This window comes from Sunxiuqinia dokdonensis, assembly GCF_001270965.1.
GTDB lineage: Bacteria > Bacteroidota > Bacteroidia > Bacteroidales > Prolixibacteraceae > Sunxiuqinia > Sunxiuqinia dokdonensis.
In genome coordinates this window covers 1-50,708 of the sequence record NZ_LGIA01000032.1, presented here as the reverse complement: position 1 = coordinate 50,708, position 50,708 = coordinate 1, and the positions used below count along the sequence as shown (strand labels likewise).

General features: G+C 43.1%; 39 protein-coding genes. 21 read left to right on the top strand and 18 right to left on the bottom strand.

The window, feature by feature from the left end:
• Positions 1–275: 275 nt before the first annotated feature.
• Entirely contained in the window at positions 276–755 is a 480-nt protein-coding gene (locus tag NC99_RS03970) for a hypothetical protein (RefSeq protein ID WP_053180095.1), read from the bottom strand.
• 192 nt (positions 756–947) lie between these two features.
• On the opposite strand from NC99_RS03970, the gene NC99_RS03965 reads away from it, so the two are divergent.
• The 10 genes from NC99_RS03965 to NC99_RS03915 all read left to right on the top strand — a co-directional run bounded on the left by NC99_RS03965 (position 948) and on the right by NC99_RS03915 (position 15,785).
• Entirely contained in the window at positions 948–1,616 is a 669-nt protein-coding gene (locus NC99_RS03965; RefSeq protein ID WP_053180092.1) for a hypothetical protein, read from the top strand.
• Between the two features lie 208 nt (positions 1,617–1,824).
• Positions 1,825–4,053 (top strand): tetratricopeptide repeat protein, encoded by a 2,229-nt coding sequence (locus NC99_RS03960; protein WP_053180091.1) that lies wholly within the window; start codon positions 1,825–1,827, stop codon positions 4,051–4,053.
• A 150-nt stretch (positions 4,054–4,203) separates the two neighbouring features.
• Positions 4,204–4,593 (top strand): response regulator transcription factor, encoded by a 390-nt coding sequence (locus NC99_RS03955; RefSeq protein WP_053180089.1) that lies wholly within the window; start codon positions 4,204–4,206, stop codon positions 4,591–4,593.
• 62 nt (positions 4,594–4,655) lie between these two features.
• Positions 4,656–6,035 carry a HEAT repeat domain-containing protein gene (locus NC99_RS03950; RefSeq protein ID WP_053180087.1) on the top strand — a complete coding sequence of 460 codons (1,380 nt, stop codon included), beginning with the start codon at positions 4,656–4,658 and terminating at the stop codon, positions 6,033–6,035.
• On the top strand, positions 6,032–7,459 hold the full coding sequence (locus NC99_RS03945) for a glycosyltransferase family 2 protein (RefSeq protein ID WP_053180085.1): 1,428 nt from the start codon (positions 6,032–6,034) through the stop codon (positions 7,457–7,459). Before NC99_RS03950 ends, NC99_RS03945 begins: the two co-directional genes overlap by 4 nt.
• A 176-nt stretch (positions 7,460–7,635) precedes the next feature.
• Positions 7,636–9,696 (top strand): LTA synthase family protein, encoded by a 2,061-nt coding sequence (locus NC99_RS03940; protein ID WP_053180082.1) that lies wholly within the window; start codon positions 7,636–7,638, stop codon positions 9,694–9,696.
• Between the two features lie 20 nt (positions 9,697–9,716).
• Positions 9,717–10,982 (top strand): YaiO family outer membrane beta-barrel protein, encoded by a 1,266-nt coding sequence (locus NC99_RS03935; RefSeq protein ID WP_053180080.1) that lies wholly within the window; start codon positions 9,717–9,719, stop codon positions 10,980–10,982.
• 100 nt (positions 10,983–11,082) lie between these two features.
• A complete protein-coding gene (locus tag NC99_RS03930; protein WP_162231137.1) occupies positions 11,083–12,165 on the top strand; it encodes a hypothetical protein in 1,083 nt (360 codons plus the stop codon).
• A 1-nt stretch (position 12,166) separates the two neighbouring features.
• Positions 12,167–14,224, top strand: a complete 2,058-nt coding sequence (locus tag NC99_RS03925; RefSeq protein WP_053180076.1) for a glycerophosphodiester phosphodiesterase family protein — start codon at positions 12,167–12,169, stop codon at positions 14,222–14,224.
• A 334-nt stretch (positions 14,225–14,558) separates the two neighbouring features.
• Positions 14,559–15,785 (top strand): hypothetical protein, encoded by a 1,227-nt coding sequence (locus tag NC99_RS03915; protein ID WP_157624424.1) that lies wholly within the window; start codon positions 14,559–14,561, stop codon positions 15,783–15,785.
• 102 nt (positions 15,786–15,887) lie between these two features.
• Here the strand turns inward: NC99_RS03915 and NC99_RS03910 are convergent, their stop codons facing one another.
• The 4 genes from NC99_RS03910 to NC99_RS03895 form a co-directional block, all read right to left on the bottom strand.
• Positions 15,888–16,508 carry a DEAD/DEAH box helicase gene (locus tag NC99_RS03910; RefSeq protein WP_053180071.1) on the bottom strand — a complete coding sequence of 207 codons (621 nt, stop codon included), beginning with the start codon at positions 16,506–16,508 and terminating at the stop codon, positions 15,888–15,890.
• Positions 16,509–17,909, bottom strand: a complete 1,401-nt coding sequence (gene mnmE, locus NC99_RS03905) for a tRNA uridine-5-carboxymethylaminomethyl(34) synthesis GTPase MnmE (protein WP_239684401.1) — start codon at positions 17,907–17,909, stop codon at positions 16,509–16,511.
• Between the two features lie 78 nt (positions 17,910–17,987).
• Positions 17,988–18,800, bottom strand: a complete 813-nt coding sequence (locus NC99_RS03900) for a DUF4422 domain-containing protein (protein WP_053180069.1) — start codon at positions 18,798–18,800, stop codon at positions 17,988–17,990.
• Positions 18,801–18,828: 28 nt separating this feature from the next.
• The gene (locus NC99_RS03895) at positions 18,829–19,734 is read right to left on the bottom strand and encodes a rhamnan synthesis F family protein (RefSeq protein ID WP_053180067.1); all 906 of its coding nucleotides are present in this window, start codon (positions 19,732–19,734) and stop codon (positions 18,829–18,831) included.
• Positions 19,735–20,042: 308 nt separating this feature from the next.
• On the opposite strand from NC99_RS03895, the gene NC99_RS03890 reads away from it, so the two are divergent.
• Positions 20,043–20,927, top strand: a complete 885-nt coding sequence (locus NC99_RS03890; RefSeq protein ID WP_053180065.1) for an FkbM family methyltransferase — start codon at positions 20,043–20,045, stop codon at positions 20,925–20,927.
• A gap of 38 nt (positions 20,928–20,965) precedes the next feature.
• On the opposite strand, the gene NC99_RS03885 is transcribed toward NC99_RS03890, so the two are convergent.
• Positions 20,966–21,316 carry a helix-turn-helix domain-containing protein gene (locus NC99_RS03885; RefSeq protein WP_157624422.1) on the bottom strand — a complete coding sequence of 117 codons (351 nt, stop codon included), beginning with the start codon at positions 21,314–21,316 and terminating at the stop codon, positions 20,966–20,968.
• A 540-nt stretch (positions 21,317–21,856) separates the two neighbouring features.
• Between NC99_RS03885 and fabG the strand changes: the two genes are divergently transcribed.
• The 5 genes from fabG (at position 21,857) to NC99_RS03860 (ending at position 26,685) form a co-directional block, all read left to right on the top strand.
• On the top strand, positions 21,857–22,603 hold the full coding sequence (gene fabG / locus NC99_RS03880; RefSeq protein WP_053180098.1) for a 3-oxoacyl-[acyl-carrier-protein] reductase: 747 nt from the start codon (positions 21,857–21,859) through the stop codon (positions 22,601–22,603).
• Between the two features lie 68 nt (positions 22,604–22,671).
• Positions 22,672–23,325: a PfkB family carbohydrate kinase gene (locus tag NC99_RS03875; protein WP_053180061.1), complete on the top strand. Its 654-nt coding sequence runs from the start codon at positions 22,672–22,674 to the stop codon at positions 23,323–23,325.
• Positions 23,280–23,531: a PfkB family carbohydrate kinase gene (locus NC99_RS22220; RefSeq protein ID WP_316930781.1), complete on the top strand. Its 252-nt coding sequence runs from the start codon at positions 23,280–23,282 to the stop codon at positions 23,529–23,531. Before NC99_RS03875 ends, NC99_RS22220 begins: the two co-directional genes overlap by 46 nt.
• Before the next feature lie 61 nt (positions 23,532–23,592).
• Positions 23,593–25,488 carry a SpoIIE family protein phosphatase gene (locus tag NC99_RS03865; protein WP_082326294.1) on the top strand — a complete coding sequence of 632 codons (1,896 nt, stop codon included), beginning with the start codon at positions 23,593–23,595 and terminating at the stop codon, positions 25,486–25,488.
• Positions 25,489–25,632: 144 nt separating this feature from the next.
• Positions 25,633–26,685: a mechanosensitive ion channel family protein gene (locus NC99_RS03860; protein ID WP_053180054.1), complete on the top strand. Its 1,053-nt coding sequence runs from the start codon at positions 25,633–25,635 to the stop codon at positions 26,683–26,685.
• A gap of 54 nt (positions 26,686–26,739) precedes the next feature.
• On the opposite strand, the gene NC99_RS03855 is transcribed toward NC99_RS03860, so the two are convergent.
• The gene (locus tag NC99_RS03855; RefSeq protein WP_053180052.1) at positions 26,740–29,262 is read right to left on the bottom strand and encodes an ATP-dependent Clp protease ATP-binding subunit; all 2,523 of its coding nucleotides are present in this window, start codon (positions 29,260–29,262) and stop codon (positions 26,740–26,742) included.
• Between the two features lie 281 nt (positions 29,263–29,543).
• On the opposite strand from NC99_RS03855, the gene gyrA reads away from it, so the two are divergent.
• Both gyrA and NC99_RS03845 read left to right on the top strand, forming a co-directional pair.
• A complete protein-coding gene (gene gyrA / locus NC99_RS03850) occupies positions 29,544–32,069 on the top strand; it encodes a DNA gyrase subunit A (protein WP_053180050.1) in 2,526 nt (841 codons plus the stop codon).
• A gap of 78 nt (positions 32,070–32,147) precedes the next feature.
• Entirely contained in the window at positions 32,148–33,368 is a 1,221-nt protein-coding gene (locus tag NC99_RS03845; RefSeq protein WP_053180048.1) for a tetratricopeptide repeat protein, read from the top strand.
• A 583-nt stretch (positions 33,369–33,951) separates the two neighbouring features.
• Here the strand turns inward: NC99_RS03845 and NC99_RS03840 are convergent.
• The 9 genes from NC99_RS03840 to NC99_RS03800 form a co-directional block, all read right to left on the bottom strand.
• A complete protein-coding gene (locus tag NC99_RS03840; protein ID WP_193391992.1) occupies positions 33,952–34,431 on the bottom strand; it encodes a methylglyoxal synthase in 480 nt (159 codons plus the stop codon).
• 140 nt (positions 34,432–34,571) lie between these two features.
• Entirely contained in the window at positions 34,572–35,078 is a 507-nt protein-coding gene (locus NC99_RS03835) for a flavodoxin (RefSeq protein ID WP_053180046.1), read from the bottom strand.
• 11 nt (positions 35,079–35,089) lie between these two features.
• Positions 35,090–37,132 carry an alpha-ketoacid dehydrogenase subunit alpha/beta gene (locus tag NC99_RS03830; protein ID WP_053180044.1) on the bottom strand — a complete coding sequence of 681 codons (2,043 nt, stop codon included), beginning with the start codon at positions 37,130–37,132 and terminating at the stop codon, positions 35,090–35,092.
• 45 nt (positions 37,133–37,177) lie between these two features.
• A complete protein-coding gene (locus NC99_RS03825) occupies positions 37,178–38,536 on the bottom strand; it encodes a dihydrolipoamide acetyltransferase family protein (protein WP_053180042.1) in 1,359 nt (452 codons plus the stop codon).
• Positions 38,537–38,721: 185 nt separating this feature from the next.
• Positions 38,722–39,174, bottom strand: a complete 453-nt coding sequence (locus NC99_RS03820; protein WP_053180041.1) for a hypothetical protein — start codon at positions 39,172–39,174, stop codon at positions 38,722–38,724.
• A gap of 94 nt (positions 39,175–39,268) precedes the next feature.
• Positions 39,269–40,549 carry a serine hydrolase domain-containing protein gene (locus tag NC99_RS03815; RefSeq protein WP_162231135.1) on the bottom strand — a complete coding sequence of 427 codons (1,281 nt, stop codon included), beginning with the start codon at positions 40,547–40,549 and terminating at the stop codon, positions 39,269–39,271.
• Between the two features lie 44 nt (positions 40,550–40,593).
• The gene (locus tag NC99_RS03810; RefSeq protein ID WP_053180036.1) at positions 40,594–41,505 is read right to left on the bottom strand and encodes a dihydroorotate dehydrogenase; all 912 of its coding nucleotides are present in this window, start codon (positions 41,503–41,505) and stop codon (positions 40,594–40,596) included.
• Positions 41,499–42,272 carry a dihydroorotate dehydrogenase electron transfer subunit gene (locus NC99_RS03805; protein ID WP_053180034.1) on the bottom strand — a complete coding sequence of 258 codons (774 nt, stop codon included), beginning with the start codon at positions 42,270–42,272 and terminating at the stop codon, positions 41,499–41,501. The genes NC99_RS03810 and NC99_RS03805 overlap by 7 nt, the downstream gene beginning before the upstream one ends.
• Positions 42,273–42,379: 107 nt before the next feature.
• Positions 42,380–42,817: a helix-turn-helix domain-containing protein gene (locus tag NC99_RS03800; RefSeq protein ID WP_053180031.1), complete on the bottom strand. Its 438-nt coding sequence runs from the start codon at positions 42,815–42,817 to the stop codon at positions 42,380–42,382.
• A gap of 840 nt (positions 42,818–43,657) precedes the next feature.
• Between NC99_RS03800 and NC99_RS03795 the strand changes: the two genes are divergently transcribed.
• On the top strand, positions 43,658–44,860 hold the full coding sequence (locus tag NC99_RS03795) for a metallophosphoesterase (protein WP_053180029.1): 1,203 nt from the start codon (positions 43,658–43,660) through the stop codon (positions 44,858–44,860).
• Here the strand turns inward: NC99_RS03795 and NC99_RS03790 are convergent.
• Positions 44,852–47,770, bottom strand: coding sequence for a TolB-like translocation protein (locus tag NC99_RS03790; protein ID WP_053180027.1), 2,919 nt, complete (start codon positions 47,768–47,770; stop codon positions 44,852–44,854). The genes NC99_RS03795 and NC99_RS03790 overlap by 9 nt on opposite strands.
• Positions 47,771–47,979: 209 nt before the next feature.
• On the bottom strand, positions 47,980–48,690 hold the full coding sequence (locus tag NC99_RS03785) for a hypothetical protein (RefSeq protein ID WP_053180025.1): 711 nt from the start codon (positions 48,688–48,690) through the stop codon (positions 47,980–47,982).
• Positions 48,691–48,866: 176 nt separating this feature from the next.
• Here NC99_RS03785 and NC99_RS03780 point away from each other — a divergent pair, with 176 nt between their 5' ends.
• Together NC99_RS03780 and NC99_RS03775 are read left to right on the top strand one after the other, a co-directional pair.
• Positions 48,867–49,808, top strand: coding sequence for a helix-turn-helix transcriptional regulator (locus tag NC99_RS03780; RefSeq protein WP_053180023.1), 942 nt, complete (start codon positions 48,867–48,869; stop codon positions 49,806–49,808).
• Positions 49,809–50,011: 203 nt separating this feature from the next.
• Positions 50,012–50,708, top strand: a 697-nt coding sequence (locus NC99_RS03775) for a hypothetical protein (protein WP_157624420.1), incomplete at its 3' end; no start/stop codon positions are given.

Here is a 50,708-nt window from a genome sequence, read left to right as displayed (position 1 = left end):
AAAAACAAATACCCCCAGTTAAGTAATGCCGACTTAATGTGGAGACACGAAACCAAGGACGATCTCTATAAGGATATTGCCAATAAAATGGGCAAAACGAAAAACGAATTGATCGCGCTTATTCAATCATTCAAATAGCTTACTTTTAGCTGTTTCTATAGCGAAGTAAAAAACAAAAAACTGTGACCTTTTGGTCGCAGTTTTTTGTTTTGAAACGGTTTGCTGAGAGATCCGCTTTGGACTCGTTTGCCGGATTTTCGACGCAAGGCTGTCTTCTATTCCAAATCAAAGTCATCCCAAGGGAGATCGTCATCCGGATCTTTGTCGAATGGCCCGACACCCGGTGGGTTGAACAAGCCCCAACGATCGATGATGTAGTCCCATTGATCAAATCCGGCAACCCAGTCAATAAAAAGCAAGCGGTATTCTTCTATTAAATCACGAACGAGTTGGTAATACTCCACTTCTTCAAAGCCAAACATCTCCAACGAGTGGTTCTTCACCATCAGATCGCGCGCTGCTTTCCGGATAATGGCAGCCGCTTCCATTTTCAGGTCGTATAAACCTGCGTGATGCGCACCGGCAACTTTTACCGACAATAGCGCCGCATCCGCCAGCATTTCGGCCTTTACATACTGCAGATGCTCATTTTCCTCCGGAATTAAATCCCCGATCCGTTTCACCAGGTCAAAGATCTCTTTCCCTTTTTGGTAGATTGGAAGCTCCTCGACAGGCTGTTCATTTTCGTATTTCATGGTTCGTTTTTAATCAGACTATCAAAAATAGAAATCAGTTACGCAAAAGAAAAATAAACGGGCCGAATGTTGGTTCAGGAGCTAAGCTGGCTAAAGTGACGATCATTCTTTCCTACTTTGAATAATTGTCATATTTTTACGCGCACAATTTTGAACTTGAAAAACAGAAAGAAAAATTTAGAACGACGAGATATGGAAACAAAAAACATGATTGCAAGGACCGAAATGTTGGTAGGCTCCGCACTGCTTCTTTTAATTGCCTACGGACTTTACCTCGGGCACCTGGTTGGTGAGAACGAATTTTGGCATTATGTCAGGGAAGATGGCCCGGCAGAATGGCTGACCACCTTATTCCTATTTGCTTGTAGTTTTATTGGCGTTTACCGGGCCTACAAATTCCGGAAACTGAAGAAGCCACTGTGGATGCTGACCTGGGGAGCGATGGCCTTTTTGTTCTTTTTTGCAGCTGGCGAAGAAATTAGCTGGGGACAACGTATTTTCGGAATCGAAAGCAGCGAATTTTTTCTGGAAAATAACAAACAGGCCGAGACGAATTTGCACAACCTGATTGTTGGGGGGCAAAATATCAACATCCTGATTTTCTCACGCCTCATGTTTGTCGTATTGATCATCTACTTTGTATTTTCCCGCTTACTGGTTTTGAAGGTTCCGGCTATTCGCAGGCTGATTAACCGGTTCCGGGTTCCGCTTCCCAAAAAGCAGCACCTGATTTTGATGGGCGTTTCGACAGTCATGGTACTTCTGATCAGTCTGAAGAAGGAAAGTGAACTGCATGAATTGTCATTTGCGATGGTATTTTTCCTGATTTTCCTCAATCCATACGAAATAGATCAGGATTAATTTCCTGGCGACTATAAATACAAACGACGAAAGTCGCTCCTTGATTTGGGGGCGGCTTTCGTCGTTTTGCGTACAGCCGGATTGCTTGAAGTTCTGCCGGTCGCCTGAAAAATGCACAGTCCTGTCTGACCATCTGGCAGGCGCTTTGGCGTGGAGTACTTTTTGATGCCACTGGATTTTTGTATCTTTTGAACCTGAGAAAAAAGCTATGACAGATAAAGAAGTCCGCAGACAATATACCGAGATTTATAACCGGCTGGCTGAACGAAAACTCAAGCCGGCATTCGATCAATTAAAAAAGCTCATCCACGAAAACAGTTTGGGAATTTTTAGTGATGAATGGCGCGAACTGGATCAAACCTATCATTACATGCTTCAATATACCGTGGAAGGCATTCGGGATCCCGAGCGGCAAAAAATCTACCGGAAGCTGATTGTATCGGCTTTCGAGTTGCTGGATAAGGTCAATGAAACCATTCGCCTCAAATACTCATCATCGCTTGAGTACGAACAAAAGCGAAGTTTTAAAAGCCAGTGGATTGACAATTTTGAATCTTTTTTCACTGAGTTGGAGGCGTTTTATCATTTCGATGAATTACAGGCATTGGCTGAAAACCGCGACCTTGGCACATCCGCAACATCCGAAGCGGCTGGCAAACACCGGCAGCAAATGTTTCGCCTGTTTTACCACTTGTGTTTTCGCGATCAGCTGAGCGCTGAAGAAATCAGTTTTTTGAAGCAATTTTTTGCCAGTCAAACGATCCTTTCGGTGTACAAATCATTTATTGTGACTGCCTTAACACTCAGTTTGAGACGCTGTTTCGATGCCGAAAAATTTAGCATGTTATTCGATGTTTTTGAACAGGACGAACCGGCCATTAATCAGCGGGCATTGGTTGGGCTGTTACTGTCCTTGTATCAATATGACGCGCGAATAGCCTATTATCCGGAAATTACCGGGCGGCTGAAAATCTTAAACGAGAATCCGGCTTTCAAGAAAAACCTGGAACGCATTATTGTCCAGTTGATCCGCAGCAAGGACACTGAAAAAATTCAACAGCGGATTCGCGATGAACTGCTTCCCGAAATGATCAAAATTAGTCCAACATTAAAAGATAAAATCAATCTTGATAGTTTGATGGAAGAGGGCCTTTCGGAAGATAAAAACCCGGAGTGGCAGGATATTTTTAACGATTCTCCCGGCTTGATGGACAAAATGCAAGAGCTATCGGACTTGCAAATGGAAGGAGCCGATGTGTTTTTGGGCTCATTTGCCATGTTAAAATCGTTTCCCTTTTTCAATGAACTGGGCAACTGGTTTGTTCCTTTCTTTCCTGAAAACCCGCAACTTGCCGATGTGCTCGACGTGTCCAACGAAATGAACCGTATGTTTGTTCGTACCATTGCCAATGCACCCGTTTTATGCAATTCTGATAAATACTCGTTTAGCCTGAGTATTCACAACCTACCAAAAGAGAATCGTGAGTTTATGATTCAGGGCCTGAAAGCAGAAATGGAGCAACTGGATGAGTTGGAAAATGAAGACGAACTGACTGATCCCGGGCGAAAGTCAGGAGACATCTCGAATCAGTATATTCAGGATTTGTATCGTTTTTACAAACTACATCCCCGGAAAAATGATTTTGAGGATGTTTTTAATTGGCCGTTCGATTTTCATAACAAAAATACTTTGGGCAGTATTCTGAAAGAAGACGAAAACATGCTTCGAAATATTGCAGAATATTATTTTTCGAAAAATTACTTTGAAGAAGCATCCAATATTTTCAGCTACCTGCTCTCCCTTAAAAAAGACGGTGAACTGCTTCAGAAAATTGCTTTCTGCCATCAAAAACAGGGCAACTTTCAAAAGGCGCTCGAGGCTTATCTCGAAGCTGAATTGTATGAACCCAATCGCTTGTGGAACCTCAAAAAAATTGCGCTGTGCTACCGGAATCTTAAGCAGCCCGATAAGGCGCTGGCGTATTACAAAGAAGCCGAACGCTTGAACGCGGACGACTTAAACAACCAACTCAACGTGGGGCATTGCCTGCTCGAGCTGAACCAGTTTGACGAAGCCCTGAAATGCTATTTTAAGGTGGAATACCTGTCGCCCGGAAACAAGAAAGTCTGGCGTCCTCTAGGTTGGTGCTCGTTTTTGACCGGCAAAAAAGAGCAGGCCGAAAAGTATTTCCTGAAGTTGATTGAAGAAGAACCCAACAGGCACGATTTAATGAACATGGGACACGTGCAGTGGAGCATGGGCCAGCGAAAAGCAGCACTGCAATACTATCAGCAATCTATTTCAGCAACAGGCTTTTCGGAGTCCGAATTCATGGATGTTTTTGAGGAAGATTTGCCCCATTTGCTTCGGCAGGGAATTGACCGGGACGACGTGCCCATCATGCTCGACCAATTACGGTATTTTGTGGAAGAGTAGTGTTCGTATCTTTTAGCTGTAACGACAAAAATGGCGGCGATGAATTTTTCAGCAGTAATATCATATGTCATTGTGATATGAATTTAAATTTGTATTATTGTCGTGTCAAACTTTATATTAAAGAGAATTTAAATTCAGGAGACGTCGGGGATGAATAAAGTTAATCTAGACCTTAGTTCAAAAAAAACGGTTGTTATTGTCGAAGATAATGATTTGCTCAGTAAGGTGCTGGAGTATCGCATGGAGAAGGATGGCTTTCAGGTGGAAGTTTTTAATAACGGCGAGGAAGCCATTGAATTTTTAAGCTCCAATTCTTTTGATCTGTTAATAACAGACTTGTACATGCCGTTTATGAATGGAAGCGAACTCATTAAGTATGTCAGGAATAATATATCGGCAACCGTTCCAATCATGGCCATTTCGTCAACACATGAAGAAGATGTGATTGGCAATATTTTCAATATTGGGGCTAATGATTTCATTGTTAAACCTTTTCGGGCGGGTGAATTAAGTGTCCGCATTAAACGATTGATCCGATAATTGCGATTTTAGATTTTTGTGGGACGGGAAGTGAATGTGAAGTAGGCAGATAAAAATTTAAGATGAAGAAGTTTAAATGGGTGTTTTTGAGGGGAGGAATCTTCGTTGTTATTTTTTCTTTATTTTTCGGATGGGGACAAATTCAAGAGATTCAGGCTGCAATTAATTTTACGGAACCGGAGTATCCATTTCTTGAGGATGTTCCGTCTGGGCTATCTTTCGATCGTGAGCTAGCATTAACTGAAGCTGCGGAAATTGAAGCACGGCTAACGCTTCTCGGTGTCGGGTCGCAGGATTTAATTAAAAATTTATCGGAGTTTTTCAGAAGCTTAGCGGGTGATTTCTTTTCTTTTGTAGATAAAATTTCGCTCGGGTACAGCTTGCTTTTTTACCTGGCTCTATTTGCCATTTTTTTCCTTTTGAATATTACATCCGTTGTCATTGTTGTCATTATTTCAAACTGGATTTTCAATCGAAGAGCGATTTACCACAAGTACAAACGGAAGGAAATCATTGAGATCGTTTCACCCTATTTCTACGATGATTTAGAAGATCATGAAGCAGCCGGGATTGTTGAAACGCTAACCCAGTACAAATCATTAAAGGACAAGCAGATTATTATTGATGTTTTGATCGAAGGGAAGCGAAACTTTACCGGTGAGGGTTCAATCAAGATCAAGGCTTTGTATCAAGTGCTGCAACTGCATAAGGTGTCGTTGCACAAAATTAAGTATGGTAGTTGGTACCGTCGCTCTGTTGGCTTACGCGAATTGGCTTTTCTTGGAAGAAGAGCCTATAAAACAGAAATTGAAAAATACATCAACGATAACCATCAGTACGTGCGGACAGAAGCTATTCTTTCTTACATGTTGCTGGATGACGTTAATCCGTTTGGCTTTCTGATGGACTTAAAATACTCGTTTGTCCGATGGGATTCGCTGAGCATCTACTATACGATGTATTTCAATGGAATTGAACCGCCCCCAATGGCTCACATGTTAAACCACTCGGATTTGCAGGTGCGCCTGTTTCTGTTGCGAATGATCTCTATTTACAACCAATTGGATGCTGTCCGCGAAGTTGCAAAATGCTTGTTGGACGAGCATGCGGAAGTGAGGCAGGAAGCGGTGATTACGCTCAGGGCCTTGGAGTATTACCGGATCAAAGTGCTAATGAAAAACCGCTATATCAATGAATGTCAGCCGGTCCGGTTGGAGATTCTTCGTTCAATGAAGCATTTTATTGAAGATGACGATATCTCCTTTATTGAAGAACGTGTGCGCAAGGGATCATTTGACGAAGTTTTTGAAGCGGTCAAGCTGCTCTATAAATTCTCGGGTTACGGCGAACAAAGGCTTTGGTTGCTGGACGAAGAGTTGGAAGGAAGAATTGCCGTATTTATCAAACATGTGGCTGAACCAAGAAATAAACATGTAGCATGATTAAACTATTCCTGATTGTCCTTGAGTATATCTTTCTCCTGTATGCGATTCTGATTGTCGTTCATTATTTGATTTTGGCTATTGTTGCGCTTTTCGAACTGCGAAAAGTAGTCCGGGAAAATAAGCTGGCTCAATATAAATCATTGATGGTATACGACCGGGTTCCCAGTGTTTCGATCGTGGCCCCGGCATTCAACGAAGAAAAGACCATTGTTGAGAATATTAACGGTTTATTGCACTTGCGCTATTCAAAATACGAAATCATTGTTGTCAATGACGGCAGCAAGGATGAAACCCTGCAAACAGCTATTGATGCATTTGACTTGGTAAAAGTTGATTTTGCTCTGGATTCTGTGATTGATTGTAAACAAATTCGAGGTATCTACCGATCAAACCTGGAAACCTATTCCAACTTAATCATTGTTGACAAAGAAAACGGCGGCAAGTCGGATGCTTTAAATGCCGGCATCAGCATTGCCAAAGGGGAGTATTTTATGACCATTGATGTGGATACCATCATCGATCCTTACGTCATTCAATACCTGATAAAACCGTTTCTGGAATATTCCGATTCGAAAGTGATCGCCACCGGCGGTACCATTCGTGTGGCCAATTCCTGCGAATTCCGGAAGGGACATTTGATCAATGTCAATATACCTAGAAACTTTCTGGCCCGTTTCCAGGTACTGGAATACAACAGAGCCTTTCTGCTTTCGCGCCTGGCCTGGAAAAAGCTGAATGGAATGATTCTCATCTCTGGTGCGTTGGGCATGTTCGACCGCGAACTGGTTTTGAAATGCGGCGGTTACAGTACCAAAACGGTTGGCGAAGATATGGACCTGATCATCCGAATGCGCAAATACATGTACGATCGCGACGAAAAGCACCACGTCATTTTGGTGCCACATCCGATGAGTTGGACCGAAGTGCCCGAAGACTGGAGGGTGTTTGGCAGGCAACGTACCCGCTGGACCCGTGGGCTAATTGATTGTATGATTAACCACCGTAAAATGTGGTTTAATCCCCGTTACAAGACTGTTGGAATGATGAGTATGCCAACCACCGTGCTCTATGAGTGGTTTGCACCCGTGATCCAAACACTCGGGATCTTTTATTTCACCTACCTGGTGATGATTGATCATGTCAACTGGCCATTCTTCCTGATTCTTCTGCTTTTTGTTTACCTCTTTGGAATAGCATTTTCAACCTGGGCAATTATATGCGATCATTTCGCTTATCACAAATACACCAAAACTAGTCATATTGTAAAGCTATTGTTTATCGCATGGATTGAAGCTTTTACGTTTAATCTGGTGAACAGCTTCTTTTCGTTAAAAGGAAACTTTGAGTATTTCATTAAGAAGAACCGAAATGGTTGGGGAAATATGGCTCGAACGGGGTTTGTAACGATCAAAAAGCCATAGCGTTTACCGCTCGCTGTTGTAACGCACGGTATATTGAAACATACACGATAATAAAGATCAAGATTGAAAATTTATACGAATGAAACGAACATGTTGCTCCGCACACAAACACGAATGAAAATAACTTCAGCAACATGTGAGTTCCATCAGCCCATTAAAAAACAAATTATTTACTGATGAAATCAGAAGGACGAAATAACAAGCTATTTAAAAATGCGACTCACTGGTTTGGTGGATACGCCGTTGTTTTACTAAGCTTGCTGCTGTTGCTGCGAATCTTCGAGATTTTCAGCGGTCAGGTCTCGCAGCTGCTTCCGGCTGAAGGAGCATGGAGGTATTATGCCAGCGCATTTTATACTGATTTGATTTTCTGGCTTTTTATCATGCCTATACTTTTTGTCATTTTTCTGGCCTGTTTTAGTTTGTCGGTTCGGATGGCCAGGTTTGTTGCTGTCACCCTATTTAGTTTGGTGGTGCTGGTACACGGCATGCTCGGACATTATTTCTCCACTGCTTTAAATCCACTTGGAGCCGATCTTTTTCATTATTCACTTCAGGACATCCGCCAGACTGCCGGAGCGGCAATCAGTGGTCCGGTAGCCATCGGGCTGATCATTGGAATTGTGCTGATCGTTCTTGTCTTTGTTTTTCTCCCACGGCACCTGAAATTACCTGTGAAGCTGACGTATAGCCTTTTGGCTGTCAGTATAGCAAGCTTCTTTTTTGCTGGGATAGCTCCTGCCAAACCCAGTGCGGGATTTGGATCCGAGTTTATCGATAATTCAGTGATAAACAAGTCTGCCTTTTTCTACGGCGATACTTTTTATCATCTTGCTGATTGGGAGCGGGAAGAGAGTCTTCCCTTATTTGCTGATGCTTTTTTAGGATATGATGGTCAATCGAGACAGCAATGGCCGAACAAGTTTGCCTATCCTGATCCTAATCAATTTCCTTTCCTTCATGAAAAAAACAGTGTTGATGTGTTTTCATCATTCCTGAAAAAAAATGATACGCCACCAGATCTGGTCATGATTATTGTTGAAGGGCTTGGACGCGCATTTAGCAACGAAGATGCCTACATGGGAAGTTTTACGCCTTTTTTGGATTCCCTGTCCAACCATAGTATGTATTGGGAAAATTGCCTGAGTACCAGCGGCCGTACCTTTGCTGTATTACCTTCCTTGCTGGCTTCGCTGCCGTTTGGCGAGCATGGTTTTGCTGAAATGGGAGAGACGATGCCTCCGCATCAAAGTTTGATTAATTTGTTGCAACGCAATGGATATCACTCCAGGTTTATGTATGCCGGTGATTCTGAGTTCGACAAAATGAACCTGTTTATGCAACAACAGGGATGCGATGAGATTATAGACAAAACAAACTTTGGGGACGGTTATGAGTTGTTGCCGGCCAATGCCTCCGGATTTTCCTGGGGATATGGCGACTTTGAGCTCTATCGTCGCTTTTTCAATACATTGGAGCTTGCTGATGACCACCGCCCCAGTGTGAATGTTTTATTAACCGTTGCGACGCACAGTCCATTCCAGGTCAATAATCAGGAACAGTATCAGGAACAATTCCAACAGATTTTACCGAGCCTCGGACTTGATGAGCGAATGGAGGCCTTGTGCCGGGCATACCAGCAGCAGCTCGAAACTGTTTTGTACATGGATGATGCATTGAGAAGTTTTTTTGAGGGCTATCGGAAACGGGAATCTTTTGAGAATACGATTTTCATTATAACAGGTGATCACCGGATGCCGGATATTCCAATGGCTACGAAAATTGACCGGTACCACGTACCATTAATCGTGTATTCGCCCTTGATTGAACGGCCGACAAAATTTTCTTCCGTGGTTTCGCACTTTGATGTTACCCCAAGTTTGACCGCTTTTTTTGAAAGTGAATTTGATTTTGATCTACCCGAACTTGCCTGTTGGATGGGCGTAGGGCTGGATTCAACACTGGCATTTTCCAACAAAAGCACGTTTCCGCTCATGCAAACCAAAACAGCCATCAGCGACTTGGTTTCCGGTGAATACTTTCTTAATGAAGAGAAAATCTATCGCATGGGGCCACATATGACTTTGATTGAAGAAGATGACGCGGAACTGGCTGACCGTTTGAGGATGGATTTGCAGAGTTTCAAAAATAAAAATACGCGGTTTGTACAAGAGCGAAGACTGTATCCGGATTCACTGCTTCCGGGCTACACACCGCCAACGGTTCAATTGGATTAACCCGGAAAAACAGGAAAGAAATGAACAGAATAATCTCCATAACATTTGTGCTCTTTTGGTTTGCTTCACTGGGAGCAACGCTACAAGTTACTGCACAGGATTATACTTCGGACGAGCTATTCGTGCTCGCCCGGCAGGCCGCGTTTGACGAAGATGATTACCCAAAGGCAATAACGCTCTCGAAACAGGCGCTTGAAATAAGCCCCGATTATAGTGACATTCGAATCTTTTTGGGGCGGATTTATACCTGGACTGATCGGGTGGAGGAGGCCCGTGAAGCGTTTCGCTACGTTTTGGAACGTTATCCGGGACACGAGGACGCCTCCATGGCGATCACCGATTTGGAGTATTGGAATGACAATGATCAAACGGCTTTGGAATATTGCAACAAAGGTTTGTCGGAGCATCCCGGGTCAGAAGGACTGTTGTTGAAAAAGACCAGAATTTTGAATAACATGAAACGGTTTGATGAGGCCTACCAGGTCGCTGAAAACTTGGTCGAGCGTTATCCCAAAAACCAGGATGCCCGCTCACTCTTGGGCAACATCCGTTATGATTCGGCAAAAAACAAGATCGGCATTTCACATGATTTCAGTTGGTTTAATCAGAAATATCCCGATCATTTGCACGACAGTCCCTGGCATATTGTTGGAATTGACTACGGACATTACACCAAGATTGGTTCTGTTATTGGCCGCGTCAATTGGGGAGAACGTTTTGGCAATTCAGCTTTTCAATACGAAATTGATGCGTATCCAGGTTTGGCTAAAAATATCTACGCTTATATGAATGTCGGCTTCTCCGATCAATCGGCTGTTTTCCCCCGGTTTAGAGCTGGCTTGTCGCTGTATTTTAGCTTGCCTAAAAGCTTTGAAGCTGAGGCCGGAACTCGCTTTCTGCGTTTTAGCGGTGATACCTGGATTTATGTGGCCAGTGTTGCCAAGTACTACAAAAACTACTGGTTTAACCTAAAAACTTACCTGGTTCCGGGAAATCAGGACATATCGCACTCTTACACCATGACCACCCGCTACTATTTTGGCGGGGCTGACGACTATTGGAAATTTAGTTTTGGCTATGGCTTGTCGCCCGATGACGCTATTTCGGTCCAGAGCTACGTAAGCGATTACCGGCTCAAATCCGCCCATGTTGGCTTTGGGCTTCGGAAAAGCATAAAAAGGTTTAACGTGATTGGGCTTTCCGCATCTTTTATCAACCAGGAGTTTCAGAAGGACCAGAAAGGCAATCAGATCAATACTTCTGTTACCTACATCCGTAAATTCTAGGAATATGATGTTATCGTTTGTCAAACAGGTTCGAAAAAGAGTCTTTTTTGGGGTTCTAGCAGGCATAATTATTCTGTTCCCTTTGGTTATTCTCCTGATCATGAAAGTGAACTGGAAAGTAACGCCTGCAAAAATCGTCAAGGTGGCTTATGTCGATAAAACAGATGCTTCCGACAAACGCCTGGCCCACAACGCTTTCTTTTGGGTGCTTCAAAACCAACAAATTAGAAAACAGGATGGAACAGCTTATGACAAAACAAGAGACTATTGGGGTGTACTTTCCGACAAAACCGGAGGCTACCAATTCAACGATCTCAGTCAATTGTCGCCGCAACAACTGGATTCATTAAGCCGGCAAACCGATGTGCTGATGTTTGCCGATACTTACGGTGTTTATGCTTCTGAAAAGGAAAGCGAAGGGCCAAAATTGATTTACGGGGGGCTGAGTTCCGGCGACCTGTCGCTTTTTCGAAAGATGAAAAAAGAAGGCAAAACCGTTATTGCTGAGTTTAATATCCTCCAAGCGCCCACTTCGAGGGCAGTTCGCCGGCAGTTTGAGGAAGAAGCCGGCCTGCATTGGACCGGATGGTCAGGAAAATATTTTGAGTCTTTGAGTGGCGATAGCGAAAAGTTGCCGGCCTGGGTGATTCATTCTTATAATGAAAATTACAGTGAGCCATGGGATTATAGCGGGGAGGGGATTGTCTTGGTCAACGAAGATGGACGCATGGTGGTTTTATCTGAACAGCACGACCTGAACACCGCAATGCCTCAGATAAAAACCTTTGGTTATGGTGTGAACCAACTGGAGCTACCCCGCTTGCAGGAATTTCGGTATTGGTTTGATGTGATTGAGTACAATGATTCGATCAACCATGCTATCTCAGCTTACCAAATCGACCTGACAGAGCAAGGAAAAACGAAATTAAACCAGCTCGGAATCTCGGATCGCTTCCCGGCCGTGTTGATGCATCGGGCCCAGGATTATTCGTTCTATTATTTGTGTGGCGACTATAGTAGCGAACCGATTTCCATGGCAACGAGCCGTTTCAAGGGAATCCACCATTTCAGTTCGATCTTGAAAGGGAGGAAAGGGACGTTTGGCGAAGACGAATTCTTTTATCGTTTCTACTTTCCCTTGATGCGTCATATTCTACAAGACCATGATCGTTTTAAACCTTAATATGAGATTATTCTACTTTCTGATTCTCTTTCCAATTTCATTGATCAGCTTAGCTCAAAAGGTGCAAAGTCCGGTTGAGTTTTCTGGCTGTAATTTCACGGCGGTGGCACACCGGGGCTATTCTGAATTTTATCCTGAAAACACCTTACTTGCAATCGAAGAGGCCTTTAAGCGGGGAATCAAGTATTGCGAGGTTGATGTGGCTGTTTCCAGCGACGGGGTATACGTGCTGCATCATGATCCCTACACTGTTACGCGAACCACCAAAGGCGAAGGTACTGTCGTTGAGAACTCGTTTGCACAACTTGCAGCAATGGATGCAGGCGATTGGAAAGCCGGCTTTTTTAAAGGGGTAACCGTGCCATCTTTAGTAGAAGCTCTGAAAATTGCACAGAAATACGATGCGTTTCTTTACCTCGATGTGAAGGATTTTGATGCGGCAGCTTTGGCCCGCACACTGGCTGATGCCCAGGTGGATCCGAGCCGGATGATGCCGGCGATTACAAGCTTGGAACGAGCAGCTGAATTCCGGCAGCATTGCCCTGACTCGCCTTGGGTGTGGTTTGGCGCTGATCCTACCGACCCCAATGACCAAAGTTGGTTTGAGCAACGGGTAGCTTTGGGATGCCGGGTTTTCGAACTATCCGATGATGATTTGTTAGCCAATTTAGAATGGACTTCAGCGTTTATCAATCAGGCTCATGACCTTGGGGCTGCTGTTTGGGCTTACACCGTGAACAACGAACACCTGATTAAACAACTGGCGGACCTTGGTGTCGATGGCGTGGAAACCGACCGGCCTTATGTGGCCCAGCTCTATGTTTGTGGTCATGATCCCGTGTCAACTTATCCCAAAGCGGAAACCACCGGAAACTGGGATTTTAAACAACGTAACTTTGAAAATACAGGTATTGGCTCGCGGTTAAAGAGTTTTGTGGGAGAAGGAGGACAAGTTCAACCCGTTGAGTTTGGATTAACAAGTGATTTTGGTATTTCGAAAATTGCGGGGAAAGATACAGTCGTGGCTAAAATTCCGGCTTACGATCCAAACAACGGCTTGTTTGCTTACGATAATTTTATGATGGAAGATTCCGGCGCTGTGGATTTCAGCTACACGGTGATCATGGATATTTTGATTGAAGCAAAGGACAGCGGCAGCTATATTAGCCTGATTCAGACCAGTCCTGACAATTTAAATGATGCCGATTTTTTTATTGCCCCCGATGCCAGCATGGGAACCTATGGCGAATATCATGGTGAGTTTAGCTTTGATGAATGGCACCGGGTCGTATTTGTGCACGATGGCAATTTGGTGCGAAAATACCTGGATGGCAATCACCTTGGCGATGTCGAAGTTACAGGATCGCGGTGGACCGTATTCAACAATATGGCTTATCACGGAAAACATGGCTTGTTGTTTTTTTCCGATGATGATTTTGAAACGGCCCAAATTTATGCCAGTGCCCTTCAGTTGCGGAATTATGTCCTCTCGCCATCTGAAATTTCGGCCTTGGGTGGAGTAAAAGCCCATGGAATACCAACGAATAACAAGAAAGTGTTTTCAAGCGGAATAGCTGACCTGAAAAGCGAACTTGTGGACTGGGAACAACAGACAATCTTTATAAAACAAGCCGGCGGAAGCGCATCTTCAGCAGTCTCTTATCAATTAAAGCTCAGCTACGGCGCAACGACAAGCATCCCTGAAAGCGGTGTATTCGACTTCAGCGATGGCGAACAAACTTTTCAGGCAATAGCGGCTGATGGCTCTTCCACGAGCTGGACGATTCATCGCCTCCTCACAGTTGGGGTGAATGATTTGGGCAACAAAACCACGGCGCTGGTTTATCCCAATCCGTTCGAGCATCATTTGAAAGTGAAACTGGAAAAGTCGGCCCATTTGGAGCTCATCAACACGATGGGGCAGGTGTTGCTCCGGAAGGAGCTGCTGGCAGGTGAAAACATCGTGACTATTGGTGACTTGCCCCCGGGAACGTATCTTTACCGAATCCGAAGTAAGGATGGCTATTCAACGAATGGAGTTCTTCTGAAATCAAACTAGGGTTGTGCAATCTGCCAGATCCGGCATGAGATAACTGTAAAGATTATATCTGTTGACAACGAAAAACGCAAAAAACACAAAAAAGAAATACGTCTTCGACATAACTTGTCCGGCTTGTCCCGGCGAAAACGGGATCTTTTTGACGGATTAAAAATTGCTTTGCAATTTTTCTTTTCGTGTTTTTCGGGATTAGGATTAATGACTTCATCATTGTCTCTATTTTTGTGCGTTTCGCGCATTTCGTTGTTTAAATATGGGGAAATGGGAATTTTGTCGTACACTCAAATGACAATAATTGACCAAGAATGACTATCAATGTCAATAAATTAAACGTATGAAATATCACTGCTTATTTTTCGCTTTGTTGTTTGTTTCAATCGCAGAAGCTCAGTCAGTTGGGGCCGCATTTTCTATTTCAGATGAAGTTGCTGACCGGCCGGAAATCGTTTTGCCCGACAGTATATCGTCTTTCAAGTCAGGTAGTTATTCGCTTTCGCAATACCAAATTGAAGGAGCGGATGAAGTTCAGGTGTTGGATGTTCAGCGGGATAAAGGCTACTATTCCATCCTGCAAATTAATTCGCCTGAAAAAACACCCTTTGAATCAACTTTGGCGCTGATGAACGAATCGGATTCGATGGGTGTGGAGTTTCTTGATCTGTACAACCAAAACTACTCGTCAGAGCGTCAGTTTGGCATCCGGTTGCAGAAAAGGGGGAAAGGCACTTTCAAACCGTTTGTGATCGATTTTTCGGACGGAACAAAAAAGACGAAAGTTTTTCAGACTACCGGCGATCAGCTCAGTACCTTTTACGGAAAGTTGGAAGTGGCCGGTAATTTTCTCTCCGTTCAGGGAAAAGGAAGTGGTTATTCTTTCTCAGCACTGGAGCTGAAAAGTGATGAGGAAATACCAAAGCTTTGGCAGATTTCGCACAAACAAGATGTTCTCCATGCCTTATCTTTTTCCTATTATGATGGCGATGCCTGGAAATTTCCGTTGATGATTTCGGAGAAGGGAAATACCTTGGTTGGCTCGATCGATGATCTGGAGAATGCCCGCTTGCAGGTGACCGGAACGTCGTATTTTAATGGAAACGTGCAGCTTGACGATGCAAACCTGCTGCTCACTGGCCGTGATAGCCGGATTTTATTTGAAGCGGCAAAGGACAGTCACGGAAAAAGTTCGGTGACAAGTTTCCTGGGTCTTGACTCGGAAAATGGAGATGTGCTGCTTGGGAATATGGATACGAATTCCGTCGAAAGTGAATCCGTTTCAATCTTGGTTTCGGGCGAAACAGGTGATGTTTTTATTGGTGCCGATCGCTCGCATGAAAAGTTACGGGCGGTTGGAAATATTCACGCTGCCGACGTGATCCTGGATTCCTCCCTGATGTTGAACGGCGAATGGCCGGACGAATTGAAAGAACTAAGCGAAATGATAAAATCGGCTGGGGATGAGCTAAGTCTGGTTCTGCTAAACCGCTTACTACTTGATAAAATAGCAGAACTCAGCCTGAAACTTAATTCGTTGGAGCAACGGATGCAGGAGCTGGAGCGGTAAATGAGTATCTCCAAAAAGAAAAGTCCGTGACTTTTGGAAAAAAGAACAAAGACTTTTGCCATGATTTATACCTAGGGTTTCCAATTTATCTTTCTTACCCAATCATGAAGGTTCAATATTGATGACCTCCCATCTTTTTGTAATACGCTCCAGCAGATCATCAAATTTCTTATGCTGCATATTCGCAAACAGCAAGCACTGAATTTTAATCGATCCGTCTGAAATCCGATACACGAGTGGATGATGGCGGTTTGGGAAAATTGTTTCGGCATCGTCAACCACCAGCAGCTTAAGGTTGGCACATGGTATTCCGGTGGTACTCAGCAGTTCGTTAATTCGCCTGGGAGTTCCGATCAGAATGTCGAGTCCTTCGTATATCGTGTCTTTCTGAAATTGGATGCTTCCCTGATCAAATACGGTAAAAGTACGCAGGTTGGTGTGCTGTCCCAACAATTGGAATTGTGCTTCCAATTCGAAGGCTTTTTCTTTATTGTCAACGATAATAATCGCCCTGGGTGCTTCCTCAAAGGCCTCTTTCAGTTGCTGGATTACCCCAATAACAATGGTTGTTGATTTTCCAGACCCTTCCGGTGCAAACACAAGCAGGTCAGCCCCCGATTTGATTTTTGGAATGCAAATCGTTTGAATCTCCCGGGGTTCTTTATCAAATCCTTGATCAATCATGCCTGCGACCAATTCCGGATGTAGTTTTTTTAGCTTCATTTATTTTCCGATACAGAAATTCTTAAAAATATGTCCCAGCACTTCATCGTTGCTGATTTCGCCTGTTATTTCACCTAGATAGTGCAGGCATTCGCGGATGTCCTGCGCCAGAAAATCGCCACTGATTCCGTTATTTAAACCATGGATTACACGCACCACCGCTTGATGAGCATTGGTTAGCGCTTCGTAGTGGCGGATGTTGGATACAATGACATCGCTGCCTTCGGCTTGTTGCAGGTTAGCGTTTTCTTTGAGCAGTTCGATCAATGATTCGAGGTTTTGATGCGATTTTGCGGAAATAAAGACCAAGTCTTCATTTTCACCCAAGATGAAAGCATCAAGCATTTCTTTAATCTTCGCGTTGCCGCCTAAATCGGCTTTGTTGCCAACGATGATTAGTTGTTGATCCTGGATGCGCTCGCGAATCAACTCCACCCGCTGCTTGATTAATTCAATGGGATTCGATAAGTCGGTAACCAAGAGCACAATTTCGGCTTGCTCCAGTTTGCTGTAACTTCGTTCAATACCAAGGTTCTCAATGTGATCGATGGTTTCGCGGATGCCGGCCGTGTCGAAAAAGCGAAACGCTGTCCCGTCAATATTGACCACATCTTCAATCACATCGCGGGTTGTGCCGTGAATGTCAGATACGATGGCCTTTTCTTCATTTAAAATGGCATTGAGCAGGGTAGACTTGCCCACGTTGGTTTCGCCAACAATGGCTACCGGAACCCCGTTTTTCAAAACGTTGCCCAGCTTAAATGAGCTGGCCAGCTTGTTGAGCAACCGCTCGATTTTCTCTGTCAGATCAATCAATTGTTTGCGGTCGGCAAACTCCACATCTTCTTCGCTGAAATCCAGCTCCAATTCAACCATGGCGATAAAATGCAACAACTGATCGCGCAGTTTTTTGATTTCACCGGAAAATCCCCCACGCATTTGTTTTAAGGCCATTTTATGGTTGGCCGCATTGCTCGACGCAATCAGGTCGGCCACAGCCTCGGCCTGCGACAGGTCCATTTTGCCATTCAGAAAAGCCCGCTGGGTAAATTCGCCGGGACGTGCCATGCGGGCACCAGTTTTCAACAGCAATTCGAGCAGGCGTTGCTGAATGTAAGCCGAGCCGTGACAGGTAATTTCAATCACATCTTCGCCAGTAAACGAATGGGGCGCACGGAACAAAGAAACCACGACTTCGTCAATGATTTCGGGCCCTTCGCTAATTGTTCCTACATGCAGCGTGTTCGCTTGCTGGTCGGCCAGCTTTTTATTTTTAACCGGTGAACGAAATACCTTGTCTGCAATTTCAATGGCTTCTTCGCCCGACAAACGTATGGTAGCAATGGCGCCAATTCCCGGAGAAGTAGCGATGGCACATATAGTGGATTGATCAATCATCATTTTCAACTTTATGGATACAAAAGTACAAAACGGATAGGTCGGTGCAAGGTGATCAGTTGAAACAAACTCAAAAACAAATTATTTTTCAAACTTAAAATGTTTGAAATAAATGACAGGCAGCTCTTTGATCCGAAGGTTTTCGTGGGCGAACCAAACATTGAAAAGGCGCTCGGCCATAAAACCCATAATTCGTTCCTGGTAGCCCTGATAATCACTTAGCTTGATTCGTCGTTCGAATTCAAAGAGCAGATCAAAAAGCCAGCTCATGCAGCGATCAAAATCAGGTCGTTTCATGATGAACATGTTGTTGGCGTACAAACGTTTCCCGTCCAACACCTGTTGCAGCGCGTTTAAATAATCCGGACATCGTTCATTGATAATCGCTTCAATCAACTCCAGATCCGACGGATTATGGTACCTGGCGTAATGCCTGCGCACGGTATATTTTAACTTTCGTTGCTGTGGTAGAATGAGATCGTGGGTTTGCAATAAGGCAAGAATCTCATCTTCAGTTAAAATTCGTGGCTTAAAGAGCGCGATATTCTTGGTGTAAATCAGTCCGAAACGTTTCTTCTGCAAACCCGCGAAATAGTAAAAAAATCGCTTGATGCGATAGGGTAGTGGCTCATCCTTTTGAGAGAAGAAACGCCTGTAATGCACGCTGCCAACAATATCCTGCTGTGTGTTTTTCCACACCCAATAGATGCCGGTTAACTCGCTGTAATAACGATTTTTTTCAGAAATAGTATCACCGGTATCATCGCCCAATAAATCTGAATTCTGTACCAGTGCGTTTCCTGCCATCATTGGAAGATAGGGCAGGTCACCGGCAATAACCGGCGCTGTTTTGTAGAAAAAAGTATATATTTCCAGGTGTGATTCGTTTTGCATGAGACACTTCTTCATATTCTAAGAATAATCAAGCGGTTTTGGACAGAAACCAGTTTACGATTTTTGCGCTAAAGGTATTCAATAATCTTTTGTCCTGTTGCAGCCCAATCCGATTCAATTCTTCAACCAATTCTTCAATTTCCCAGTTCTTTTCACCATATTTTCGAACTAAGCGTCGCCATTGATTCCTATGCCTGATCCGGTGCTTTAGGCTTCGGTTCATCACCACGCGTTTTTTGATAATCGGAACGCCTTCTTTGACCAGCTCAGCATAGTATTTATGCATCACGTTTACTGGTCGCGACACACCTTGTTTTGAAGCATAGCCACGGCTGTTGATAAAAGTCTTGCAGCTTAGCTTGTTACTAAGTAAAAACTGCGTAAGTCCGATTTCCCAGTCGTTGATAATCTTTTGCCGTAGTTTTTTCAAGTCTGTCTCCCGTCTTAATTGCTCGAAGTCCATTTTTGAAAGATAGGCTTGAAGCAATGGAATTGCATTCGCATTAAAAACCACAAAATGACTCTGAACATGATAGTTACTTTCGTGGCTTGAGAACCACGGCCGTTCCTCTGAGTCCACCAATCCCCAAAAGTCGACTGTTAAATTCCGACTCCAGTCAAACAGGAAATTCAGCCGGCCTAAAAGAATATTCGAATCATTAATACATGCAATCTGGCTATATTCAGAGGGGTTGATGGCCTTGAATCCTTTGTAGAACAATCCAAAGTCGTACCCTTCGTTTTCTTCTATCTGAATTTTGATGTTTGATTTTAGAATATCCCGTGAACTGCTAACGACTTCGTTGGTCGTCACCATCCTCACCTCGTCAAAATGATGCGAAAGCTCGTTTAAGTAGTACCGCACATACAAAGGAAGATATTCATCAATAAAATGATGTAAGAACAGGCAAAGCTTTTTTCCTTTTTGCTCCATAATTTATATAAGCCGATTACTTGGGGCGACAAAGATGCTTTTATTTTCGTATTTATACAATATTATAAACCGGGGCAATCGTCTCCTGTTGGTCAGCGCAAATACTTGTTATTACCCGTAAAGCCATGACACTTTAAGTATTTGAATGATGTGGTTCACATGTTCAAAAGAACAAGGAGATGGCAAAACAGGATTGCGGTTTAAGCCTTTTGGTGGATTTTCCAGATAATGTTATATCTTTCCTGTCAGATACATGGATTGAATCAAAGGTTTGGATCTCATATTGTTAATCTATTTTTGTTATTGGTATGAATAAGTTTGCATCTCAATTATACTGGAACATCGTTCCGAAATTTATTCGAAAAAGAATCCTTTCCTGGCGGCTTCCACTTGCTATTATTAAATACTATGAAGGTCGGCCGGATCGTCCGTCTGAAGACATTCAGCAAGCATTAAGCTACCTGAAAAAAAATTCTTTAGCCATATTTCCCTATGATTTTCAGAATGAATATCGTGCCGGAGACATTGAGGTCTTTGAAGATATGGAAAAGGGCATGCGCTATGTGTTTCAGGAGGGGAAAAGGCTTTATTTCAAGAAGAAATGGGACAGGCGAAAAATCAGAAGAGTGTATAATCTGCTAAAAAAAGAGCAGGATATTCGGAGTCCGCACCGCTATTTGACCGACGAATTTCGGTTCGAGGCAGGTGACGTACTCGTTGATGTAGGTGCCGCCGAGGGAAATTTGGCATTGAGTGTTGTCGAAAAAGCGTCAAAGCTGATCCTCTTCGAGGCAGACAAAGATTGGATTGCACCACTGCAAGCTACTTTTGAACCTTGGAGAGACAAGGTGACGATAGTGCAGAAATTCGTAAGCGACCTTACCAACGAAACCAATACCACCCTCGATGACTATTTATCGCTTGAACAATCGGCTGTATTTTTAAAAGTTGATGTCGAAGGAGCAGAATCTCGTTTGCTGAAAGGGGCCAAACGGATCTTGGCCGAACAAACACCGCTGAAACTGGCTCTTTGCACTTACCATAAACAAGAAGATGAGAAAACGTTTTCCTTGTTGTTGAATGAAAAAGGTTTTGACTTTTCAACTTCCGAGGGCTTTATGATCTTTTACCACGATAAAAACCTGAAAGCACCCTATTTCAGGAGGGCACTGCTTAGGGCCGTAAAAAAATAGCCGGACCTTGGCACCCGGCTTTTGCGCCTGAAACCAGACTACCTGCCAGCTAAATCCCTGATGGTTTGCCTAAGGATGCCGACCTCCAGTTCAAGCCCTTTAACCTCCTCTTCAAGCGCCTTTATACGGTCTTGCAGATCAAGCACCTCCCGGTTATCGGCCGAAAAGTCAGGCTCAGAAAAGGGGAGGGTTGCTGCTATTTCGCGAAAGAAGTTGTACTGAAAGAAGACCGATAGTTCCGCCAGCTTTTGCACCTGTAACGTTTCCCGCTTCATCATACCTGCTGCCGAAGCGGGATGCATGTTCAGGCCCCGGGCCAATTCGGCTACCGAAATTTTTCTTTCTTTCATGATGCTCTTAATGCGCGGCATAATTGCTATTCGTTCCATAATAAGCCAGTTGATATTTTTACCAATCACTCAATTCAAAATACATAAAATCAGATGTAATATACAACAAAATATATTCATATAGAATATAAGGGTGTTCAATTTAGAATGATTGTTATCTAAACTTCATCGACCTATATTTAAAAAGAATAAAGCTATAGTTTGTTTGAATATAGATTAATTCGTTTAGAATAGATCACGATGTCTTATTAATTTATTCCTATTATTTTTGAATCAATAGCCATGTTTTTTACATCAATATCTATTCTATTCAAATAGAAAGCGATATTTTTTAGGCAACACCCTGTTATTTTTGAATATGATTTAATGTTTTTTGAATAAATGAGCCTTATTGCAGATGCTTTTTATCTGTATTTCTTAAAATGGCTCCACCTTCCTCTGCAAACAAGTGTCCGGTACACACCAAAAGACGGTATAAGCAAGGCGATGCGTTTAGCCTTTAAAAAAGGAGACTTCCGGTTTCCGATATTTTATTACTTTTACCCGAGATTCAAAATTCAAAAAATTAAATCATTTATTATGAAACTTCTTGAAGGAAAAACGGCTATCGTTACCGGTGCATCAAGAGGCATTGGAAAAGCAATTGCCATTAAATTTGCCGAAGAGGGATGCAATATCGCTTTCACCGATCTTTTTGAAGATGAAAATATGAAGGCCACCGAAGCGGAAATCGCAGCATTGGGTGTAAAAGCCAAAGGTTACGCTTCGAATGCCGCCGACTATGCGGATACTGAAAAGGTAGTTGGAGAAATTGCCAACGAATTCGGGCAAATCGATGTTTTGGTGAATAACGCCGGAATTACCAAAGATACCTTACTGATGCGTATGACGGAAGACCAGTGGGATGCCGTGATTAATGTCAATCTGAAGTCGGTTTTTAACTTTACCAAAGCGGCTCAGAAAACCATGCTGAAACAACGCTCCGGCTCCATCGTTAACCTGAGCTCGGTGGTTGGTGTTAGCGGAAATGCAGGGCAGTCGAACTATTCAGCTTCAAAAGCAGGGATCATTGGATTTACCAAGTCGATTGCCAAAGAGCTCGGTTCACGGGGCGTTCGCAGCAATGCCATTGCGCCGGGATTCATCATCACTGAAATGACCGCCAAAATTCCGGAAGATGCACGCAAGGCCTGGGAAGCCAATATTCCGATGAAACGTGGCGGTACGCCCGACGAAGTTGCTAAAACGGCGCTATTCCTGGCTTCTGATTTATCGAGCTATGTGAGCGGACAGGTGATTAATGTTTGCGGTGCCATGAATACCTGATTGGATTGAAAAGATAATCATGAGCCGTCATCGAATTCAGGTGGCGGCTTTCTTTTTTCCACATTTTTATGAAACGAGCCTTATTTTTCGGATTGACGACACTGGACATTCAATATTACTCAGATGAATTTCCTGAGGCAAATGTGAAAGTGAAAACCGATCCTCCGGAGTTTTTTGTTGGAGGTCCGGCAACCAACGCGGCGGTTGCTTATGCGGCATTGAATGGGGAAGCCAACCTCTTGGCAGCCATCGGTGAAAGTCCTTTTCGTTCCCTGTTTATCGATGATTTTCGTTCCACCGGGGTAAGCTGTCTGGATTTATTGAAAGACCAGCAAGTGCAGCCCGTCCTGGCCACTGTGATCACTTCGTCGGGCGGGCAACGGACAATTTTCACCCACAATCCCCGCAAATTGGCTGTTTCGTTCGACGAAAAAAAGCTTTTTGATGAGCACCGGCCTGAGTTGTTAATGCTGGATGGCTTTTATCCTGAAGTGGCGGGCAGGCTTGCCAAAGAAGCAAAGAGTCGGCAAATCCCCGTTGTTTTTGACGGAGGCAGCTGGAAGCCACATCTGCCAGAGCTGCTGCCATTTGTTGATGTGCCATTTGCTCCAATGATTTCTATCCGCCCGATTGCCGAACTTCCGAAGCTGTTTTTGCGTTTCTTGATCAATTTTCAATTGCCCATCAGGCCATCACCCGGGGAGCAAATCCAATTTTGGTGAAGACTTACAATCAGATTGATTTTCTGCCTGTTCCAAAGGTTGAAACCATCGACACCCTTGGTGCAGGTGATTTCTTTCATGGAGCGTTCTGCTATCATGTATTAACTAAAAATTCTTTTCGGGATGCACTTCAAAAAGCCGCCGATTTTGCGTCCAAAACCTGTTCGTTCAAAGGAACGCGGCAATGGCTGAATAAACTCAAATAAGGTCTTTTCTTTCAATTCGATTTTTCATAACTTGTGTGCTTCATTGTGTTGTGCCAAATTCATGTATAAACGAAGTATTGCTTTTCAGTTAGGATTTTACGTGCTAACGGCTGTTGTCGTCGTCATTTCCATGATCGTGTTTATCAACTACAAACACAGCAGGGAAATTATCATGGAAAAGATTGAGGAAGGTGCTATTCATCAATCAAGTTTGATTATTAACGAAATTACCGCAAATGTCGTTAATGCACAGGAAGTTACGCGAAATGTTTCCAACCAGGCGCTGTACTATCAGTCACATAACGACCTTCATGCGTTTCTTCACCAGGTTGTGAAAACCAATCCCGTGCTCAGTGGATTGCACGCGCAATTGTTTGAAAATTCCGATACGCTCACTTTATCGTCCTATTGGAACAAAGATGGACAATTGGTGGACAAAGTGGATTCTGAATTTTGTTCGGTTTTCAGATATCCTGAGTTGGTGGAACTGGCCACAGTGGAAAAAGCAGGTGTTTGGTCTGATCCGTTTTACTGCCCGATGGATTCGACGACGCTGATGATTTCGTATTTTCGGTCCGTGTTTAATGAGTTGGGCGAGCCCGTAGGCGTTGTTGCCGGAGACATTAATCTCAAGTTCCTCAATCAAGCCATTGATGATATTCAAGTTGGGACTAGTGGTTTTGCGTTTGTCGCCTCAGCCGACGGATTCTACTTAACTCATCCGCAGCCCGACTGGGTGATGAAAAGAAACCTGTTTGAAACCTCTTCTCAAATATTCAACGGCGATCGCGAATACTACCGGCAAATCCTCGAAAATGGAAAAACGGGCTCTGGTTTTGCCTTCCCTGAACTTCTTGATTTTGAAAAGAGTTGGTTTTATTTTTCTCCCATACCCTATACCAACTGGCGGGTTGTTATTGTCATTCCAACCAAGGAATTATTTGATGATCTGGATATCGTATTTCGCAAAATTTTATTGGTCGCATTATTGGGTTTTGTGCTGATCTTGTTGGTTGTGGTATTGATTTTTAATAAGCTGTTTACACCTCTCAGACAGATCGTTCGCTCAATCCAGCGGTTTAGTTTTGGCGAAAGGGGCAGAAGAGGAAAGAAAAATGAAATTGAATTGTTGAGCGAGAGCCTAAACGAATTACAGCTTCAATACAGCACCTACCTGGCCGAACAAAACCAGGTGAGGAAAGACAAACGCAAATACGAAAAGGACCTGAAATCGGCCAAGGAAATTCAGCGAACGATTATTCCGCAGGACTACAGCTTTTTGGAAACGCGCAAAGAAATCGACCTTTATGCCGTCCTTCATCCTGCGGAAAGCATTGGCGGCGACTTGTACGATTTCTTTTTTATCGATGAAAAACACTTGCTTTTCACCATGGGCGATGTTTCCGGGAAAGGTATTCCAGCAGCGCTTTTTATGGCGGTAGCCAATACCATGATCAAAAGCAAATCGACCGAATTATCAGCCCGAAACATTGTGGATGTGGTAAATAAGGCATTGAGCAAAGAAAATTCGAACCAGCATTTCTTGACCTTGTTTCTGGGAATCCTGGATGTGAAAACAGGTATTTTGGATTACTGCAATGCCGCCCATAATTATCCATTTGTTTTAAGAAAGGACAAAGGGATGATGCAACTTGAGCAGACTCATGGCTTACCAATCGGACTTTATTCAAGCAAAAGCTATAAGTCGCATACCTTAGTATTGTCAAAAGGCGATGTTTTGTTTTTGTACACCGATGGTGTTACCGATTGTAAAAATCCATATGGCGAAATGTTCGGAATGGAGAAATTGGCTAAATTTATGGAGACGGCCGAAAACCCGGAGCCAAAAGCCTTGGTCGAGCAATTGATGGATGAGTTGATGAGTTTTAAAGGAGAAACGGCACAGGCTGATGACATTAGCCTGATGGCGCTTCAGTTTCTTGGGAAATACCAGTAATGTGAATGAACGCGTCAGCCGGTTAATTGTTACTCTGAAAAATACAGCTCGAGCCGGGTGCCTTGGAGTATGTTGATGCTGGTCATTTTTCTTCATATCGCCTGAAGAAAAAAGTTACGGGTATTTTATCATAAACAATTTCTCATGAGTTTATTTTTACAAATAGCAATCATTGTCGCAGGAATCATTGTTGGGATTTTTGTCGCATACCTCATTATTGGGCGGATCCGAAAGTTAATCCACAGGAATTCGGGAGAGCGCGTTGGCCTTAAAATCATCCGCCTGATTAGTTTTCCATTCATTTGCCTGGTTGTTTTAATTGCAGGGAGCACGTTATTGCCAGCTACAGGGCTAGCCGATGAGCTACCTTTTGATACCGGCATTGGACTTGGTATTATTTACACAATTGTTATCGCTTGGTTGAGTATCAATGTGATTCGGGGCATCAAGGTTTTTGTTCTTGCGAAATACGACATTTCGATAAAGGATAACCTGAAGGCGCGAAAAATTCATACCCAACTTTCGGTTCTCGAAAGAATGCTGATTGCCATTGTGGTCATCATTTCCATTGGTATAATCCTGATGACCATACCCCAAATCAGGAAAGTTGGCGTGAGCCTGCTGGCCAGTGCCGGTATTGCCGGTATCATTATCGGCTTTGCTGCTCAGCGAAGTATTGCCTTGATTTTGGCCGGATTCCAAATTGCAATAACACAACCGATTCGGCTCGAAGATGCGGTTATTGTGGAAGGAGAGTGGGGGTGGATTGAAGAAATTACGTTGACTTATGTTGTTGTTCGAATTTGGGATAAACGCCGACTTATTGTTCCCATCACGTATTTTATTGAAAAACCATTTCAGAACTGGACCCGCACCTCGGCTGAAATTATGGGAACCGTTTTTATTCATGTTGACTATGGTTTTCCGGTTGAAGAAATGCGGAAAAAATTGACCGAAATATTGAATCAATCAGATTTATGGGATGGGAAAGTCAATGTCCTACAAGTGACTGACCTGAATGACCGGACGATGGAATTAAGGGCATTGGTGAGCGCATCAGATTCACCCAAAGCCTGGGATTTGAGAGTTCATGTTCGTGAGGCCTTAATCCGGTTTGTTCAGGATGAGTATCCGCAGTTTCTTCCCAAAGGACGGATTAAGTTTGATGAAACGTCGGAGCCAAAAATTCAGCGATAAAAAAAGGCCGGAATATCCGGCCTTAATGTTCTTATAATCGTTCGTTTCACTACCTTACTTTTCTGTTTTGTCTTTGGTGGCGAGTATCCGAACTTTTATCTTTTCGTTCTTTTTATCGTAGCCAATCGAAATAGTGTCACCCTCGACAATCGAAGCCTTAATAATCACCTCTGCCATTTCATCTTCCAGGTATTTCTGAATGGCTCGTTTCAACGGGCGTGCACCATATTGCGAATCAAAGCCCTTTTCAGCGATAAAATCTTTGGCGGTCCGTGATATTTTCAATTTGTAATTAAGCGATTCTACCCGTTCGTACAGGTCTTTTAGTTCGATATCGATAATCTTGAAAATGTCTTCTTTCGTCAACGTGTTGAACATGATGACGTCGTCAATCCGATTTAAGAATTCTGGTGCGAAAGCACGTTTCAGCGCCTTTTGTACAATGTATTTGGCCTGTTCATTTTCTTCTTCGGGCGTTTTCTGTGTTGAGAATCCAACACCGCGGCCAAAGTCTGTCAACTGGCGGGATCCAATATTGGAAGTCATAATGATGATGGTATTCTTGAAATCAATATTTCGTCCCAAGCTGTCGGTCAACCGTCCTTCGTCAAGCACTTGCAGCAGCAAGTGGAAAACGTCGGGATGCGCTTTTTCAATCTCATCAAGCAAAACAACTGAGTATGGTTTGCGGCGAACTTTTTCTGTCAGCTGACCACCTTCTTCGTATCCAATATACCCCGGAGGCGCGCCTACCAAGCGCGAAACTGAGAATTTCTCCATGTACTCGCTCATGTCGATGCGAATCAACGAATCAATGCTGTCAAATAAATATTTGGTCAGCACCTTCGCCAACTGGGTTTTTCCGACACCGGTAGGGCCCAGAAAAACGAAGGAACCGATGGGCTTGTTCGGATCTTTCAATCCGGCTCGGTTACGTTGGATGGCTTTTACAATTTTTGCGATGGCATCATCTTGGCCAACAACGCTTCCTTTTAGTTTTGCCCCCATATTCATCAGGCGAATTCCTTCGGCCTGGGCAATGCGTTGAACCGGAACACCTGACATCATGGCCACTACTTCTGCCACTTTTTCTTCTTCAACCACCTCACGGTGGCTAATCAATTCCTTTTCCCAGGCTTCTTTTTCCTGATCCAGGAGTTGAAGCAGGTTTTTTTCTTTATCCCGGTAGCTTGCCGCGACTTCAAAATTTTGGCTTTTTACAGCTTTGATTTTCTCTTCGCGCGTACTTTCAATTTTCTCCTCAAGTTTTACAATGCGGTCGGGCACATTGATGTTCGAAATATGGACACGTGAACCTGATTCATCCAGTGCATCAATCGCTTTGTCTGGCAAAAACCGGTCAGTGATATATCGTGCCGTCAATTTAACGCAGGCTTCAATGGCTTCTTTCGAATAAGTTACGTTGTGATGATCTTCGTATCGTTCTTTGATATTGTGAAGAATTTCGATGGTTTCATCCACTGAAGTTGGTTCAACCATCACTTTTTGGAAACGGCGTTCCAGCGCACCATCTTTTTCAATTTGCTGCCGGTATTCATCCAGGGTTGTGGCACCAATGCATTGAATATCGCCACGGGCCAGTGCTGGTTTCAGCATATTGGCAGCATCGAGCGAGCCTGTAGCGCCACCGGCTCCTACAATGGTGTGAATTTCGTCGATAAACAAAATGACATTGTTCACCTTGGCCAGCTCGTTCAGAATCGCTTTCATGCGCTCTTCAAATTGTCCCCGGTATTTCGTTCCGGCTACAATGGATGCGATATCGAGGCTAACGACCCGCTTGTCGAACAGAACCCGTGATACTTTTTTCTGAATAATTCGAATGGCCAGCCCTTCAGCAATGGCCGACTTTCCAACGCCCGGTTCACCAATCAGGATGGGATTGTTTTTCTTACGACGAGAAAGGATTTGTGCTAAACGCTCAATTTCCCGCTCACGCCCAACAATCGGATCGAGGTTGTTCTCCTCGGCCGCTTTCGTAATGTCAATGCCAAAATTATCCAAAACCGGTGTTTCGGATTTGGAGCTGCCAACTTTCTTGGAAGAAGAACCGGATGGGGGTTGTTGCTTTGAAAACGGATCATCCATGTCGTCTTCATCGCCAAAATCAGATTTGGCTTCCGGCTGTTTGTAGTCTTCAAGTCGCGATTTCAAAATGTAGTAATTCACGTGAAATTCGCTTAAAAGCGACGAAATTTGACTGTCTTTATCCTTTAAAATAGCCAAGAGCAAATGGCCCGTATTAATGGTTGGACTGTTGAAAGCTCTGGCTTCGAGATAGACGAGTTTAAGCGCTTTTTCAGCTGATTTTAAGAGTTGAACGGAAGCTTGCGGATCAATAATGTTATTTGTGCGAAGCGCTAGTTCAATGGCTTCTTTTATTTCTGATAGATTGACTCCCAAATTGGTGAGTATGTCTATTGCAATTCCTTCTCCTTCTCTCAAAATTCCCAGAAAAATATGCTCAAGCCCAATCTGCTCGTTTCCTAACCTAATAGCTTCTTCGCGGCTATAGGTTAAAACGTCTTTTATTCTTGGTGAGAATTGAGAATCCATAATAAACTGTCTTAATAAATTTGTAACTCATTCCTTCTAACAAATACTATTCCGAAATGTTGGGAATCTGGCTTTCCCTAAAAACACAAAGTCAAGCATAAAAATAGGCAATATTTATTGAGTCTCTGCTTTATTGACAGGCTTTTTTAAACAGCCTGGTGTTAAAATCTTGTTTCATTTTGGAAATTAAAAGCTGCCCAAAATGACTGATTTTATTAGTATTTTTATATTTTTGTAAGTCAAAATTTTTCAACATAAAATTTCTTTAAAAGGAGGATTAAATGGCTGAAGGCGAAAAAATTATAAAAATAAATATTGAAGAGCAGATGAAGTCTGCTTACATCGATTATTCGATGTCTGTCATTGTGTCGAGGGCGCTGCCCGACGTGCGTGATGGCTTAAAACCGGTTCACAGACGTGTGTTGTACGGAATGAATGAGTTAGGGATTTTTTCCAACCGCTCATACAAAAAGTCGGCAAGGATCGTCGGAGAAGTTTTGGGTAAGTACCACCCGCATGGTGACTCTTCTGTTTATTTCACCATGGTACGTATGGCCCAGCATTGGTCGCTCCGGTATCCGTTGGTTGATGGGCAGGGAAACTACGGTTCCATTGATGGTGACAGCCCTGCTGCCATGCGTTACACTGAAGCCAGACTGGCAAAGATTGCGGAAGAGATTTTGCAGGATTTGGATAAAAACACGGTTGATTTTCAGCCAAACTTTGATGAGTCGTTAAATGAGCCAACTGTTTTGCCTACGCGGATTCCAAGCTTGTTGGTAAACGGGGCATCAGGTATTGCAGTCGGAATGGCAACCAATATGCCACCCCACAATCTGTCGGACACCATTGATGCCATCGTAGCATACATTGATAAACGCGATATCGAAATCGCTGAGCTTATTCCAATTATCAAAGCTCCCGATTTTCCTACGGGCGGTATCATTTATGGCTACCGGGGCGTGGAAGAAGCTTATGAAACAGGACGTGGACGGGTTGTTTTACGCGGCAAGGCCCATATTGAACTGACACCCAACGGACGCGAAAAGATTATCGTTACCGAAATTCCATACTTGGTTAATAAGGCAGAATTGATCATGAAAATCGCCGAATTGGTGAATGAGAAGAAAATAGAAGGAATTTCAAATGTTAACGATGAGTCTGACCGCGATGGCATGCGTATCGTTATCGACATTAAGAAAGATGAAATTTCGAATGTCGTTTTAAACAAGCTTTATAAATACACGCAATTACAAAACAGCTTCAGCGTCAACAATATCGCACTGGTTAAAGGTCGCCCAAAGATGCTGAATTTGAAAGACCTCATTCGCTATTTTGTTGAACATCGTCACGATGTTGTGGTTCGGCGTACCCAATTCGAATTGGATCAGGCCGAAAAACGCGCGCACATTTTGGAGGGCTTGATTATTGCCAGCGACAATATTGATGAGGTAATCGCCATCATTCGGGGATCAAAAACACCTGATGAAGCACGGGAGCGACTGATGGAGAAATTTGAACTGACAGAAATTCAGTCTAGGGCTATCGTCGAAATGCGACTGCGTCAATTAACCGGCCTCGAACAAGATAAATTACGTTCAGAATATGCGGAGGTGATGCAATTTATTGATCGCTGCCGCGAAATTTTAGCCAATGAAGAACTTCGGATGGGGATTATTAAAGACGAATTGCAAGAGATTAAAGCTAAATATGGAGACGAACGGAGAACCGAAATCGTTCCTGATGCAGAAGAATTTAATCCCGAAGACTTTTACGCAGATGAAGAGATGGTGATTACCATTTCGCATATGGGCTATATCAAACGGACGCCACTCACCGAGTTTAAAACACAGGGCAGGGGAGGAACCGGCTCGAAAGGCGGAACAACACGCGACGAAGATTTTCTGGAGCACATGTTTATCGCGACCATGCACAACACCTTGCTGCTCTTCACCGAAAAAGGAAAATGTTTCTGGCTGAAGGTTTACCAAATTCCTGAAGGTACGCGAACCTCTAAAGGACGAGCGATACAGAATCTGTTAAACATTGAACCCGATGACCAGGTATTGGCCTACAACAAGGTGAAAAAACTGGATGATCCGGAATACATCAACAATAACTATATCATCCTTTGTACAAAAAATGGTGTGATCAAAAAGACCTCGTTGGAAGCTTATTCGCGTCCACGACAGAATGGGGTTAATGCAATTACCATTCGTGAGGGTGATAAACTGCTGGAAGCACGCCTGACCAATGGCAATGAGGAAATCATGATTGCTGTGAAATCTGGCAAAGCTATTCGTTTCCACGAAAGTATTGTTCGGTCAATCGGCCGGACCGCTTCTGGGGTGCGTGGCATAACGCTTGGAAATGAGAACGATGAGGTAGTTGGCATGATCTGTGTAGAGAATGAGTCAGAAGACGTTCTTGTTGTTTCAGAAAAAGGCTACGGCAAACGGTCAAGTATTGAAGGATACCGCATAACCAACAGGGGAGGAAAGGGAGTTAAAACGATTAACATTACCGAAAAGACTGGTAGCCTGATTGCCATTAAGAGTGTGGTCGATGAAAACGATTTGATGATCATCACGCAGAACGGGTTGACCATTCGGCTTCCGATTTCATCGCTACGGGTCATGGGACGAGCAGCGCAAGGGGTTCGACTAATCAACCTGAAAGAAGACGACCGAATCGCGTCGGTAGCCCGGGTTACTTTTGACAATAGTAGTGAAATTGACGAAGCTGAGACTGGAGAAGATTTGATTTCTCCGGACAATAGTGAAGAAAACACTGAAAATGAACAATAAACGTTTTACATCCATGAGTTTGAAATGGATGGTAAAAAATTTAAATTTGTAAGAAAAATCTAAAAAATAAGAATAATCATGAAGAAAACTGTTTTTCTATTTGCACTTATAATTTCAGTAACAGCAGTGTTTGCGCAGAAAGGAAAGGTGTCCAGTGCGCAGAGTTATAAGGATGCCGGCAAGCTGGATCAGGCTGTCGAGACCATTGAGTTGACTATCGATCCAAGTAATGATAAATCTGATAAAACATTGGATTGGCCAAAAACCTGGGAAGTACGTGGTGAAATTTATCAGGCTGTTTATCAAAGCAAAGATGCAAACTATAAAAAACTGGCTGAAAATCCACTGGCAGAAGCTCTGAGGTCATATAAAAAGGCCCTTGAACTTGATGACAAGGGGCGGAACGAGAATAGTATTAAAATCAAACTAACGCTTTTAGTTTCTGATTTTACAGATCAGGCCGTTCAAGCTTTTAATGATAACAATTACGATCTTGCACTGCAATCATTCAAGCAAATTCTTGAAGTTCAGGAGATGCCGTTGATGAAAGATGACACAAACGCTGAAGTTGTTGATACGGTCATTATTTTCAACGCAGGCTTGGCTGCTTATAATGCCGAAAAGTATGACGAAGCAATTAAATACTACGAGGAAGCTGCTAAGCACGATTATAACGGCGCACGAACCTTCGAATTAATTTCATCAAGCTACATCTTGCAGCAAGATACTGCCAATGCAGTAGATGCTTTGCAGAGAGGTTTTGAAAAGTATCCGGACAACAGCTCGATTATGGTTGCTTTAATCAACATTTATTTGAACTCGAACAAAGTTGATGAAGCAATGAAATACCTGGAGTTGGCCATTAAAAATGATCCTGAGAACGCGTCGTTTCACTTTGCGCGCGGATCATTGTATGACAAAACCGGAGACACTGAAAAGGCAATTGAAGCCTACAAAGACGCCATTGAAATAAAGGAAGACTTCGCCGATGCGTATTATAATCTGGGGGCCATTTATTACAATAATGGCGTGAAGCAAATTGAAGTAGCCAACGCTGTGCCTACCAATCAACCAGACAAGTACGAGGAAGAAAAGAACAAAGCAGACGAGGTGTTCAAGCAAGCCATTCCACCAATGGAAAAGGCCGCCATGTATGCAGGTGCAGCCGAAGCAGCAAATGAAAATACCAAGCAAACTGAATTGAGTGCGTTGGAAACGCTGAAGACCCTGTACTATCGCTTGAAAATGATGGATAAGTTCGACGAGGTGAATGCCACATTGGAAGAACTAAAGCAATAATAAGATTAAATACAATTCAGAAAGGAGGGTTTCACTCTCCTTTCTTTTGAAATACAGAAATAACATAATATCAACTATAGGACACGAGTAAACCCGCAATACCAGTTATTCACTGTTGAGCAAACTTTCTCTGTTACCAAAACACCAAAAGCATATTTTAATCACAGCAAATCTGGTTTACTCATTTAAAATATTCTGACTAAATGCTTTTCTGATCATACCAGCACAAATCGATCTTTAAAACTTCTTTGGCCAGCTTTAAGTAAATCGCTCAACTACCAAGCACACGTTTGAATATTGAAATCTCAGCGCGTTGACGATTTAATGGAAAATGCCTATGGCAAATCATCAGAATAAATCCATCACAAGCCGCTACCAATTTGCATGCGATAATTTTCAAAATGCCCTGGATATTTTTGAATTACTTTGGAATCCACAAGATGAGTTCCGTCCATCTATCATCAACCAGTATATTTTCAGGAGCTATTAATAAAATTTACATGTGTGTATTCCTGTAATGCAAAGCAAAGCCATTACTCATTATCAGTCATTTATATTATTTACATTTGTTATTATGCAGATATTAAAGACTTATATCTCTCGAAATGTAGCCTGAATAGTCCTTAATAATTGGGGTATATTGTTCATGAAATAGCGTCGAAGAAACCAAAAAATCAGCCGTTGACCTATTCATAGCGACAGGAATGTTGTACAAGGTTGAAATTCTCAGTAACGCTTTCACATCAACATCATGCGGCTGGGGCTGCATCGGGTCCCAGAAAAAGATCAGCATATCAACAATTCCGTCAGCAATATGGGCTCCCAACTGTTGATCTCCTCCCAAAGGTCCTGATTTTAAACGAGTAACATCTGGAGGAAACGCATCGTTTTCCTGGCACTTTTGCAAGAGTGTTTCCTGCACCAGCTTCCCGGTAGTTCCGGTACATATGAGTTTATGATCGGCTAGCTCTTTCCAGTTAAAAGCCACCCATTCGATCATGTCTTTTTTACGGTTGTCATGTGCTACAATGGCAATGACCTTCTTTTGTTTGATTGTTTTCATAAAGATACTTTTTCCAAAGATAAGCTTTCCTTTAGCATAAATCAGATCGATATTCGTTCTGTATTTTGTCTTCTCTTCAAAAAAAAGCATGGACAGTTATTACCACCCATGCTTCTGAATTTTCGAATAGCTGTCAGAGTCTATTTGAAAATCTTTTTTAGGTCTTCCAGCCAATTGTCAATCCGTTTTTTCGATAGCCTGGCTTGATTCTCCTGATCCAATACCAGTCCTAAAAACTGACCATCTTCAATCGCATGAGAAGACTCAAAAGTATAATTGTCAACGTCCGTCATTCCTACAATCTCAGCTCCCCGATCGCGTAATAAACGCGCCAAAATACCAACACCATCGGCGAAGTTTTCGGGATAGCCAACCTGATCGGCAAGGCCATAGATCGCTACTTTTTTTCCTTTCATATCCATCTCTTCCATCGCCGGCACAAATTCGTCCCAGTAATGTGGTAATTCTCCGTCGAACCAGGTAGGAACACCCAAGATTAACTGATCATATGCAAGAAACTTCTCTTCGGCCAAATTATCAGCATCAACGACGTCAAGTTTCAAACTTTCCCCAAAGCTATCAACGATCTTTTGTCCAGCTTTAGCAGTTTTGTTTGAAGTAAAACTATAGATAATTGCAGTACTCATATTTTCTGTTTTTAATATGCAAGAATTTTCTTGGCGGCTTCATAAATTTTGTTTGTGTTGGGCAGAATGGCTCTTTCCAGTATAGGGTGAAACCCAACTGGGGTAAAAGGCGAACCAATGCGATGCACTGGCCCGTCAAGATACTCAAAAGCTTCTTCCATAATTGTTGCTGTAATCTCAGCCCCAAAGCCTGAGTGGACCTTATCTTCATGAACCACAAGCACTTTACCGATTTTTTTGACTCCATCTAGAATCGCCTCTTTATCCATAGGAACCAGCGATCGCAAGTCAAGAACTTCACACTCGATGCCTTCATCGGCAAGCTTTTGGGCAGCCTCGAGGCAATGATGAGTCGTATTGCCATAAGTTACAATGAATAAATCGCTTCCTGCTCTCCTTGTACGTGCTTTTCCAAAAGGCACTTCAAAATCGTCAGGAATGACAGTCGCTGCCTTGGGATCGTTATACAACGCCTTTGGCTCCATAAACATGGTCATTCCCCGCGAACGCATCGAGGTTCTTAAAAGTCCTGCAGCATCATCTGCGAAAGAAGGATATACAATCCGGACTCCAGGGATGGACGTTAAGGCTCCTTCAATGTTTTGCGAATGGTACAATCCACCACCAATGTAGCCCCCAGAAGCCAGACGGATCGTCACATTGGGTGTAAACTTTCCGTTCGAACGCCAGTAATCATGGCTGGAATCTACATATTGCTCCATTGCTGGCCAAAAGTAATCGGCAAATTCGGCACCCTCTACCACGATCCTAATTTTTTCACTAAATCGCGACATCCCGTTGGCAGTACCCATAATGAAATCCTCTGCAATTGGGGCATTAAAGATTCGTTTTGGACCAAACTCCTGCTGAAGACCTTTTGACACATTAAAAATACCACCCTTGTCTTTATTGGCCATATCCTGTCCCCACATAAATGTATCGGGATTATGCTTGAATTCCGCCTTTAATGTTTCATTCAAGGCGGTAATCAACTTCTTTTTATCGCCTTCTTCCTCGTGTGTTCCGTCCGGGTATTTTTCAGAAATATACGGTTCCGGAAGCACAAAATCTGGATAAGATTCAGGATCTGGGTCGGGAGCAGCCAAGGCTGCTTTGTGCGCCGCTTTCAGCGTTGCTTTAGCCTCTGCCTCAATTGCAGCAATCTCTTCTTCCGTAAATCGCTTATAACGAATCAGCAATCGCCTGAATTTAGCCAGTGGATCATAGTCGAGCACGTATTGACGCTCTGCCTCCGATCGATAAAGATCATGTCTGTCAGAGTTTGAATGTGAACGCATACGAACGCAATTGGCCTGAACAATAACAGGCTCACCAACTTCCAGCACATGTTTTTTAGCTTCAGTCATGGCGTTCATCGAATCAAAAACATCTTTACCGTTGCAGTGAATGATGCGCAAATTCTTAAAGCTTTTGAAGTTGTTGGCCACTTTCCGGGTCGCCGTCTGATCTTTTTTCGGGACTGAAATTCCGTAGCCATTATCCTGAACAGCAAAAATAACCGGTAGTTTTTCCTTAGAAGCACCATTGATGGCTTCGTAGACATATCCCTCAGACAAGGAGGATTCGCCCTGTGAACTTATAGAAACCGCTTTTTCTCCGTAGTACTTTATGGCTCGGGCAGCCCCTACAGCATGCAGGGTATGGTTTCCGGTAAGCGATGAAACATTGTGGATATTCCATTCCGGCTTGGCAAAGTGGTTCGACATGTGCCGTCCGCCACTTGAAGGGTCGGTTGCTTTTGAAATGCCGTTTAAAATAAGCTCTTCGGCGGTCATCCCCGCTGAAAAGGCCGTCAGCATATCGCGATAATAGGGAAAAAGGTGATCTTTTTGTTTTTCAAAAATCTGCCCTATCGCCAACTGAATCCCGTCATGTCCGGCATAAGGTGCGTGATACGACCACCCAATTGCCTGCTTCAGGTAATTCGGGGCTTTGTCATCAATAGCTCGTCCCAGCGTCATCAGCTTGAACCAGGACTCAAGTGTCTCTTTAGGCGTTGTTTTTATTGAATATACTTTTGGTATCGTTGTCATCTCTAAATTCTATCTATGTTATTTCTAAACTGTGAATCATCTTTTTTAGATGTCGCGATCGGTAGTAAAGGCTTCCAGAATGTCAGCAATACGCCGCACAAAAGCTCCGCCCATTGCACCATCGATAATCCGGTGGTCGTACGAAAGCGAAAGGAACATCTTATGGCGGACAACGATCACATCACCTGTTGGTGTTTCCATCACGGCCGGTTTTTTCTCGATTGTTCCTGTGGCCAAAATCGCTACTTGCGGCTGATTGATAATCGGTGTTCCAATGACATTTCTGAATGAGCCAAAATTGGTAATGGTAAACGTTCCTCCCTGGTAAGCATCTGGCTTTAGCTTGTTATTCCGCGCTCCTTCCGCCAATTCATTCAAGTTTTTGGTGATACCAAGCAAATTTTTCTGCTCCGCTTCTTTGATTACCGGAACCACCAAGTTTCCGTCTGGTTTTGCCACGGCTATCCCAACATGGGCCGATTTGTGCAAATATATTTTATCACCTTCGACCGATGAATTCACAATTGGAAATTCCATTAATGCCTTAGCAACAGCTTCTGTAAACACGGGCATAAATGTTAACTTCTCCCCATATTTTTCCTGAAACTGATTTTTGACCTTGTTTCTCCATAAAACCAAGTTTGTTACATCGGCTTCGACTACCGAAGTTACATGAGCCGAGGTTTGTACCGACTTCACCATGTGTTCAGCAATTAACTTGCGAACCCGGTCCATTTCAATTATTTGCTGATCGGCACCAATCGAAGAACTGATTTTGGGAGCCGATGGCTGAGACACATCTGCCTTTTCTACTGATTTGGCTTGGTCTGATTTTCCAGCTTTTCTATTTTCCAGATATTTTAACAGGTCGTTTTTTTGAACGCGTCCACTCTGCCCGGAGCCTTCAATGCTTTCGAGCTCTTCCATTGAAACATCTTCTTTTTCAGCTATGCTTTTCACCAAGGGTGAATAAAAGCGTCTTGACTCAGATTTGACGCTTGAACTTTTTTCAGCCTTTTTCTCTGCCGTTTCGCTTGTTTTTGTATCCGACTCTTCAGCTGATTTAGCGTCTGCTGTACTTTTCTCAGCTGTTGAAGACGCGTCTTTGTCATTTTCTGTATCTGTCGTGTCTGCTGTTGCTTCAGCTTTACTGTCGTCATCACCTCCCAAGTTGACAATGGCAACAACTTCTCCAACTGGAACCAATGCGTCTTCCTGAAAGAAGATTTTTTTAATAACACCATCAACTGGCGATGGGATTTCAGAATCTACTTTGTCGGTTGCCACTTCGAACACAGGATCGTCTTCCTCAATTGTATCTCCCTCTTTGACAAACCATTTGGTAATTGTAGCTTCCTGAACACTTTCGCCTAACTTAGGCATTAGGATCTTGAACTCTGACATACTCCAAAAATTAGTTATTTAACATTTAATTATCCTTGAAAATTCAACTTATTCAACAAGCTAAGTATTGAAAAGTTCAAGTTTGAAGAATGTTCTCAAATGATCTTGCGTAGCAGGAATGTTTAGGCAGAGCGGCCTATTTCAGGAGAATATTCAGGGCGAATCCAATTCAAAAGGAAAAGGCGTTATTCTATTATAATTCTTTCAAAAACACTGATAATATCTTTCGAATTATTAGCTTGTCTGAGCTCTTGCTCAACCGAGTCCGTTTCTTGATTAAAAATTAGGATTGATTTATTGATGATTTCAACCATCTCTTTTTCGATTTTTTCCTGCGAAAGAATTTCTTTCTTCATACACTTTCTGTAGTGATTGGTCAGTTTCTGAACCGAATAGTACAGATCGGGCTTTTTAATTTCAATGGAAGCCGTGTAACTCGGTGGACCAAGATTCACTTTACGGGTATAAACCTGGTTAAACTGTTCCAACTTGACCGACAATGTTTCTCCAAGTAGTTTATCGAGATTACAGTCATTAATTTCCGGAAAATCGCAAGGGGTTTGTTTGAACTGAAATATTTCCTGGGCTTTTGAAGAGATCGCAATTAGAAAGCAGCAAATGCAAAAAGTTAACTTCATAAATCATTCCTCCTCTTTTCAGATTTCGTTTAAATTTAGAAAAAAAAGAGAATGAAATTGAATTTGCCGAAGAATAATGCTGCAGAACACGTTCTCAATTGATGGCCAATGGCAGGTTTTCGATCGGATAATAATTGAAAAGATCCTGCTGTGGCCATGCTTTGACTTTATTGGTAAGGCCTTGCATAAAGCTATTAATTCCATAAGAGAATTTTGATCCCTGCCAGCTACTGGTATTTGATAAAAAAATCCAGCTAACTCCATCGTTTTGGCGTTTTAGCATAGCCACAGAGCCAGCCATACTGCCAGTTCGCGCCCAATTGCCATGATCGGTGGTAGAACGCCAGCCCAGCGGGCCCTTCGCATAAGTATTGTCTGTCATTTCAAGAATGGAGCTATCTTCGAGAATATCGCGGACATTGGGATATCCATCGATCAAAACCAGTAAGCGGGCCAACTCAACCGACGAACAAATCCAGCCACCCGCTGCACCAAGCAATTCAATTGGATTGCCCCCATACGACTTGGGCACTTGAATACCGCTGCCTTCGTAGCTAAAGATGAGCTGACTGCCGGTCTGCTCAAAATAATCGACTTCATTTGGATATTTTAAGGCAAAATCACTACGCCCAATATGCATGTCGACGATACCGTTCGGAATCAAGATATCTTCCCGTACATAATCTTCATAGCTTTTCCCGCTAACGGCTGAAATTACTTCGCCCAAAAACATATAGCCGACATTGGAATAGGAAACCTGCGTACCTGGGGGAAACGACAAGCTTCGGCTGGCAATGTACTTCGAATAAGTATCCATGGTTGCAGGGGGCGTATCCCCAACTTTGTCGGCTATGCTTAGTGAGTGAAATGCTGGGTCACCATAGCGTTGAGACCATCCTCCTGAGTGGGCTAAGAGGTTTCGGACCGTGATATTATATAGTTTTTTATCGCGTACTGTCACAAAATGTTGATTATCAAGTATAGCGCCTGGACCAAAAACCCGATCAGAAAGAGCTAGTCGGTTTTCTTCCACGAGTTTCATGATGGCAATGGCCGTTAGTAGCTTGGACACACTGGCTACGCGGAAAAGATGCCCCGGCTGAACTTCATTGTCTTGTCTGTCGGCAACACCGAAGCCCTGGGCATAAACCAATTTTTCATCCTTCAATATAGCAATAGAAACACCTTTAAGCTCCCACCGTTGAATGAATCGTTTAATTTGCTTTTCAATATACTTGGATTGTTCGAAATCAGAAAGGCCATTTTTTATGCGATAATTGAGCCCTTTTATCTCGAGTTCATAATATGCTGGTATCTGTTTTTGCCTGTCCACTCTTATCGAGCCATAAGACAAAACAAATAAAGTAACAAGCACAAAATATCTCAGATACCGCATGTTTACAACTATGAATCATTTATTTATATTTGTAAACTACCTGTTAATTCACTGACAGACTGAATATTATTAATCTCCAGGTAGTTCTGAATTCCGTCAACAATTTGAACTGGAATCGTTGGATCAATAAATATGGCGGTTCCCACCTGCACAGCGGAAGCGCCAGCAATTAAAAATTCAATGGCATCAGTCGCATTCATGATTCCTCCCATGCCAATGACTGGAATCTTTACAGCATTATATACCTGCCAAACCATTCTTAATGCAATTGGTTTAATCGCTGGCCCGGAAAGCCCACCGGTTATTGTTGACAAAACCGGCATTCGACTGTTGGCATCAACTACCATTCCCAGAAAAGTATTGACAAGCGAAACACTGTCTGCACCTTGCCCTTCAACAGCTTTAGCAATTTCCGAAATATCGGTAACGTTTGGAGAAAGCTTAACAATCAATGGCTTGTCGTATACGCTGCGCACAGCGCGAACGACAGCTTCGGCCGATGGGCAACTCACACCGAAAGCCATACCACCTTCTTTTACATTCGGACAGCTGATATTCAGTTCAATGGCTGGAATTTTATCCAGCTCGTTGATCCGCTCTGTCAATTCAACGTACTCTTCAATAGTTGAACCATTTACATTGACAATGAAATTGCTATCAATATCCCTGATGTTGGGATATATATTCTGAATAAAATTATCCACACCTTTGTTCTGTAAGCCCACAGCATTAAGCATACCCGATGGTGTTTCAGCCATTCTTGGATAGTCGTTTCCCTGGCGTGGGTTGAGGGTTGTTCCTTTCATAACAACACCCCCGAGTCTCGTCAAATCAATAAAATCAGCTATCTCTTCTCCAAACCCACAGGTTCCGGAGGCCGTTAAAACCGGGTTCTTAAATAAAAGATCTTTAATACGAACGCTCAAATCTACCATGTCAACTTATTAATATTAAACACCGGTCCATCGGTACAAACACACTGGTTGCCATCTACCGTTTTTTCAACACAGCAGAGGCAAACACCAAATCCGCACGCCATCATATTCTCAAGCGATGCTTCACAAAAGACTTGCTTTTCAGCCGCCGCTTTAGCCACTGCTTTCATCATTAGGTCTGGTCCGCAAGTATAAATTTTATCGAATGAACCCAATTGGTCGCTGAAAACCGGATGATGAGTGACAAATCCTTTTTCGCCCAAACTGCCATCTTCCGTAGTAAAGTAATAATTGCCATACGGCTTGTACGATTCCACATCGACATGATCTCTTATGCTTCGGGCCCCAATGAGTACATGAACATTTTCTGGCTTCAAACCACATGTTTTGGCCAAAAACAGCATGGGTGCCACACCGCTGCCACCTCCAACCAACAGCACTTGGTCGTTCTCCTTCGGGAAGGTAAAACGGCTGCCGAGTGGAAAAATTACACTAATTTTGTCTCCTGCCTGGTAGGTTGTCAGGACTTTTGAACCCCGCCCCAGAATTTTCACCAGCAGGGAAAAGGTGTTGTTGCTGTAATCCACATCGAGAATCGAGAACGGTCGTCTTAAAAAAATTTCCGTCGCCTTTTTAATTTCCACATTCACAAATTGCCCGGGAAACATCTCAGGCAAAGGCGTTGAAGCTTGAAGCACAAGCTTAAAATTATCGTGATTTAGTTGGGTGTTTTCAACCAGAAGCAGTTCCTGAACCGTCTTTTTCATTCGAAAGAAGCTTATTTAAATGCTTGACTCTACGCCCAGGTAAAGTATATCAGAACCTGGCTCGTTTCGCATATGCGAAATATCCGGCCAAAGGTAATCAGAAAAATTTATTTTGAAGGACCGTACTCTTTAAAAGTTTGGTCGGAGTAGAAGACAACGATCCGCTCTATTTCCTTTGTTTTAGCAGCTGAGCGAGGTGGTGGCTCAGGCATAGATTGTCGCGCATAAGGAGCGGCAGCATCTTCGTTCGTAGCGGTCCGATTAAGCTCAACTTTTTTCGGAAGATCTTCCGACTCAAGCTTTTCCGAGAACAATTCCTGCTGATCCAATTGGCCGTGTTCAAGCATTTTTCCAGTCCCCATAATCAGCCATTTCGCATTAATCTCGGGATAAGTTTCCAACAGCTTGGCGATGAATTGAAAACTTGGTTTGTTACGTCCGTGAAGTACATGGGTTACGTTTGAACGCTGCACACCAATGGTATCGGCCAATTCTGATGAGCTGATACTTTTATAGTCCATAAAACGCTTGATCCTGTTGTTCATTTATGAGAATTGTGTTTTCACAAAACTAATCGATCTAATTGAAATAATAAAATAAAGTATCGGTTTTCTATTGTTCTCTTTTGTAAATCAACATTTAACAAACAGGGATAAACACAAGCATTTGTTGTTCATCTATCAGTTCATATAGACAGTCATAAGTAACTAGTAAAAAGTCACTTATTTAAATGTATAATACCCATTTTTGCTATAATTATACTCTGCTGTCTTACATTCGCCCTAAAACTACTTTAAATAAACTTAGCTACTGTCTGGTATTAAATGAATTAAGATCTAAATAGCATTGAGTCGACCATTTGGTCTAGTCCCCTACTCTCCTATTCTCAAATATGTATTTAGACAGACTCCTATTTGTGTGTCCTTCTTCACTATTCTAATTTTAGCGCGTTTGCCTGGAATTCACATTTGGGTTTACTTCGATTTTGAAGTTTACAAATAGTAATTCCAATAGAATAATACAAACATGTCTTAATTTGACATTCAAAACACTGCCACCATTCAATATTAGCGTGGGAAATGCCGTGATCATTCAAATATCCAATCCTAATCGTTTTAAGCCGGTTCCATACCTAACGTAATGCTCTGTTATTGAATGAATAAATCACCGGAACTAGGCTTTCATCAACCTGCACAAGTAAACTAAAAATAGCCGTTAGTGGTCAATTCTGCTTGTTTTTTGTACCTCGCTAGGAAATCTGCTTGCTTTGCCAACTTTTTTAGAAAATTACCTGGCAAGCCTACCTTTTTTCAAATAGCTTATTTAATTTCGCCTCCATCATCTTTTCAGGATCAGCAAAGCTGACAAACTTTAGAATTATTCATATGAGAGGAATTCCAGCTTCGGGCGTGTTTATTTTTTTTGCTCTTGTTTTTTTGATTGAGGTTCTGGCGTTTTTTGCCATTCATGAATTGCTAGACCGTCCGAAGATTAAGCGACAGGTAAGTATCGTATATTGGGGCTTGACGGCTGTTTTGACAGGCATATTAGCTTTTGCATTTTTGAATCCCGAGAAGATTAGGCAGACAACAGACTACCAATTTTTTTATTTTGTCATTTCAGTATCCTTTCTGAATCTGGTTCCGAAAATTCTGTTGTCGGCTTCACTTCTAATTGCCTTGATTTTTCGCTTGTTCCGGGCAAGATTTCATGCACGAGTATTGCTGATGAGCGCCACGATTCTGAGTCTCGGACTAATGCTCAACATTGGGTACGGCATAGCTTTCGGGCGGAAATCGCTTCGTGTTGTTGAGCAAGATGTGTATCTGAAAGATTTGCCTAAATCTCTGGATAAAACGGTACTGGTTCAAATTTCTGATTTCCACCTGGGAAGTTTTGAAGATGCTTCATTTCTGAAGCGAGCGACCGACAAAATCAACAGTTTTGATCCTGAGCTGATTTTTTTTACAGGCGATATGGTGAATAACTACTATCAGGAAATGCTGGGTTTTGAAGAGGCATTGGCGGAAATGACTGCCAGTCATGGTAAGTTTGCCATATTGGGCAACCATGATTATGGCGATTATTCCAACTGGGAAGATGCGGGATTAAAAGCATCAAATCATCAAGCACTACTCACAAAGATTGAAACGGCAGGTTTTCGGTTGTTGCTGAACGAATCGGCTGACACTTTGATTAACAACACCACTATTGAGGTGATTGGCGTTGAAAACTGGGGCCACCCGCCATTTCCGCAATATGCAGATCTGGACAAAGCCATCAAACAAACTGCAGATGATTCTTTTAAAATTCTATTAACCCATGATCCGGCGCATTGGGCCGGGCAAGTTATTGGAAAAACGCCTGTTTCATTAACACTTTCGGGCCACACACATGCTGCTCAATCGGGTGTTCAATTTGCAGGCATTGAATTTAGCCCGATGTATTTTGTGCAAAAATACTGGGGCGGACTTTACCGGGAAGGTGACCAATATTTATACGTCAATCGAGGTTTGGGCTGCGTTGGCCTGCTGGGCCGTATTGAAATGAATCCGGAAATCACCGTTCTGACATTACGTTCAAAGTGAATCAAAACTTACGGAGAACAACACTTGCAGGTGAAAGTTTTGCGTGTCAGGCATATAAGCACCACGAAAGCCAAGTGACACGGGCGTGACCAAGCGTAGAAAATGGCCGTCAGCCGTCAACTCAACACCCAACGATTGCATCTTTGTGGTGTATCTTCCGGCAACCTCACCATCGCTGGAGTAAATATCTCCTCTGCCTCGCCCATAATCGTAAAAGAAGGATGATCGCACCCGTTTCAGATAAATCAACCGGCCCACACTTAAGTCGGGATATACCAGAGGCATCACATAGTCAGTCCCCAAAGTGTACAGTTTATCGTTTTGAAAGCTGTGATATCCCCTCGGAATCCGAACGGAATTTCCAAATGCGAAGGATGATCCAGGCTTTTTATTTTGGTATCCGTTGAAGATTTTGATACCGTGATTATTGAAGAATCCCGGAAAAAACAAATAACCTTGAACAGCCGCAAGACTTCCAATATCGCTACTTCCTTTCAGGCCATCGCGATAAATGAATTCGATGGCTTGTGCCCATCGTGCTTGCAAATCCAGTTCGGAACGGCCAAGCGAATTCTGCAAAAACAAGCGGTAGGTCAGTGCGTGATAATATCCTTTGTAAAATTCGCTCGGGGTTGAACTCGTGTGCGACACATTTTGGTATGAATACTCTATTTCAGGCCGAACAAGCTGCGTATATTTTCCCTGACTAAACACCAGCGGAATCGAAACACCCCCTTCAAAACTAAGTTCGTTCCATTCAATGTTTTGTCTGACCGTATCATTTACAGTTGCAAAACCCGAAGGAGTCTGCACTGAAGTTTGCTGAATGACCTTAAAATCACGGTTTCGCTTGCCATAGTTAAGCTCGGCATCGAATACCGGGAACAATCCCGAGTATTTGAAAGCTACAATGTACTTTCCTGCCTCTTCTTCCCAATTGTATTCATATCCCAGCCGGGTTTCGGCCGTACCCAGTTTGTTTTGCGAAAAAAGCGAAACACCCGGTTGAATGTCCGAATCATCAATATCAACATAAACCGGAGCCCAACTGTGAAAATTAAAAATATGAGCGAGCTTACGATACGGTTTGCTTGAAACTACGGCCGGCTCCTGATCAGAAAAATCCAGCACCTGCCCTTCCTGCCGGGCCAATGTTTCTGCGAGTTCGTATTTTTTTGGCAGAATTTCGTCCAACGAAGTACCATCAGCCTCACTGTTATCCAAACTAGCCAACTGGTAACCATCACTGGTGTAATTGCTCAGTAAAATTTTTCCGTTGGAGATGGCGGGATAATCGGCTCCGAATGCCACCGAACTCAATTGCTCGGTGTTTCCATCGTTGAGATGATGAGCGTAAATATTGTCGATTCCGGTGAATGAACCGGTGAAATAAACGGTCCCATCAGCAAACTCAGGATTTCTGATTTCGTGGAAGCTGGCCGCAATCAAGGTGTCCAGCTTTTCATCGAAAAGATTGACCGAAACCAATGATTTTCCCTGGGATGATAAGGCAACGAAATAAAGTTTTTCGCCATTACTGTCCCAGCAAGGTGTAAACAGGAAAGGATTTTGGGGAAACGCGAATTGCTTTAATCGTTTTCCGCTAGCCAAGTCGAAAACCGACAGGAAATAGCGGTTGGTTTTATCAACTTCAACCGCAGCAAAACGCAACTTCTCAGGCGCAATCTGAGGGCTAAACAGTTTGTTTTCATACCTGAATTCCTGTTTTTTGCGGTTCGCTATATTATAAACGACTATTACAGAACGGTCAGCATGCGTCCAACGCACATCAGGTCTTCGCTCCGACCAGATCAGCATATTTTTTTCACCCGAAAATGATTCCTGGAAAATACTCCCGGGAGTAAAAACAATTTCCTCTGCGCCTGCCGTCAACTTCACAATCCGGGTAAGATCTGAGCGGCTGTGCTTTAATGCAATGATGGTCGAGTCATTTAGTGCATGGGCCTGGGTATAATTTGTTTGAAACTTGGCCCGTTGGGTCAACAATGACACTGGAGTTAAGTCCAGACCTTCAAGTTCGCGGCTCCATTCCTTGCGGTATTCTGAAAAAAGCGTTTCATACAATTCTTTCTGCCTGAAACCGGTTTCGCGCTTTAGTACCCGGTTAAACGGACTGACAGAAAGTGGCCTTTGAGCAATCTCTTCCAATACGTCAGACCAAAAATGTGCCCCGTATTTTTGACGGGTGCCACCCACCATCCAATAACCGAACTTATAGCGGTTCGGCACAAAATCTTTGTACGATCCCATCGAAGCTTTATTGAAAGAATACAAACCTTTTTCAACGGCTTGAGCTTTGTTTTCCATTAAAAATGAGGGCAATCGTCCACGACCCGCATTGGACAAAGCCGTTTCTGTAACCACCGCGTCGCCTTCGATAAACCAAAAAGGCAAGTAAGCGCCAACCGTGACGGCAGCAGCTTGTTCGCCAAAAAGAACGGTCAGTAGACGAGGTAATTCCTGCTGAATTTTATCCATTTGAACCACATGCCTGAATTCGTGAATGGCCAGTTGTTCAATCCAGTCTTGTGCATAAATCCCTTGGTGCGGCGTCGTGAACAGCTCCACGCGCTTTGGCGACCAGGCAACCAATCCGTTTGATTTGACGGTATGCGTATGTAAAATGACCGAAATTTTTCGAGGCTCATGGCCCAGGCTTTGATGCCCATATGCATAAACTTTCTCGAAAATGGAGGCGACCTGCCGCGCTTTCTCTTCGTAATCTTCAGGATAAATCAATTGAAAATTTGCCGTATTGATTTGTCGCCATTTGATTTTTGCCGGCTCCTGCCCTGTTGAAAAATACTGCGAACGCCCCGTCAATGGGGCAATTAAGGCCAATGCAAAAATAAAAATGCAACTGTTTCTGATCAGACAACTTAACTTCATAATTGAAAAAATTGAATCTAATAAAACGCCAGCCCGACCATTTTGAATGAAGTGATCAAGGCAGGATCACCCAATCTTTTCACCAAGCCAACATTCGTAATTTTCGAATGACTAAAGATAGAAAAAGCCGGCCATTTCTGTCCGGCTCAGTGGTTTTATCACTTCGCAATTTTTGAAGCTAATGCTGTGTTGGTTCGAAAGTGACACATTTAATATTCAATCAGCCCTTCCTGCCGGTTTAATGCCGCTTGGTAAATGGAAGCAAAGGATGAATGAATCCAGATTAAAGCCGGAAATACGCCAATAATCAGCATCATCAAGCCAAGGATGAAAATGAAAACAGAAAGAATGGCCATTCCAAAAATTGTCCAGCCAATGCCGCGGGTTAATTTCCAGCTTTGTTCAATGGCCTGCATCGGATCCAGGTTTTTATCCATCACCAAATAAGAAACAAAAGCCAGCCTGCACGCAATAATTATTCCGGGAATGATGAAGAATAGGAAGCCCATGACTACCAAGGCACTTTTCAGCAAGTTTGCTAAAATGACATTCAGGTAGTTACTGAAACCGGCGATTAATTTTTGAAGCTCGATTTCTTTTTCTCTCACAGCGTCAATGTAAATCAACTTAGCGCTGTAGTTGAAAACAGGCACCAAAAGAAAGTAATAGGCAAATCCGAAAAGAACCAAAAAAATTGTTCCGACGGTGACGAACAAATTGTCGGGTTTGAGCGGAATTCCGTGTATAAATCCGAAGGCTCCGGAATCGGCATCGACCTTGAAACCACCCGGCCCGTTGACCATGCCAATAACAACAACCACCAGAAGCAGGTATAAAAAATAGCTCTTCATCACTTGCCAGCCATTGCTGAAACTTCCGCCAAGTGTTGGTGTTAATCGGGTGTAATTTATGAGTTCCATTGTTTTGAGTTTTAAATGACAATCAAACTTACAATATTGTGTTCTGAAATCCTTCCTACTAAAGTTGTGTTTATTGAAAATCCTACTTTGTTTTTGGTTTAAATGTGCTGCATTGCTGAGATTCCTACTTAGGTAGTGAGAGGGTCTGGCGGCTTTTTCTTAATTTGGCTTCCCTTATGAAGCTAGCTTTGTTTGCATTTAGTTTTGTCGTGTCCGTGGGGCTGGTTGTTTTTGCTCTCATGACTGCCTACCGGGTGAAGAAGCAACATGAAACCTCCTTTGCTTCTTCCCTGTTTTACTATGTGGCGTTTATGGCAGCTTTTGGCTTTTACAGCATTTGGAGTTACCTGGCTGTTCGCTTTTTGCTGACTCATGTCATCAGTTCGCCAGATACCTTGCTGAATGTTGTAGGCATTTTTCCTTTCCTTGGTTTTCCCTTGTTGCTGGTTGGCTGGTATCTGTTTATTCAGTTTTGTATTGAGTTAACAGGCCGCAAGTTGAAAGGCATCGTAAGTATTCTTTATTTTTCAACTTGCGTCCTTGTTTTTCTTGCTTTGGCAAATTATTTTCGAACTCACCTGGTCCAAAACGAGGCGGTTCGGTTAAGTTTACTTTTCAATAGTTTCGCCTTGGCCAACTTCATTGTTGTGTCGTTGGGCAGTGTCATATTTCTTGTAACGAGGCAAAACAAGCCACAAAATTTGGATAAACCAATTTTGGCCGCGCTGCTTTTGGTTCCGGCTCTACTTGCTACAATTGCTTTATTTATGGCCTCTTCGCACTGGATTGCGATCATTTTGTTTGTACTTTTTTACTTCAGCCAAATCACCCTATCGCCCGCCTGGATTTATTTTCAAGCAGATCCGGTTCAAAATGACACAAACGATTTTTCCACGCTGTTTTGCGATCGTTTTGAAATTACGAAACGGGAAGCAGAGATTATCCTGGAAATTTGCGCTGGCAAAACCAACCAAGCCATTGCAGACTCCTTGTTCATCACGGTACAAACGGTGAAAGATCACGCCCATCGCATCTATACCAAAACTGGTGTCAGGAACAGAATTCAACTGGTGAATCTTGTGAATGATCAAATTAAACCACCGCAAGCAACAATTTAACCCCGATCCCAAATTTTTGTTTCGTTAAAAGTTGTAACCGGCATGGTAGATTTCGGGCAATAATTTCGCAAGTTTCCTCAAGAGTGTTAATTTTGGTTGCTTCTATGCGGTGCAGGCATCGGTGTAACTACACGATTGAGCCAAGCTCAAAGCATCGAAGCCGAATTGGTTGCAAAACAGGTCCAGCCATAAAATTTTGAAAATTGAAACTCTATCTTAACACGACATATCCTTTGTGGTTGTTTCTGCTTTGTGTAATCATTGCTGCTGTTTTTAGCTTTGTCTTGTATCGAAAATCGAAGCAGGATTCACCACTGACCCTCATGCAAATCAGGGTACTCAGTGGGTTGCGGTTCTTGTCTGTTTTTTTGCTGGCAGCCCTATTTATGCAGTTGGCAGTGCAACACCTGAAGCACAAAACGCGAAAGCCCGTTTTGATCGTTGGAATCGATAATTCAGAATCCTTGCATAATTTTCAGGATGAAATACGGAATGCCGTCAAACAGTTAACAGCGAATTTGAATGAATTTGAACCGGAAGTTCTGCTTTTTGACAGCGAAACGAGGAAGTCAAATCAGGCCGATTTTCAAGGAAAACGCTCGGATTACAGCAACTTGCTGGCATCAATCAATCAGAATTACATCTCCTCCAACGTTGGCGCACTGGTTCTGCTGGGCGATGGAATTTTCAACGCCGGAACTGATCCGGCTTTTGTTGCAGAATCCGTCAACTACCCTATTTTTTCTGTCGGACTTGGCGACACGACCGTACACACAGATGCAGCCATTCGAAACGTCGCAACCAATCAGACCGCATTTCTGGATCAAAACTTTCCGGTTAAGTATGACGTCATCAAATCCCCAGTCGATGATTTTGTCGTGGGCGATTACACATTTGAAG

Bases quoted from the DNA above. Each gene is read 5' to 3' on its own strand.
- NC99_RS03805 (WP_053180034.1), bottom strand. From the start codon at position 42,272: ATGAAAAAGACGGTTCAGGAACTGCTTCTGGTTGAAAACACCCAACTA.
- NC99_RS03825 (WP_053180042.1), bottom strand. From the start codon at position 38,536: ATGTCAGAGTTCAAGATCCTAATGCCTAAGTTAGGCGAAAGTGTTCAG.
- NC99_RS03855 (WP_053180052.1), bottom strand. From the start codon at position 29,262: ATGGATTCTCAATTCTCACCAAGAATAAAAGACGTTTTAACCTATAGC.
- NC99_RS03935 (WP_053180080.1), top strand. From the start codon at position 9,717: ATGAACAGAATAATCTCCATAACATTTGTGCTCTTTTGGTTTGCTTCA.
- NC99_RS03860 (WP_053180054.1), top strand. From the start codon at position 25,633: ATGAGTTTATTTTTACAAATAGCAATCATTGTCGCAGGAATCATTGTT.
- NC99_RS03785 (WP_053180025.1), bottom strand. From the start codon at position 48,690: ATGGAACTCATAAATTACACCCGATTAACACCAACACTTGGCGGAAGT.
- NC99_RS03915 (WP_157624424.1), top strand. From the start codon at position 14,559: ATGAAATATCACTGCTTATTTTTCGCTTTGTTGTTTGTTTCAATCGCA.
- NC99_RS03900 (WP_053180069.1), bottom strand. From the start codon at position 18,800: ATGCAAAACGAATCACACCTGGAAATATATACTTTTTTCTACAAAACA.
- NC99_RS03940 (WP_053180082.1), top strand. From the start codon at position 7,636: ATGAAATCAGAAGGACGAAATAACAAGCTATTTAAAAATGCGACTCAC.
- NC99_RS03910 (WP_053180071.1), bottom strand. From the start codon at position 16,508: ATGAAGCTAAAAAAACTACATCCGGAATTGGTCGCAGGCATGATTGAT.
- NC99_RS03820 (WP_053180041.1), bottom strand. From the start codon at position 39,174: ATGAAGTTAACTTTTTGCATTTGCTGCTTTCTAATTGCGATCTCTTCA.
- NC99_RS03845 (WP_053180048.1), top strand. From the start codon at position 32,148: ATGAAGAAAACTGTTTTTCTATTTGCACTTATAATTTCAGTAACAGCA.
- NC99_RS03865 (WP_082326294.1), top strand. From the start codon at position 23,593: ATGTATAAACGAAGTATTGCTTTTCAGTTAGGATTTTACGTGCTAACG.
- NC99_RS03960 (WP_053180091.1), top strand. From the start codon at position 1,825: ATGACAGATAAAGAAGTCCGCAGACAATATACCGAGATTTATAACCGG.
- NC99_RS03950 (WP_053180087.1), top strand. From the start codon at position 4,656: ATGAAGAAGTTTAAATGGGTGTTTTTGAGGGGAGGAATCTTCGTTGTT.
- NC99_RS03800 (WP_053180031.1), bottom strand. From the start codon at position 42,817: ATGAACAACAGGATCAAGCGTTTTATGGACTATAAAAGTATCAGCTCA.
- mnmE (WP_239684401.1), bottom strand. From the start codon at position 17,909: ATGATGATTGATCAATCCACTATATGTGCCATCGCTACTTCTCCGGGA.
- NC99_RS03955 (WP_053180089.1), top strand. From the start codon at position 4,204: ATGAATAAAGTTAATCTAGACCTTAGTTCAAAAAAAACGGTTGTTATT.
- NC99_RS03925 (WP_053180076.1), top strand. From the start codon at position 12,167: ATGAGATTATTCTACTTTCTGATTCTCTTTCCAATTTCATTGATCAGC.
- NC99_RS03945 (WP_053180085.1), top strand. From the start codon at position 6,032: ATGATTAAACTATTCCTGATTGTCCTTGAGTATATCTTTCTCCTGTAT.
- NC99_RS03895 (WP_053180067.1), bottom strand. From the start codon at position 19,734: ATGGAGCAAAAAGGAAAAAAGCTTTGCCTGTTCTTACATCATTTTATT.
- NC99_RS03835 (WP_053180046.1), bottom strand. From the start codon at position 35,078: ATGAGTACTGCAATTATCTATAGTTTTACTTCAAACAAAACTGCTAAA.
- NC99_RS03780 (WP_053180023.1), top strand. From the start codon at position 48,867: ATGAAGCTAGCTTTGTTTGCATTTAGTTTTGTCGTGTCCGTGGGGCTG.
- NC99_RS03795 (WP_053180029.1), top strand. From the start codon at position 43,658: ATGAGAGGAATTCCAGCTTCGGGCGTGTTTATTTTTTTTGCTCTTGTT.
- NC99_RS03790 (WP_053180027.1), bottom strand. From the start codon at position 47,770: ATGAAGTTAAGTTGTCTGATCAGAAACAGTTGCATTTTTATTTTTGCA.
- NC99_RS03965 (WP_053180092.1), top strand. From the start codon at position 948: ATGGAAACAAAAAACATGATTGCAAGGACCGAAATGTTGGTAGGCTCC.
- NC99_RS03930 (WP_162231137.1), top strand. From the start codon at position 11,083: ATGAAAGTGAACTGGAAAGTAACGCCTGCAAAAATCGTCAAGGTGGCT.
- NC99_RS03970 (WP_053180095.1), bottom strand. From the start codon at position 755: ATGAAATACGAAAATGAACAGCCTGTCGAGGAGCTTCCAATCTACCAA.
- NC99_RS03810 (WP_053180036.1), bottom strand. From the start codon at position 41,505: ATGGTAGATTTGAGCGTTCGTATTAAAGATCTTTTATTTAAGAACCCG.
- fabG (WP_053180098.1), top strand. From the start codon at position 21,857: ATGAAACTTCTTGAAGGAAAAACGGCTATCGTTACCGGTGCATCAAGA.
- gyrA (WP_053180050.1), top strand. From the start codon at position 29,544: ATGGCTGAAGGCGAAAAAATTATAAAAATAAATATTGAAGAGCAGATG.
- NC99_RS03875 (WP_053180061.1), top strand. From the start codon at position 22,672: ATGAAACGAGCCTTATTTTTCGGATTGACGACACTGGACATTCAATAT.
- NC99_RS03885 (WP_157624422.1), bottom strand. From the start codon at position 21,316: ATGGAACGAATAGCAATTATGCCGCGCATTAAGAGCATCATGAAAGAA.
- NC99_RS03830 (WP_053180044.1), bottom strand. From the start codon at position 37,132: ATGACAACGATACCAAAAGTATATTCAATAAAAACAACGCCTAAAGAG.
- NC99_RS03890 (WP_053180065.1), top strand. From the start codon at position 20,043: ATGAATAAGTTTGCATCTCAATTATACTGGAACATCGTTCCGAAATTT.
- NC99_RS03840 (WP_193391992.1), bottom strand. From the start codon at position 34,431: ATGAAAACAATCAAACAAAAGAAGGTCATTGCCATTGTAGCACATGAC.